Genomic DNA, 57671 nt, shown 5'->3' on the forward strand with positions numbered 1-57671 from the left:
AGCGCACCTTCGAGCACATAGGAGAAAATCTCCATGTCACGGTGCGGGTGCTGGCCGAAGCCCTTGCCGGCGGCAACGCGGTCATCGTTGATTACCAGCAGGTCGGAGAAACCCTGTTCACGCGGGTCACGGTAGCTGGCGAAAGAAAAGGTGTGGAACGACTTCAACCAGCCATGATTGGCCAGACCACGGTCGGAAGCTTTACGAAGGGTCAGCATGATGAAATCTCCTTTCAGGACGTTGATTCGTCCGAGTGAGGAGAAGGTTACTGGTTACCCCGCGATGCAATAAGTAGATGAAAATTGAAATACTGTCCCGTATGAGTTGACAGTTGTGAGTACTGGATCACGCATTCTTTTCCAACGTTTCCACCGTATCTGGCCATAATGCGCAGACTTATGATTCCACATGGATTTTGGTGATACCCCCATGAAGACCGTGGCAATGGTGCTGTTTCCGGATTTTCTGCTGCTCGACATGGCTGGGCCGCTGGAAGTCTTTTCGGTTGCCAACCGCTACCTGAAACCGCAAGACCACTATCACCTGACCACCCTGGGCACCGAGCGCGGGCCGTTGCGTGCGTCCAATGGCGTGCTCGTGCACACCGATCGGCACATCGACGAAGCCGATGAGCGCTACGACTTGCTGCTGGTGCCGGGCGGCCCTGGCGCCTACAACGAAAAACACCCGCCGTTGCTCGCCTGGCTGCAAGGCGCGGTGACGCGTGCGGGGCAATACGGCTCGATCTGTACCGGCGCCTTCGTGCTGGGTCACGCCGGATTGCTCGACGGCTATCGTGTGACCACCCACTGGAATTACACCGAACGCCTGATCAAGGGCTTTCCGAAGGCAAACGTCGCGACCGACCAGATTTTTATTGAGGATCGCAACCTGATCACCTCCGGGGGCGTCACGGCCGGGATCGATATGGCGTTGGCGGTGGTCGCCCGCGATCATGGCAAAAAGATTGCCCAGGACGTGGCCAAAGTGCTGCTAGTGGTGATGAAACGTCAGGGCGGGCAAGCGCAGTTCAGTCCGCTGATGGCCGCGGTGGCCCCCCAGGAAACGCCGATCACCCGGGTGCAGAACCATGTGCTGGAGCATCTTGAGGAAGCCTTCACCGTCGAGCGCATGGCAAGTCTTGCGAACATGAGTGCACGACACTTCGCTCGGGTATTCGCCCGCGAGGTCAACATGACACCCATGGAATTCCTGCAAAGTGCGCGCATCGATTGCGCGCGCAATCTGCTGGAAACCAGCGATCTGCCATTGAAAACCGTGGCCTACAAAAGCGGTTTCGGCAGCGTGCGGCACATGCGTTTTCTGTTCGGCGAAAAGCTCGGGCTGACCCCGACGCAATATCGCGAACAGTTCAGCTAGAGCGGTTCTGTCCGTTACGGGCATCCGGATGTCCGTGCTGGACCCCGCGTGGTGGTTGTACCGTCATCGAGGCCTGCGAAGATAACGGACATGAACAGCCTCAACGAATTGAACTCGGCGTCGGTCCTGCGTTTCGGGCCATACGCGTTCCATTTGCGCCAACGGCTGATCCTCGAAGGGGATCGGCAATTGCGCATGGGCGGTCGTGCGCTGGACATTCTGCAAGTGCTGGTCGAGCGCGCCGGACGGGTGGTCAGCAAAGAGCAACTGATTTCGCTGGTGTGGCCGACGTCGGTGGTCGAGGAGATCAACCTGCGAGTGCACATCGCTGCGTTGCGCCGGGCTCTCGGTGATGGTGAAAACGGTCAGCGCTACATCGTCAATGTGCCGCAATGCGGGTACAGCTTCGTGGCACCGGTGCAAGGCGACAGCGTCGCCCAAGTGGTGTTCGAAAGCCTGCAAGCACCCCAACACAACTTGCCCGCACGGCTGACGCCGGTCACCGGTCGTGATTCACTGGTCGGTGGTCTGGTCCGGCAACTGCCGTTGACCCGGCTCCTGACGGTGACGGGACCTGCCGGTGTCGGTAAGAGCACCGTGGCATTGCGTGCAGCGGAACTGCTGCTGCAGCATTTTCGTGACGGCGTGTGGCAGGTGGATCTGTCGCAGACCGACGAAGACACTTCGCTCCTCGATCACCTGCTGAAAACCCTCGATATCGACTTCCCCACCCTGGCCGCGCGCCACGCCTTGTTGGTGCTGGACAACTGCGAGCATCTGCACGAAGCCTGTCGGCACCTGCTGCAAAAACTGCTCGACGCCGCGCCTCGTCTGTCGATCCTGGCCACCAGTCGCGAACCGTTGCGTCTCGGTCTGGAAGTCCTCCAGCCGCTGCCGCCCCTGACCCTTCCCAAAGCCTCGGCCCTCAACAGTGTCGCCGAGGTCATGGGCTATTCGGCGGTGCAGCTGTTTGTCAGTCGTGCCCGTGCGCGTCAACACGGCTTCAGTCTGCGTGAGCAGGATCTGGAAACGGTGCGCGATATCTGTCGGCGGCTCGACGGTCTGCCATTGGCGATCGAACTCGCGGCGGCGCAGATCGATGCGCTGGCGCTGGTCGGCCTTCAGACCCAACTGGATCAAGGCCTGCAAGTTCTGAGTCACGGTCGCCGCACCGCCGTGCCACGCCACCAGTCGATGAAGGCTGCGCTGGACTGGAGCTATCAGCGCTTGAGCGAGCAGGAACAACGCGTGCTGCAACGCTTGTCGGTGTTCAAGATGGCATTCACCCTCGACGCCGCCATCGGTGTGATCAGTTGCGCGCAACTACCACCCTCGACACTGGTGGCAGTGGTTGAACAGTTGGCGGCCAGGTCCTTTCTGACAACGGACCGATCCAGCGGGACGCTGCGCTACCGAATGCTCAACACCACGCGCCGCTACGCCCGCGAACAGCTGGAGCAGGGCGGCGAACTGAGTGATGTCGAGCGTCGGCACGCGCGCTACCTGGGTCGCACCCGGCCAGCTTCAAGCGGCCGACTGACCGCGCAGTTCGTCGAGCAGTAAACGCACTTTGCGCAAATCCGGGGTGGCATAACCTTCGGTGAAGCGCTGGTAGATCGGTGTCAGCAATTCTAGCGCCTCACGATAACGCGACTGACGCTGCCACAACTGCGCCAGCGACGTGGCGCTGCGCAGTTCCCAGGCCAGGGCGCCTTGTGTCCGCGCAATCTCAAGCGATTGCTGCAAGGCGCTTTCGACCGTGTGATGGCAGGGCGATTCAGCCGCGAGCAATCGTTCGGCCCGGGCCCGCAAGATCTCCGCAGTACTCCATCCCGCCGCGCCACTTTGCGCGCGTTCGAGCAACGCATCATCAACGAAACCCGGATCCAGCGTGACCATGATTTCCCTGACCAGACCGCTGTCGGCGGGCGGGATGGCGGGGGCCTTGTCGGCGTCGATTACTTGCGCGTAGTGCCGCGCCCACGTGTAGAACAGCAGCACCGAATGCTTCTGCGCCTGTTCGAGCAACAGTTGCAGCAGTGCGCGGGCGTTCTGTACGTCGCCGTTGTAATGGGCGATCAGGCACGAGGCGAGTGCCAGGGTGTAGCAGATCGAAGTGCCGTGGTTGATCTGCACCGCGATGTCCAGCGCCTGCCGCGCCGTGCGCCAGGCCTGCTCGGGAAAACCTTGCAACCACAGCACTCGGGCGAGCACGGTCAGCGAGGCGACGCTCTGATCGTATTGCACGCCGAAACCGTGAGTGAAGCGGTTGAGGTGGCCGCTGTGGGCCATGCGCTGAATGACCTGTTCGGCGTGGATTCGCGCCTGATGCTGATCGCCGGCGTAATGCAGCGCGAGTACCCGCAAACGATGGGTACTCAGGGACAACTGCGCATCGCCGTGCACACCGAGGCTTTCGAATTGCTCGCTCTGATCGAGCGCCATCTGGTAATGCCCGCAACTGAGGTTGACCGCCATGTGTCCCGACACTGCGCGCAATTGTCCGGCCTTGTCGTCGTGCTGTTGCGCCAACAGGCGGGCGCTGGCAAAGGCTTCAATGGTTTCCGGTGTGCCACCCCAGGTGTGGTAGCAGGCGCTGCCGAGGGCCAGTTTCAAGGCGATTTCCAGTCGCGGGCAGGGCGCGTCGGATGACGCCAGCAATGCGAGTGCCCGACGCACATGCACGCCGTACTCCTTGAGCAGGGACAACTCCTGCCACAACGGCGCCGACGTCGCCGTCAGTCGAACGCCGAGCGCGCGCGAGCCTTCATCGTTCAGCGTCCACTCAAGCGCCGCCCGCAGGTCTTCGAGGCCACGGGCGTAGCGCTCGATCCAGACTTCGGTCGCCGTATTTTCCCAATCGGCCTGGGCCTGATGCATCAGCGCCAGGCTGCGTTCGGCATGGCGTTCGCGGGTTTCGCCGAGCTCGGCGGCCTGGTCGAGTTTTTCCAATGCATAGCGGCGGGTAGTGTCGAGCAGGCGATAGAACACCTCTTCATCGCCGACCTCGACGTTGAGCAGCGACTTGGCGACCAGTTGCGTGATCGACGCAAACACTTCGTTCGACTCGATGTGCTGACCGACGATAACCGCCGCCGCCGATTCCAGCGTGAATGCGCCACGAAACACACCCAGTCGACGCAGACCGGTCTGTTCGCAGGCGTTGAGCAGATTGAAACTCCAGTCCAGCGTAGCGCGCAGGGTTTCATGCCGGCCGAGGCGAGTCTGATTGCCCGTCGGCAAACGCCCCTGAAGCTGACTCAGCAAACCGTCCAGCCCGAGGCCCGCCACCTGCGCGGCGGCCAGTTCAAGCGCCAGTGGGATGCCATCGAGCCGTCGACAGATGTCGATGATCAAGGGCAGATCAGCATTGTCCGGCTCAAAGTGTTCGTGGGCCGCCATTGCCCGTTCGACGAACAGTTGCAGCGCAGAAAATCCCATCGCCTGATCGCGGTCGAGTACTGCAATCGGCGGCGGGCAATCGAGGGATTCCAGACGCTGAACGTACTCGCCCTCGGCGCGCAGGCTTTCGCGGCTGGTGGCCAGAATATGCACCTGCGGCGCGCCACGCAGAATGCTTTCACTCAGCAATGCCACGGCGTCGATCAAGTGCTCGCAGTTATCGATCAACAGCAGCATCTGCCGCTCGCGCAGGCTGTTGATCAGGCAAGCCATCGGTTCACTGGCATGCAGCGAAAGGTCCAGCAGGGCGGCGAGGTGCGAGCAGATCGAAGCGGGATCGTTGAGCGGTGTCAGATCCAGCAGACGAATTCCGTCACGATAGCGGCCAATCAGTTGTTCGGCGACGCGCAGGGCCACGGTGGTCTTGCCGATGCCGCCGGGGCCGACCAGGGTGATGCAGCGCTGGCGCGGCAGTTGCGTCATCAGGCTGTCGACCACCGACTGGCGACCGATCATCCGCGTGCGCCGCAATGGCAGGTTATGCCGGCCGAGGTTGGCGGCGGCGGGGTGTTGTTCGATGGATTGCAGCACGACCGGCGCGACGAAACTGTAACCGCGCTGCGCCACGGTAACGATGTAGCGTTGCCCGGCCTGACCGTCGCCGAGGGCCTTGCGCAGCGCGGCCATGTGTACCCGCAAATTGATGTCTTCCACCACGCTGTCCGGCCAGACCCCGGCGATCAGCTGCTGCTTGCTCACCACCTCGCCGGCGTGGGCCAACAGGATCAGCAGAATGTCCATGGCGCGGCGGCCCAGGCGCAAAGGCTGGTCGCCCTCAAGCACCAACCGCTGGCCGGGGTGGATCCGATAGGGGCCGAAACCGATGGCCTGATTCGGGGAAAGACTCAACCGCTCACTCCTTCGACGTTTTTTATGATCCTGGTCCGCCTCGGTGAAGAATCCGTGACGGGCAGGGCGGGGAGCGACTTGAGGGTCACGCAAGCCGTCTAATCCGCAGTATCCGGGCATATTCCTCAGGATTTGTCGCCAGTGCAACGTGCGCGCAATGCACGCGCCCTGGCATCACTCAGCATCCGGTGCCGTCACCACTGTATTTAAAGGCCGGAACCTGTGCCGGCTCACCCGACAGCCGGGAAAAATTAACAACGATTAACTCGTCCGCGCCCGCTTCAGAGCCAAAACTCCGGGGCAATGGAATGCATACGTCCGGAGGACGCTGCGATGAGCAAGGTAGTGGTGGTCTATCACAGTGGCTACGGGCACACCCGCGTCATTGCGCAGGCAGTGGCCCAAGGTGTGGAACGCCATTTGGGCAGCACCTGCCTGTTGCTGGCGGTCGAAGACGTCGAGGCCCACTGGGATGACCTGCACCGCGCCGACGCCATCATCTTCGGTGCACCGACCTACATGGGCAGCGCCTCGGCGGCGTTCAAGCAGTTCATGGAGGCCACGGCCCCGTTCTACCTCGCCCGGCCGTGGCGCGACAAACTCGCGGCGGGCTTCACCAATTCCGGCAGCCTGTGTGGCGACAAACTCAATACCTTGCTGCAAATGGCGGTGTTCGCCGCTCAGCATTCGATGATCTGGGTCGGGCTCGATCTGCTGCCGGCGCGTGCGTGCGGAGGTGTGTTCGATGGCCAGTTGAATCGCCTCGGCAGCTCCCTCGGCGCGATGTCTCAATCCTGCGTCGAGCAACCGCCCGAACAGGCACCTCCTCTGGAAGACCAACAAACCGCCGCGCATCTGGGCGAGCGGGTGGCGCGACTGGCTCAGCGGATGGCTGGGGAGTGAAACCGCCTCAGCGGTTTTTCATGACCTGACAACGCCACGCAAACGGATTGATGCCTTCGCTGCGGGTGAAGATGTGGCAGAAGTGCGCCTGATCGCAGAAGCCGCATTCCAGGCTGATTTGCGTGAGGCTGTGGTTCGTCTGCTGGATCAACAGCTTGGCCCGGGCAATGCGCTGGGTGCGGATCCAGTCTTGCGGCGAGTACCCGGTGCTGCACTTGAACGCCCGGGAAAAATGGCTGCGTGACAGTGAGCAGGCGTTGGCCAGCTCGGTGACTTCAAGGCTGTCGCCGAGGCGTTCGAGGATCAGTTGTTTCACCAGCCGCTCGCGCTGCGGGCTGAGGCCGCCGGTGCTGGTCTTGCGGGGTTCGCTGGCAGGGGCGCGGGCGACGGTTTGCTGTAAGTGAGCCATGGCCAAGGTCCGTGTCGGTGGGGAACGCACGGTCAGCGCTTTCCCTCAGGTCAATAAAACAACGCTGCGCAGAGGGATTCATTGTTTGACGAGGGGCGAAGGCTGACGAGTTAAACGTTGTTAATTCCACCGTCGGCTGCAACTCAGCACACCGCTGCAAGTCCCCATGACGGGAAGCGGGCAGGATGGCGACGATTGGGGGCGGGCCATAAGGGGCCGCAGAATCGGGCTCGGGCGAGAGGATGCATATGAAAGGTTTGTTCAACGGCGCAATCGGCGTGGCGTTGGTCGGTGTGATGTCTAGCGCCATGGCGCAGGCACCGCAGGTTGGCACGCAGGCGCCGGGTTATTTCCGGCTGGCGCTGGGCGATTACGAGGTGACGGCGCTGTTCGACGGCTACAACGATTTGTCGCCGAAGCTGCTGCAGGGCATGAGCCAGAGCCAGATTCGCGCGCTGCTGGCCCGTCGCTCGATTGAAACGCCGGGCGTGCAGACCGCGTTCAATGCGTTCCTGGTCAACACCGGCAAACAACTGATTCTGGTGGATACCGGCGCGGGCCAGTGCATCGGCGCCACTGCCGGCCAGCTCTCGGCGAACATGCAGGCAGCGGGTTACAAGCCTGAGCAGGTCGACGCGATTCTGCTGACGCACCTGCACCTGGATCACGTCTGTGGACTGGTCGACGGCCAGCAACGGCCGATCTTTGCCAATGCGACGGTTTACGCCGCCAAGGCAGAAGCCGATTACTGGCTCGACCCGCAGGCCCTCGCCAAGGCACCAGCCGGCGCGCGGGAGTTCTTCAAGATCGCTCAGGACTCTACCGCGCCATACGTCTCCGCCGGGCGCTTCAAGACATTCGCGGCGGGCCAGTCGCCGTTGCCGGGCTTGGTCGAAGCCACACTGGAAGCCGGGCACACGCCGGGCAGTACCACCTACCGTTTTACTTCACAGAATCAGAGCATCGTGTTCATGGGGGATCTGGTGCACAACCTCGCGGTGCAGTTCGATCATCCTGAGGTGGCGATCAGCTTCGACGTCAACAGCCAGCAAGCGATCAAGAGTCGTAACGCTGTGTTCAGTGCAGCGGCGGCCAGCAAGACCTGGGTAACGGCTGCGCACTTGCCGTTCCCGGGCATCGGCCATATCACCGCGGTCGACAAACACTTCCAGTGGGTGCCGGTCGAATACGGTCCCTACAAACGCGCGGCCAAAGTACCGCTCATCGAGTAAAGTGCCCATCTTTCACGTCAGGCTCAAACAAGGAAAACGTGCTCCATGAACCGAAACGATCTGCGCCGCGTCGACATGAACCTACTGGTGATTTTCGAGGCACTGATGTTCGAAAAGAACCTGACCCGCGTCGCCGAAAAACTGTTCATGGGCCAACCGGCGGTGAGCGCGGCGCTGGGCCGCTTGCGCGATCTGTTCGACGATCCGTTGTTGCTGCGCAATGGCCGGGGCATGGAACCGACGGCGCGGGCGCTGGCGATTCTTCGGGAACTGCAACCGGCGATGGACGTGATTTCCGGCGCGGTCAGCCGGGCCAAGGAATTCGATCCGGCGACCAGTTGCGACGTGTTCCGCATCGGTCTGTCGGATGACGCGGAGTTCGGCCTGTTCCCGCCGCTATTGCGCCAGTTGCAGGAAGAGGCGCCGGGGATCGTGGTCGTGGTGCGCCGCGCCAACTACCTGCTGATGCCGACGTTGCTGGCCTCCGGGGAAATCTCCGTCGGCGTGAGTTACACCACCGATCTGCCGGCCAACGCCAAGCGCAAGAAACTGCGCGACATTCCCTGCAAGGTCTTGCGCGGCGACAACCGGCCAGGCCCGCTGACCCTCGACGAATACTGCGAGCGACCCCATGCGATGGTGTCGTTCTCCGGCGATCTGAGCGGCAACATCGACGTGGACCTGGCCAAGGTCGGTCGCAGCCGCCGGGTGGTGCTTGGCGTTCCGCAATTCAGTGGCTTGCGCGCGCTGTTGGCGGGCACCGAGATGATCGCGACCGTGCCGGATTACGCGGCGTGTGCGTTGGTCGAAGGCTGTGCGTTGCGGGCTGAAGATCCGCCGTTTCCCATCGATGCGGCGCAACTGTCGATGGCGTGGAGCGGGGTGCATGACAACGACCCGGCGGAGAAATGGCTGCGGTCGCGGATCAGTCAGTTCATGTCGGTGACGCTGGATATTCCGGTGGTTTAAGCGTGCCGTTCGTCTGAATCAACCCGCAACCTGTTAGTTCTGACAGTGGTGCGTGCTCGTCTTCCCGTGTTTGATGGGCCAATGCCGAAGCGGCCAGCTATCAAGGGAAGTGAATATGGACACGCCGATTCCTGCGCTCACCCGTGACGATCTGCCACCACTGGCAATTGAAGAAAGTTCGAAGGGTTTCCTGGTGCCAGCGGCCGCCCGGTACAACCTGACGGTAACAATCGACTTCCCTTGGTTGCCAGGGGACTTTATTACGATCAAGGTGGCAGGAACTCCAGGTCCCGGTTCCTATACGTCGCCGCGAATCCCGATCGGCGGATTCAAACGCCCTTTTACGACCCACATTGACACCACATTGGTAGCATTTAATCTCGGGCTAACTGTCAGAGCCTTTTACACGCTTCACCGTGGCACTGAACCGTCTGTGGAATCACAAACTTTGCCGCTTTACATACCGCTCATCGACCAACTTGATCTGCCCCTGCCGGTGATCAAGGAGGCAAGCGACGAAGGTGAGGGCACTCACCTGGATGTGAGCGAACTGGCTGAGGTTACATTGCGTATCAGGTCATGGCTGCTGAGCAGGCGCGAGCAGTTCTTCTGGCTCCGGCTTACAGGTGTGAAGCCCGACGGCAGTGTCTGGGAGGCCTGGTATTGGAAAGCACCGGAGAATGTCGTCGGTAATGGATTCAGTCTGGGATATAAAGAGGAAAGAGTCCCTGCTGCACCGCTGCAAGGTCTGCAAAATGGCAGCGTGCTGACGATGAGATTCTGGGCCGGGCTGCAAAACAGTCCGGATCTTTCCGAGGCCCAGGCATTTGCCCATCGGAACTACACCGTCAATACAGTTGCAACCAATACGCCCGGCATATCGTCGGTCACCGATGCCGAGGGTGAAGTCCCCGATGGCGCAGACACCCGCTACACCAGCGTTACCCTGAGCGGTAGTGGTTTCGGCGCGATAGACGTCTTTGATGGTCAAACTTTTCTGGACACCGTCAACGCAGTGGGCGGTATCTGGACCTATTTGGCAAAGGCACTGACCGGAGGCCTGCATTCGTTCACGGTTCGTTTGGCAGATGGCAGCGGGGGAACGTCCAGTCCGAGGCGAATCAAGGTCGTCATTCAGAACCTCGAGGTGACGATTGCCGAGGCGCCCGATAATGGCAATGTTGATCCGTTGGCGGTAGAGATGAATCTGACGGCTGTCGTGAATTACGACATGCAGCCCAACGACCGGATCAGAGTCCGCTGGACTGCTGCGCCGGGGACTCCGGCGGCGGGCTCACACACCACCAATACCCTCACAGCCGGCCCCACGCGTCCCAGGAGAATCCCTTTGCCGCTTACGCTCGTGGCGTTCAGCCTGGGCAAGCGGGTCACGGTCAGCGCCGAATATGATCGCGGCACGGCTCAGCCCGTGCCTTTGGGGCCTATTCATCTGAATGTGGGGATGATCCCGGCGGACCGGTTCATTCCTCCCGTTTTTCTCGAGGCCAATGGTACGTCGGACCTGTTCTTGGCCAGCGTGCAGGGCGGCGCAACCTTGCGCTTTGGTGTATGGCCGCATATTGCGAGATTGCAGTCACTCTGGCTGGATCTGGAGGGCGAAGACATCAACGGTGCCCCCCATAATCTCGCGATGTGGACGGGCAACGTCACCGTCAACCAGAGCTGGGTCTTCAATAACGGTTACAGCGTCATTGTTTTGTTCAGTTACTTGAAGGATCTGCGCCCCGGCAGCACGTTGACCCTGCGTTTCAGGGTCAATCTGGACACCGTCGCGAATTCGTCAACGGCTCAGGCTTTTGTCCTGCGTCAGTACACGATTCGATAGAGCGGGCGATCAAGAGCAAAGAGAGCACACCCATCCAATTTCCCCCCCGATCAATCATTGCACTATTCCCTGCAATGATTGATCGGGGGTGGGCCCATGAACGCTGTACAACGCAATGACCAGGCGCAAAACCTCGGCCTGCTGTTCCTGCGGGTGACCGGCGGGTTGTTTCTGCTGTTCGTCCACGGCTTGCCCAAGCTGCTGGACTTCACCGCGCAGCTGCAACTGATCGAAGACCCGTTCCACCTCGGTGCCCACCTCACTTTGATTCTGGCGATCTTCGCCGAAGTCCTCTGCCCGCTGCTGATCGTCGCCGGGGTGCTGGCGCGTCTGGCGTGCTTGCCTATTCTCTTTGTGCTGCTGGTGGCGTTGCTGCTCGTGCATCCGCAATGGAGTGTGGCCGAAGGGCAATTCGGCTGGTTGCTGTTGATCCTCTTCACCACTGTTCTGATCGCCGGGCCGGGACGGCTGGCGCTCAATGTTCGTTTGCCCGGAGTGCTCCGTTATGCCTGATGCCCAGACCCTGAAAAAACCGGGACCCGAAGAAACCGTGACGCTGATCGTCAAGCACCGGGTCAAGGCCGGTTTTGAAGCGCCTTACGAAGCCTGGCTGCGCAATATCGTCAGCGTGGCGGGGCGCGAAGAAGGGCATCTGGGCGTGGACGTGATGCGCAGCCAGCAGGGCGGGCTCGCACTGTTCACCTGCGTGCTGCGTTATTGCTCGACCGAGGCGATGCAGCGCTGGCTCGATTCGCCGCAGCGTCAGAAGCTGATCGATGAAGCGGCGCCGATGCTAGCCGACGGCGACCAGACCGAAGTCAACGCAGCCAACGAATTCTGGTTCACGCCGACGGCCGAGGCCGGCTCACCGCCACCGCGCTGGAAGCAGGCCGTGGTCACGCTGCTGGTGATTCTGCCGCACACCTTGCTGGTGCCGCTGATCTGGGGGCCGTTGCTGCAACTCAATGCCTTTCTCTCCAACTACGTGGTCGCCACGTTCCTGATCACCCTGACCATCGTGGTGTCGGTGGTTTACGTGTTCATGCCGCCGGTGACCCGTCTGTTCGCGCCGTGGCTGGAAGCCGGTCAGTCACGCAAAAAAACCGAATCCAATGCCAATCCGCTGCGCTGAAGCGGCGGGTCCGGGCTCCGTTTCACTTATCTCGAAGGAACTGCGATGAACGCCGATCTGATTCTGTTCAATGGCCAATTTCATACGGTAGACCGCGAAAAACCCCTCGCCAGTGCCGTGGCGATCAAGGACGGCCGCTTTGTCGTCGTCGGTAACGATACGCAAGCCATGGCCCTGCGCGGCGCCGGTACGCAAGTGGTCGACCTCAAGGGCCGCTGCGTGATTCCCGGCCTCAACGACTCGCACTTGCACCTGATCCGTGGCGGCTTGAACTACAACCTCGAACTGCGCTGGGAAGGTGTGCCGTCGCTGGCCGATGCGCTGCGCATGCTCAAAGATCAGGCCGACCGCACGCCGACCCCGCAATGGGTGCGCGTGGTCGGTGGCTGGAACGAATTCCAGTTCGCCGAAAAACGCATGCCGACCCTCGAGGAAATCAACCAGGCAGCGCCGGACACCCCGGTGTTCATCCTGCACCTGTATGATCGTGCGTTGCTCAACCGCGCCGCGTTGCGCGTCGCCGGCTACACCCGCGACACGCCGAACCCGCCGGGCGGCGAGATCGTGCGCGATGCCAACGGCAACCCGACCGGCATGCTGGTGGCGCGGCCGAACGCGATGATCCTGTACTCGACGCTGGCCAAGGGGCCGAAGCTGCCGCTGGAATATCAGGTCAACTCGACCCGCCAATTCATGCGCGAACTCAATCGCCTCGGCCTGACCAGCGCCATCGATGCCGGCGGCGGTTTCCAGAACTACCCGGACGATTATCAGGTGATCGAACAACTGGCCAAAGACGACCAGTTGACCGTGCGCATCGCCTACAACCTGTTCACCCAGAAACCCAAAGAAGAGCTGACCGACTTCCAGAACTGGACCGGCAGCGTCAAGTTGCATCAGGGCGATGACTTCCTGCGCCACAACGGCGCCGGGGAAATGCTGGTGTTCTCGGCAGCCGACTTCGAAGACTTCCTCGAACCGCGCCCGGACCTGCCGCAAACCATGGAACAGGAACTGGAGCCGGTGGTGCGCCACCTGGTCGAACAGCGCTGGCCGTTCCGTCTGCACGCCACCTACAACGAATCCATCAGCCGCATGCTGGATGTGTTCGAGAAGGTCAACCGCGATATTCCGTTCAACGGCCTGCCGTGGTTCTTCGACCACGCCGAAACCATCACCCCGCAGAACATCGAGCGGGTGAGGGCACTGGGCGGCGGCATCGCGATTCAGGATCGCATGGCGTTCCAGGGCGAATACTTCGTTGACCGTTACGGCAAACAAGCCGCCGAAGCCACACCGCCAATCAAGCGCATGCTTGCCGAAGGCGTGCCGGTCGGCGCGGGCACCGATGCCACGCGGGTGTCCAGCTACAACCCGTGGACCTCGCTGTACTGGATGGTCAGCGGTCGCACCGTCGGCGGTCTGGCGCTGTACGAAGAAGGTTTGCCACGCACCACCGCGCTGGAACTGTTCACCCACGGCAGTGCCTGGTTCTCGTCCGAGCAGGGCAAGAAGGGCCAGATCAAGGTCGGGCAACTGGCGGACCTGGCAGCGCTGAGCGCGGACTTCTTCCATGTCGAAGAAGAAGCGATCAAGTGGATCGAGTCGGTGCTGACCGTGGTCGGCGGCAAAATCGTTTATTCCGCCGGAGACTTCGAAGACCTAGGCCCACGTGCATTGCCGGTGCTGCCGGACTGGTCGCCGGTGGTGAAAGTCCCGGGCCACTGGCGCCCGAATTCGCCCTTGCAGGCCCAGGTTCACCAGTGCAGCGGCCCGTGCGCGGTGCATACCCACAGCCATGAAAAAGCGCGGATGTCGAATGCGCCGGTCAGCGATTTCGCCGGTTTCTGGGGCGCGTTCGGCTGCTCCTGCTTCGCGTTCTGATCCTTTTGAAAAAGCGCCGCTCTGTGTGAGCGGCGCTCCCCGCAACAACCATCCATCGAGGAGTTTCACATGAGCAACGTTCCTTACAGCCGCCTGAACAAAGACGATGCCGTTGTACTGTTGGTCGACCACCAGACCGGTCTGATCTCGCTGGTACAGGATTTCTCGCCGAACGAATTCAAGAACAACGTGTTGGCACTGGGCGACATCGCCAAGTTCTTCAACCTGCCGACCATCCTCACCACCAGCTTCGATTCCGGCCCGAACGGCCCGATCGTGCCTGAGCTGAAAGAGCAATTCCCGGACGCGCCGTTCATTGCCCGCCCTGGCCAGATCAACGCCTGGGACAACGAAGATTTCGTCAAGGCCATCAAGGCCACCGGCCGCAAGCAACTGATCATCGCCGGTGTGGTGACTGACGTGTGCGTAGCGTTCCCGACCCTGTCGGCCATCGCTGAAGGTTTTGAAGTGTTCGTGGTGACTGACGCTTCCGGCACTTTCAACACCACCGTGCAACAAGCGGCGTGGGCGCGCATGTCGGCTGCCGGCGCGCACCTGTTGAACTGGTTTGCTGTGGCTTGTGAGCTGCAAGTTGACTGGCGCAACGACATGGAAGGCTTGGCGAACCTGCTGTCGCAGCGTCTGCCTAACTACCGCAACCTGATCAACAGCTATACCAAGTTCACGGCCCAGTAATTGGCTGAACAAAATGCCCGCTGAAGAGCGGGCATTTTTTTTCGGTGTTGGTGAGTGTGTATTTTCACTTCGAAAACGAGCCCTCACCCCAACCCTCTCCCAGAGGGAGAGGGGGCCGACCGAGGTGGATGTGCGAAGTACATCGACCTGAGAGTCCTGAGCCGAACTTGGATTTTAACAGCACGAAAATCTGCTCCCTTTCCCCCTCGCCCCCTTGGGGAGAGGGTTGGGGTGAGGGGGTTGGATTTTGAAGTTAAAGAAGATTGAAAGCCCGGTGAATTATCGCTTCTGCAACCATCCCAAAAATCCACCTTTGCGAACCGGCACAGGCTTGGCCATCAACGCCAGCCGACTGTTCTGCTGCCGCACTGCCTGCAACTTGTTCAACGCCCGACCCACTTCACTGCGCTGTTCCATGCACTGGCGGGTCAGGTTCTTGTCGAGGCGATAAATGATCGACGACGTCAGCGCCGTGAACGTCGCCTGCGAAGGCGTATCCGCGAGGATGCTCTGTTCGCCCATGACCTCACTCGGCCCCATGCGCCCGGCCTCGGTGAAGCCGTTGCCGTCCGGTACGCTGGCGCTGACCACGCCGGTGGCGATCACGAACAGGCTGTCCGGGACTTCCTCCAGATTGAGCACTACCTGCCCGGCGCTGTACTGCTGCGCGACCATCGATTCGGCGAGGCGATCGCGTTCCTCATGGCTCAGCGAGCGGAAGATTTTCACTTCATCGAGCAAGGCGCGGGCGCGGGTCGAAGGTTCGATCACGCCGTCCGGGTGCCGCGAAATGCCAGCCGCTTCGAGATGGCGGTGGGCGAGGTCGAACAGTTGATTGCGCACCTCGCTTTTCTTGCCCAGTTCGGCGATGAACCCGCTGGCCACGTATTCCGACATTTCGTCGCCGGCCTCTTTCAGCACCGCTTTCGGCGCGGGCGTCAGCAACAGACTGCTGCTGCCTTGCAGCGTGCGCTCGAGGGCGTCGAGCACCCGGCGCGGGCGAATGTGGTTCGGCACCTTGATGCTGATCGACACGCCGTGCAGGTTGTTCGGGCGGCTGAGGTTGACGATCTTGGCCTTGGCCGCCACCGAGTTCGGCACCACGGCCAGAGTGCCGGTGCTGGACAGCAGGTGCGTGGCACGCCAGTTGATGTCGAGCACCTTGCCTTCGACGCCGTCGATGACCACCAGATCATCCACCTGATACGGCTTGGTGGTGTTAAGCACTATGCCGGAAAACACGTCGGCCAAGGTGCTTTGCAGCGCGAGACCGATGACGATCGCCACCACGCCGGAAGTCGCGAGCAGGCCTTTGACCGGCAGATCCAGCACATAACCGGCCGCCGCGACGATGGCCGCCAGAAACACCAGCGCCCCGATCACGTCCTGCAACAACCGGCCGCTGTGACCGATGCGGCGCATCAGGATCAGGCCGATGACTTCGGTCAGCACCCGCGCGGCGTACAGCCACCAGAGAATCCCCAGTGCCGTCGCCCCGAGTTGCGCCACCGGGTCATCGGCGAACAACGGCGCCTGCAACGGGCTGACACCGGCGTTGATGGCCAGTGCGTTGAAGCCCAGAAACAGCACCAGTCGCACAGCGACCCGTTGCGCGCGATGCTTGAACGGCACGAGATGCCAGAGCAGGGTGTCGAGCACCAGCAGCAGGGCGCTCCAGGACAGCAGGTGGGCAGAAAAAAGGCTCATGAGGTGAACTCCGGCGGGCACAAAAGAAAACGCCACACCCGAAGGTGTGGCGAGGGGTTGCACTCAGTTCAGATGGGTCTTGAGTTCCGCTGCGGCCTGGCGCACGGCGGCCTTCACCTCAGGGATTCCATTCAGCGGGTTGAGCAGGCCGAAGTCGTGAATCATCCCGTTGTAGCGCACCGAGGTCACCGGCACACCGGCCGCGTCGAGGTGGCGGGCGTAGCCTTCGCCTTCGTCACGCAGCACGTCGAACTCGGCGGTCTGCACCAGCGCGGCGGGCAGGCCCTTGAGCTGTTCGGCGCTGGCGTTGAGCGGCGAGGCATGGATCTGCGCACGCTCGGCCGGGTTGGTGGTGTAGTTGTCCCAGAACCACTGCATCATGCCCTTGGTCAGGAAATGGCCCTCGGCGAATTGCTGGTACGAGCCGTTATCGAACCCGGCGTTGGTCACCGGCCACATCAGCAACTGGAAGCGCAGGGCCGGGGTTTTCTGTTCCTTGGCCATCAACGCCACAACCGCTGCCATGTTGCCACCGACGCTGTTACCGGCCACCGCCAGGCGCTTGCCGTCGACCCCGATGTCCTTGCCGTGCTCGGCCACCCATTTGGTCGCGGCGTAGGCCTGATTGATCGCGGTCGGGTACTGCGCTTCCGGCGACGGCGTGTAGTCGACGTACACCGCGACCGCGCCAGAACCCACCACCAGATCACGAATCAGGCGTTGGTGCGTCGGGAAGTCACCCAGCACCCAGCCGCCACCGTGGAAGAACATGAACACCGGCAGCTCGCCCTTGATCTTGGCCGGACGCACCACTTTCAGATTGATCGTCTGGCCGTCGACCTTGATCGCCTTGTCGCTGACTTCAACGCCGGACAGATCAACCTTCACCGAAGCCTGGGCGCCGGTCAGCACCGCACGGGCGTCTTTCGGGCTCAGTTGTTCAAGTGGTTTGCCACCGCCGGCGGCGAGGGCGTCGAGGAAGGCCTGAGTGTTGTGTTCGACGCCAGTGCTTTCGGCGGCGAAGGCGTTGCCGATGGACAGGGCGAGGAGGGAAGCGGCGAGGGTTTTCTTGATGTTCATGTGCAAATCCTTTTTAAGTCGTTTGAGTTTTTATGCCTTGGGATCGGGCTGCTGTGGCGCTGGGCTTCAGGCCTCAGCAACACCGTGAGCACAGATTAATGAGGTGCCGGAAAGTGAAAAAGCGGCTATAAAGCGTTTAACTGTCAACCAGAGAGTGACAATGAACCCGTTCGAAGACATGCGTATTTTTTGCCAGGTGATGGACTCCGGCAGCTTCACGGCGGCGGCCGATCAATTGGGTCTATCCAAGCAGTTCGTCAGCCGTCGGTTGATGCAACTGGAGGAGCGCCTGGGCGTGCGATTGCTCAACCGTTCGACCCGGCGCCTGGACGTGACGCCGCTGGGCCAGAGCTATTACGAGTCGGCGCTGCGTTTGCTCGGTGAAGTGGAGTCGGTGGAGCAGGGCATCGCCGGGCAGACTGCTGAGCCGCGCGGGGCGATTCGCGTGAGTGCGCCGCTGTCGTTTGCGTTGGCCCATCTGGGCTGTCTGCTGCCGCCGTTTCTGCAGCGTTATCGCGAGGTCACGGTGGAGGTGGACTTGAGCGACCGGCCGGTGGATCTGCTGGGCGAGGGTTACGACCTGGCGCTGCGCATTGGCGTACTGGAGGACTCGACCCTGATCGCCCGACGCATCGCGTCAATCGAGCGAGTGTATTGCGCCAGTCCGGCGTATCTGGCCGAACGCGGTACGCCGGTCAGACCGGAAGATCTGCTGGGCCACGACTGTCTGCCTTACGGCCACGGGCGTTCGGTGCAGTGGCGGTTCAACGCGGGGCAGGGCAAGCCGCTGCTGGTGAATGTCACCGGGCGGATGCGCGTCAACAACGGTGAGTTGCTGCGGGATGCGGCGGTGGCGGGGATGGGGATTACCTATCTGCCGACGTTCATTGTCGGCGCGGCGCTGAAGGATGGGCGGCTGGTGCCGGTGCTGGATGAGTTTCGGCCGGAACCGCTGACGTTGTCGGCGGTGTATCCGCAGCATCGCCAGGCGTCGCGGCCGGTGCAGGCGTTGATCGAGTTTTTGCGGGAGCGGCTGGATCAGAATCATGTCGCTCTCTAGGTTTTGCGGTGAGCTGGTGGGCGCCGATGAGCCCTGTGGGAGTCGGGCTTGCCGCGATAGCGGTGGGTCAGTTAGTAATGCTTTAACTGACCAGGCCTCATCGCTGGCAAGCCAGCTCCCACAGGGATTGCGGTGTTTTCAGTTCGGGTCAGTTGGCGCGCTTGTCATCGCCAGGCTCGCCGCCGACGTGAACACCGCGATCATCACCGGGTTCGCCCGCGGCATGCAGGCCTCGGTCATCACCGATTTCGCCGGCACGATGTACGCCATGGTCGTCACCGATTTCACCAGCGCGATGTACACCGTGGTCATCGCCGACCTCTCCGGACCGATGCACACCATGGTCGTCGCCGGGTTCAGAATGCGTGCCGCTGCGACCGGATGACGCCGTGTTGCCGGAGTGGCCCGAGCCGTGGTCACTGCCGCTGTGGCCACTGTTGCCACCGCCGCCACTGCCACTGTTGCCGCCACTGCCGCTGCCGCCGTGACCACCACCATTGCCACCGCTGCCGCCGCCACCTCCATTACCGCCGCCACCACCTCCGCTGCCGCCGCCTCCATTGCCGCCGCCCCCGCCGTTACCACCTCCACCTCCACCCCCACCGTTTCCACCGCCGCCTCCGCCACTACCTCCACCACCGCCGCCACCACCACTTCCCCCATCCTTGGCCTGAACACTCGACACCCCGGACAGGCTGTCCGGAATCAGTACGGTAGACGCCGACAGGACTGCGCCGATGGCCATTGCGAGCACGAGCTTTTGAATGTGCATATCGTTCTCCGTCTTTGTTGTCTTGATTGGGAACGTGGATGTGGCTTGTTGCGTGTGATCCGACCCGTTCCCGAGGTCAGTGGATACTCGAAGCCAGTTCGAAGATCGGGATGTACATCAGGATCACGATCACCCCGATCAACAGGCCGATGAAAGTCATGAGCAGCGGTTCGAACAACCGCACGAACCACTCGATCCAGCGGCTGATTTCCTCGTCGTAGAAATCGGCGCTGCGTTCCATCATTTGCCCGAGGTTGCCGGACTGCTCGCCAGCGCGCAGCAGGCGCAGGGACACGGGCGTCACCAGCCGGTTGAGCTCAAGGGCAGTGGACAACGATTGCCCCTCGCGCACCCGCTCGCAGGCCTGGTCCAGCCGCGCTCGCGAGGCCACGGTGAGCAGGCCGCGCACCATGCCCATGGCGGTCACCAGCGGAATCCCGCCTTGCAGCAGAATCCCCAGTGACCGGTAAAACCGCGCCAGTTCATACATGAAAATCCGCTGGTGTACGGCGGGCAGTTTCTCCACCAGCCGATCCAGCCCACGGCGAAACGCCGGTTGTTTCTGCAGCACGGCGAGGGCGATGACGATTGTCGCCAACAGGCCGAAAAACTCACCCTGATGCGCATGCAAAAACATGCCGCTGCTCATCAGGATCTGCGACAGCCACGGCAGGTTCGAGCCCAGCCCTTCGAACACCAGGCTGAAGCGCGGCACCACGTAGCCCATCAAAAACAGCACCACGCCACCGCCGACCACCAACAACAAAAGCGGGTAGATCGAGGCGCTGACGATCTTCTGCCGCACTTCGTCCATGCGCTGGCGATAGCTCACGTAACGGCCCAGCGCATCGCCGACCGCGCCGGTCTTCTCGCTGGACTGTACCAGCGCAACGTACAACGGCGGGAACACCGCCGACAACTGGCCGAGCGCCTGGGAGAAGGATTTGCCCTCGTACAGCAGCCGCACCAGCTCGCTCAAGGTTTTGCGGGCGGCGGGGGCGGTTTCTTTTTCGGCCAGGCTTTCCAGCGCATCGATCAGCGGCAGGCCGGCGTTGAGCAGGGTGGTCAGTTCCTGGCTGAACAGCACCAGGTTGAAAGTTTCACGCTTGCTCAGGCGCAACGAACGCCAGTGCCTCTCGGCGTGCAGGCTGACCACGCGCAAGCCCTGATCCTCGGCAATGCGCCGCGCCTCGCTCTGACCCGGCGCCTCGACGCTCAGCGACACCACCCCGGCCTTGCCCACTGCTTTGAGTTGAAATCGCATGCCGTGTGCTCCGCTTATTGCCAGTTGGTGACTTCGGCGTTTTCGCCATCGCCGCCGGGCTGGCCGTCCTTGCCCATTGAGAGCAGGTCGTACTCGCTGTTTTCGCCGGGATAGCGGTAGGTGTAGTTACGCCCCCACGGATCCTGCGGCAGTTTTTTCTGCAAGTACGGGCCCGTCCATTTGGCTTCGTCGCTCGGTGCGGTCACCAACGCCTGCAAGCCCTGTTCGGTGGACGGGTAATGGCCGACCTCCAGCCGGTACAGGTCCAGCGCCTTGCTCAGGCCTTCGATCTGCGCCTTGGCAACCTTCACCTCGGAGCGCCCCAGCTGGGCGAAATATTTGGGCGCGACGATCCCGGCCAACAGGCCAAGCACCACCAGCACCACGAGCAGTTCGAGCAGGGTGAAACCGCGTTGGGCACGCGGACGAAAATGCAGCTTCATGATGACCTCCCGTGAGTGGCAGCCGTGTCGCCGAAAGGGCTTATGCAATTGCCATGCTCAGCCCCCGAAAATTCCGGCGGTCAGGCTGAAGCCCTTGTATTACGGGCTTTTCCAGAGTCGGCACAGTGCTTGCGTACGGCTGATCAACGACGGGTCAGTGGGGCATTTCCCCCAATTTTTCGGGGCCTGTCAGGGGAGGCCCAATGATCCATTCATTCACTGCAGGACTGCTCGGCTGCGTGCTGTCGGTCGGTGCCGCGCAAGCCGATGTCTTCGTTTCCATGGACGCCAAGGGCAGCTACGTGCTGTCGAACGTCCACCGTCCCGGACGCACTTACGAGCGGGTGATTCGCGAGGCCGATGCGCCACTGGTCAGCCTTGACCGGCAACCGCAATTGATCGCCAACCAGCCCTACGCCGAGCTGGTGTCAGCGGCGGCCAGCGCCAATCACCTGCCCGAGGCTTTACTGCACGCGGTGATCAAGTCCGAATCCAATTACAACCCCGGCGCCACCTCGCCCAAAGGTGCTGGCGGACTGATGCAATTGATGCCCGACACCGCCCGCGAGCTGGGGGTGAAAGACGTCTACGACCCCAAGGCCAACATCCAGGGCGGGGCCAAATATCTCAAACGCCTGATGACCCTGTTCGACAACGACATTGCTCTGGCCGTAGCGGCCTACAACGCCGGGCCTGACGCGGTGCTCAGCCGCGGCCGGGTGATTCCGCCCTTCGCCGAAACCCAGCGCTATGTCCCGAGCGTGCTGCGTCAGTACCGGCGCCTGCAGGGGCTGGCGGTGGATGCGCCGTTGTAAAGCTTTTTTTGAAAATCCAGCCCCGGCTTTCCCCACTATCGGGGCAAACCGATGGCCCCGGAAAAGTGGGGAATCGGGTGGGGAATATCCCCCGGGTTCTCAAGTGGTTTGTGTAACTGATTGAGATGAAAAGCAATTTTTTGTGGCACGCGGATTGCTCCAAGGGCTTTATCGAGAATCGTTCCCTGTGAGCATCCACTACGAGGTTTCCGATCATGGTTGGCATTCACCACGCACCGCCCCTGTTGAACTGGCTGCTGTTGCTGGTCTCGATGCTCAGCGTCGAACTGGCCAGCGCCGCCGTGCGCTGCGAGCGCAATCTGGTGGCCAATGTAGTCGCCTTCGATCAACCGCTGATGTTCAACCGCCTCGGTGCGCAGAATGCCAACGGCATGATGTACGCCTTGCGCCGCGATGTGGTCGATGAGCATGACGTCTCGCTGGCCTATGGCGGCAGCGCGGTGCCGGGCAAGGTCTCGCTGCGTGCGGACAAGCGTCCACGGCCGCTGGTGCTGCGGGTGGCCGCCGGTGATTGCCTGACGATCAACCTGCAGAACCTGCTCGATTACCAGGCCAACCCGAACAAGCATTTCGAAGGGCCTGAAGGCGAGGAGGGCACCGTGAACCCCGGTGGCGCCGATGCCTTCAAGGTCGACGAGCAGGTCGCCGACCGCCATGTCGGTTTCCAGGTCAACGGCCTGCAAGCGGTGAACAGCATCGACGACATTTCCTCCTACACCGGGCGCAACGCCAACACCCTGGTGCCGCCGGGCGCGAGCCGTTCGTACGTGCTGTACGCCGAGCGCGAAGGGGCGTTTGCCGTCAGCAGCCGTGGCGCGACATTCGGCGGGGAAGGCGCGGCCGGCAACACCGCCAATGGCCTGTTCGGCCAGGTCGTGGTGGTGCCGAAGTCGGGACGCACCTATCGCAACACCCTCACTGAAGAAGAAATGCGTCTGGCGACCACCGGCCGTACACCGGCCGGTCACCCGATCGTCGATTACCACGCCCGCTACCCGCAGCGCGAACCGTGGCTGCGTGAAGGCAAGGCCGGCACGCCGATCATCAGCATGGTCGACGGCAACGAAATCATCTCCAGCGAAAGCGACGCCATCGTCATGGGCAGCAACGCCGATGGCAGTTTTGCGCCCAGCACCTATCCGCTGGAATCTGTAGGCAAACGCAACCCGGCGATCCCCAACCGCCTCGAGCCGTTTCGCGATTTCGCCTCGCAGTTCCAGGACGAAACCGCCGCCACCCAGGCATTCCCCGCCTACTGGGCCGACCCGGTCATGGCCCATGTGCTGGAGCCGACCCGCGACTCGTTCATGATCAACTACGGTTCCGGGGGCATGGGCGCTGAAGTGGTCGCCAACCGCCTCGGCGTAGGGCCGATGCACGATTGCCTGTCGTGCGCCTACGAAGAATTCTTCCTCAGCTCGCACACCGTCGGCGACGTGGCGATGCTGGTGGACGTGCCGGCCAACACCGGGCTTGAGAACATCGCCCCTGGCCAGACACCCAGCGCCGATCAGGTCGGCGTCAAGGCCACCATGGCCCTGTATCCCTCGGAGCCTTCGAACGTCAACCACAGCTACATCGGTGACTTCGTCAAATTCCGCAACACCCATAACGGCCACGAACAGCACATCTTCCACCTGCACGGCCATCAGTGGCTGTTCAACCCCAACGACGACAACTCCGATTACGTCGACGCTCAAGGCATCGGTCCGGGCGCCGGCTATACCTACGAAATCGCCAACGGCGGCTCCGGCAACCGCAACCGGGTGGCCGGCGATGCGATCTATCACTGCCACTTCTACCCGCATTTCGCTCAGGGTATGTGGTCGATGTGGCGGGTGCACGATGTGTTCGAAGAAGGCACCCGGCTGGAAGTCTCGCAACAGGGCGCCGATGGTTATCACAGTGAACCTTACGCCCTGCGCAGCGGTAAACCGGCCGCCGGTGCCCGCGCCTTGCCGGATGGCGAGATCATTGCCGGCACGCCGATTCCTGCCGTCGTGCCGCTGCCCGGCAAAGCCATGGCCCCGATGCCGGGCAAAGTGGTGGTGGTGCCGAAAATCGGTGAAACCCTGGTCGCCGGCCACGATGACGACGATGAGGAAGAAGAGGGCGATGACGACGGCGAACACCACGGCGGTAACGGTGGTTCGCAAGCCATCGGTTCCCTGGCACTGGTTGATCGCAGCGAAGCCAACCGCAACGCCGACGGCAGCCTGAAAAACCCTGGCTATCCGTTCTGGATCGGCGGCATGGAAAGTTCGGTGGGTCAGCGTCCGCCAACCCCACCGCTGGACATGCTCGACGCCGCCACCGCGCAATCCTTGAAAGCCAGCGGCAAAGCGCTGTGGGCCAACCTCGACCCGAATCAGTCCGGCGGCTGGGACGGCGGCTTGCAGCGTCACACCCTCGACGGGGTATCGGCCGGAGGCGAGGCGCACACCGTGACCACCTCGCTGGACTTCTCCAAGGAAGTCACCCGCGCCAAACCGATTTACCTGCCCGAAGAGGGCACTGAAGTGGAACAGGCCGCGATGGCGTTCCACGCGAAAAAGGATCACCCAAGCTTTGCCTTGCTGCCCGGCAACCAGATCGTGGCCAAGGCCTTCCGCACCAACGGTGCCTTGCCGATTGCCGGCGCGCCGTACTACGAACCGTGCATGGACGACCGGCAAAAACGCCTGACCAGCAGCGCCGGCAGCGGTGAATTCGCCAGCGGCGATCGGCTGGACGGCATGTCCTTCGTCGGCGCCTCGACCTTCACCGCCGACCGGCCACGGATCTACAAGGCCGCCAACATCCAGTTCGACGCGGTCTACAACAAGGTCGGTTATCACTTCCCGCAAGCCCGGATTCTGGCGCTGTGGGAAGACGCCTGGCCGGTGATCACCAAGCAGCGTCCGCCAGAGCCGCTGGTGATGCGCATGAACACCTTCGACTGCGTGCAATACCAGCAAACCAACCTGGTGCCTGCCACCTACGAGATGGATGACTATCAGGTGCGCACGCCGACCGACGTGATCGGCCAGCACATTCACCTGCCGAAGTGGGACCTGACGGCTGCCGACGGTTCCTCCAACGGCTGGAACTACGAGGACGGCGTGCTCTCGCCCGGTGCCGTTCAGGAACGCATTCACGCGATTCGTGAATTCAACCAGTGCGAAGGCACCGACCCGCGCGACGGCACCCAGGCCTGCCCGAAAGCCAAGGCGCATCCGTTCTTCGGTCAGTTCGGGCGCAGTGACTGGATGGGCGCGCGCACGGCCATGCAACGCTGGTTCGTCGACCCGGTGGTCAACGCCAAGGGCGTGGATCGGGGGCTGGGCACCATCTTCACCCACGACCACCTCGGCCCATCGACTCACCAGCAGATCGGCCTGTATGCCACGGTGCTGGCGGAACCGGCCGGTTCCACCTGGTTCCACGCCGAAACCGGCGAGCCTCTGTACAGCGGCGCGCGGCAGGACGGCGGGCCGACCTCGTGGCAGGCGGTGATCAACACCGGCGACCTCGACGGCGACGGCAAGAACGACAGCTTCCGTGAGTTCTTCCTCGAATACAGCGACTTCCAACACGCCTATGAAGCCGGTGTGTACGTGGGCGCCGGCCCCAACGGCGTGCCGAATCCGCAAGCCTTCCCGGCCACCGCCGACAGCTTCCGCTACGCGATCAACCCGCCGGTGCGCAACAACGCCAGCACCCTGCTCGAAGGCGTGCTGGAAGTGCAGGGCGGTCAGGTGCCGGGCTGTCCGAGCCGGCCTTGCCCGCAAGCGATCTCCGTGGATGACCCCGGCATGTTCGTCGTCAACTATCGCAACGAGCCGCTGGCCCTGCGGGTTTACGACCCGAACAAGGTCGGCCCGGACGGCAAGCGCGGCATGCAGGCCGACGGCCTCGGCGGCGATCTGGCCTATGCCATGCAAAGCCGTACCGACCGGGCGATCCCGGCGATGAACCTGGCGCCGAACCTGGTGACGGCCGCCACCGGTCCGACTGGCGGCACCACGCTGTTCCCGCCGCACATCAACAAGGGCGGCAGCGAGCCGGGCGATCCGTTCACCCCGATGCTGCGTACCTACACCGGCGACAACGTGCGTCTGCGGGTGCATGCCGGCGGCCACGAGGAAGAGCACAACGTCACCCTGCACGGTGTGAAATGGCTGCAGAGCGGTTCCGGTTTCGGCAACAGCTCCAACTCCGGCTGGCGCGCCTCGCAGATGATCGGCATCTCCGAACAGATGGGCTTCATCGCACCTGTGTCGATGCTGTCCAGCTCTGCGGCGACCACCGGTGACTATCTGTACTCGATGGACGCTTCGATCGAAGGCTACTGGAGCGGGATCTGGGGCGTGATGCGCAACTACACGGCCAAACGCAATGACCTGTTCGCCATCCCCAACAACCCGAGTCCGGCGGGCATGCGCAACACCGTGGCGTTCGAAGGCAGTTGCCCACGGATCAGCGCCAACCCCAACGGCATCGGCACCCGGCCGACGGTGCAGCGCAACTATGAAGTGGTCGCGGCGCTGGCCAACGACATCCTCGGCAATTCGCTGGGCCTGAGCATCGGCGATTCGGCCGGGCTCGGTCAGCATGTCGGCGGGCCGCTGAATCCGGCGGGCGGCACCCTGGTGCTGAACTCGCGCACGGTGAGCATCCCGCAAGTGACCGTGACCGATCCGGAGGACGGCGAGACCATCACCATTGGTGGTCAGAGCGGGCCGCTGCATGATCCGACGGCGATCCTGTACGTGCGCAAATCCGACCTCGATCCGGTCAGCGGCAAGCTCAAACCCGGCATTCCGGTCGAACCGCTGGTGCTGCGCGCAGCGGCCGGGGACTGCATCAACATCACCCTGGAAAACCGTCTGCCGAGCGTGATGCCCGACCTGACTCAGACTGCCGTGATGCAGGGCATCGTCAAACGTGATCGCAACAGCGGCCTGGGCTCGACCACTTTCAGCAACAACCTGATGCGGCCGTCCAGCCACGTGGGTCTGCACGCGCAACTGCTGGCCTATGACATCACCAAGTCCGACGGTGCCAACGTCGGCGCCAACCCGATCCAGACCGTGCCGCCACGGTTGGGCAGCAGCGGCGCCTACCCGACCCGTACCTATCAGTACTACGCCGGGCACCTGGAGCGTGAAGGCAAACCAGTCACGCAACTGGGGCGCAGTGTCGACAACATCAACGCCACGGCCGTGGAGTTCGGTGGCCTGAACTTCACCCCGGCAGATGTGATCAAGCAACCGCAAAAAGGCTTGGGTGGGGCGATGAGCATCCTGCCGATCGGCGCGACCTGGGTCGACGATGCGCGCAAGGTCAACGCCACGGTCACCGCACCGGGGCAGACGACTTACCGCGACTTCGCGATGGTCTGGCACAAGGCGCTGAACACCCGCTGGGCCAATGGCCGGCCGGTCGAAGGCATCGCTGCCGAGGGCTTCGGTGTACCGACCGATCCGCAGGACAACTCGAGCATGGCCATCAACTACAAGACCGAACCGCTGTGGTATCGCTTCGGCCTCGCTCCGGATGCGCCGTTCGGCCATGCCGATGGCGCGGGTTACGGCGACATGACCAACGCACACATGGCCTACAGCAATGCGCTGGTGGGGGGCGATCCGCAGACACCGGTGCTGTATGCCAAACCGGGTCAGCCGTTCCGTACGCACATCCTGATGCCGAGCGGCGGCAGTCGCGGCACGACGTTCCAGCTCGACGGACACGTCTGGTCGCTCAACCCGTTCCAGGCCGAGAAGAGCGACACCGGCGGCTACCCGATGGGCACGCCGGGCGTGGGTTCGGTGCGCTTCGGCTACAACCCGATGTCGATGTACATCGGCGCTCACGAAAGCATCCTGCCGGCGGCGCACTTCAGCTTCATGATCCCGAGCGCCGGGGGCAGCAACGCGATACCGGGGGACTACCTGTTCCGCGATTACGGCGCCTATGGCAACACCTCGGGGCTGTGGGGATTGCTGCGGGTGACCAATGAGCCGGAGCCGGCGCCGCCTGCTCAGTAGCTGGAATGAAATGAGCCTGTAAATGCAAAAACCTGTGGGAGCTGCGGTTCGACGTTTCGACTTGCCAGCGATTGGCAGCAACTCGGTTCTGGATGGTGTGGCTGAAGCCGCCATCGCTGGCAAGCCAGCTCCCACAGGGGACGGCGGTGTTTCGGAAAATGTGTCAGGGGAGAGCGACATGAACAGGATCATCAACATCATCGGCGTCTGCCTGTTGGCAATGGTCGGCGCGCTGCTCACGCTGAGCGAGATTGCCCTGGCGCAAACCGGCGCCGGGCAGGTGCTGACCCGCGACGGCGTGTCGATCGCCTTCGATCTGAAGCCGCTGGCCAGCGACGGTCAGTTGCGTGAGGGCGAGTTCGCCGACGTGCAGTTTCGCGTCACCGACGGTGCGTCCGGCCAGCCGTTGTCCGGTGTGGCGCCGGGGGCGTGGATCGATCCGCAAGCCGTCGCCGCCGATCAGGCCCAGGGCCGTGACCAGAGCTGCAAGTCGCGGGTCGGCACGTTCCTCAAATCCAACATCGGCGCGCGGCCGCTGCTCGACCTCAACAGCTATTTCCTGCTGGTGATGAACCGCGATGCCAGCGTTTCGGTGGTCGATCCGTCAGTCTCGGTCGGCGGTATCACCAGCACCCTGGCGCGGATCGAACTCAAGCAGTCGCCGATGGACTGGGTCACGCCCAGGGACAACAAAAAGGTCTTCGTGTCGATGCCGACGGCGGGGGAAGTGGCGGTGATCGACAGCGAGCAATTCAAGGTGCTCGACTCGGTGGCCGCCGGCAGCCAACCGGTGCGGGTCGCGCTGCAACCGGACGAGCGTCTGCTGTGGGTCGGCAACAACGCGAGCAAGGCTGAAGAGTCCGGCGTTACGGTGATCGACACCCAGAGCCTCAAACCGCTGAAACACCTGGCGACCGGGCGTGGCCACCACGAGATCACGTTCAGCAAGGACAGCCGTTTCGCCTTCGTCAGCAACCGCGACGACGGCACCCTCAGCGTCATCGACGTCGCCAGCCTGAGCCTGGTGCAACAGGTCAAGACCGGCTCCAGCCCGTTGTCGGTGGCGTACTCGCCGCTGTCCGGCGCGGTGTACGTGGCCGACGGCAAGGACGGCACCGTCACCGTGATCGACAGCAACAGCCGCGCCGTACGCCGGGTGATCAAGCTGCAGCAGGGCCTCGGCCCGATGGACTTCAGCGCCGACGGCCGTTTTGGCGTGGTGCTGAACACGCTGGAAAACCGCGCCACGGTGATCGACGCGGCCAACGATTCGGCGATCCATGATCTGGAGGTTTCAGCCGAACCCTATCAAGTGGTGTTCACCCAGGCCTATGCCTACGTGCGCGGACTGGCCTCGCCAAAAGTCACCATGATCAACCTGTCTTCGCTGGGCGAAGGGCGTCAGCCGATTACTCAGGGTTTCGAAGCCGGGCCGCAGCCGCCACGGCTGGCCGGGGATCTGCCGCTGGCGTCGAGCCTCGCGGTATCGCGCGATGACAACGCGGTGTTCGTGGTCAACCCGGTGGACAACACCACCTATTTCTACGCCGAAGGCATGAACGCGCCGATGTCCGGTTACCCCAACCGGGGGCAAATCGCCCGCGCCGCGCTGGTGATCGACCGCAGCCTGCGCGAAGTGTCGCCGGGGCTGTACAGCGCCCGAGTGAAATTGCCGGCGGCGGGGCGCTTCGACGTGGCGTTCCTGCTCAACCAGCCGAACATCATTCATTGCTTCACCGCGCAGGTGGCGTCCGACGGCGCGCCGGAAAAACACCTGGGCGCGGCAAAAGTCGAGTTCTTGTTGGACAAGACCGCCGTGGCCCTCAACGACCCCTACGTGGTGCGCTTTCGCATCGTCCAGGGCAAACAGAAGATCCAGCGCAGCGGCGTGACCGACGTGCAGTTGCGTTACTTCCTCGCGCCGACTTCCCGGCCCCGTGAAGTGGCCGCACGGGAAGTCGCCGACGGCGTGTACGAAGCGCCGGTGACCCTCGACCGCAGCGGCGCCTGGTACCTGCACGTGCGCGCGGCCTCGCTGGGCGCGGGTTTCGACGACAAGACATTTGCCAGTGTCCGGGTGCTGCCCGGCCAGACTCAGTGATGAGGAAAAGACCATGAACCGATTTGCATCCCGTGGCCTGCTGACCCTGTGCCTGTTGGCCGTCGGTATCCAGCAGGCCAGCGCCCACTCGGCGGACGAGCATGCCGGCCACACCGCACCGGCCGCCAACAGCCAGGAGCACGCCCAGGTCAAGTTCGCCGACGTGCCGCTGCTCGACCAGAACGGCAAGACCGTGCACCTGGAACAGGATCTGGTGCACAACAAGATCGTCGTCATGAGTTTCATCTACACCAGCTGCACCACGGTTTGCCCGGTGGTCTCGTCGATCATGGGCAAGGTGCAGAAACAGCTCGGTGCCCGGGTCGGCGCGGAAGTGCAGCTGGTGTCGATCAGCATCGACCCGCAGCGCGACGACCCGAAACGCTTGCAGGATTACGCCCGCACCTTCCAGAAAGGCCCGGGCTGGAGCTGGCTCACCGGTTCGCCGCAATCGATCACCGCCACCCTCAAGGGCCTCGGCAGTTTCAGCGGCGACTTCAAGAATCACCAGCCGCTGATCCTCGTCGGTGACGGCAACAGCCGCCACTGGACGCGCTATTACGGCTTCACCGACCCGGCACTGCTGGCCAAGGAAGTCGAGAAACTCAGCGGCCTGCGCACCCACGCCAAACACACCGCGATTGCCATGGAGCAACAACCATGAGAACCCTGGACTGGATCACCCTGACGGTGTGTTTCTGGATTTTCAGCGCCATGGCCCTGGCCCACGAAGGCCACGAACAACCGGCACCGGCAACGACAACGACCAGCGCTGCGCCCGCACCGGTCAAAGGCACCCACGACGCGAAAACCTGGTTCACCGACACGCCGCTGCTGGATCAGAACGGCGACGTCCAGCGTTTCTACAGCGATGCACTGCACAACCGCGTGGTGCTGCTCAACGTGATTTTCACCAGTTGCAATGACGCCTGCCCGCTGATCACCCGCAAGCTCAAGGAAGTCCGCGAGTTGCTGGGCGACAAGGCCGACGGCATCACCTTCATTTCCCTTACCAGTGATCCGCTGCGCGATACGCCGGCGGTGCTCAAGGCTTACACCTTGAAGCAGGGCGCCGATGACCCTCACTGGCTTTTCCTCACCGGCGACAAGGCGCAGATGGACCTGGTGCTGGGCCGCATCGGTCAGATCGTGCCGACGCCCGAGCAGCACTCGACCCAGTTGATCGTCGGCGATGTGGCCAACAAACGCTGGAGCAAAATCCGTCCCGACGCCCCGGCCGCCGCCATTGCCCAGCGCTTGCAGCTGCTGACAATGCCCGTGGCCGGCCGCTGAGTCCGCGCCATGAACCTCGGCCGCGTCCTCGCCCTGATCCTGCTCGCTGGCTTCAGCCTCGGCGCAGCCGCGTTGCCGCTGACCGATGAAGAAAGCGCCGGCAAGCGCCTGTACCGCGAAGGCCTGTCCGCCAGCGGCGAGCCGATCATGGCGCGGGTCGGCGCGGCGGATGTGTTGCTGCCGGCCACCAGCCTGCCGTGCGCCAACTGCCACGGCGCCGATGGTCTCGGCCGACCCGAAGGCGGGGTGCGTCCGCCGCAGCTCAACTGGTCGCGGCTGACCAGCATCCACGGTCAGCAACAGATCAATGGCCGCAACTACCCGGCCTACACCGACAGCAGTCTGGCGCGGGTGATCCAGCAGGGCCGCGACCCCGGCAACAATCGCCTCGACCCGAGCATGCCGCGCTTCCTGTTGTCGATGAAGGATCAGCGCAATCTCACGGCTTACCTCAAACGCCTGGCCGATGACCGCGATCCGGGGCTCGATGACCAGACCTTGCATTTGGGCACCTTGCTGCCCAGCCAGGGGCCACTGGCCGAGGAGGGCGCTACCATCGCGGCGGTGCTCAACGGCAGCGTTGCGCGGATCAATCAGGCCGGCGGCATTCACGGTCGGCAGTTGCGCCTGACCGTGGCCGATCCCGGCCCGGATCGCGCCAGCGCCGAACAGGCCCTGCAACGGCTGATCGAGGAAGAGCAAGTCTTTGCCCTGATTGCACCGCTGGCCCCGGCGCTGGACAGCGAACTGGCGCCTCGTCTGGAGCAGTCCGGCGTGCCGCTGATCGGGGCCCTGTCGTTGCTCGGCCCGGTGCAGGCCAGCCCACAGATTTTCGAGCCGCTGCCGGGCCTGCGCGAGCAACTGATCGCGCTGGCCGATTACGCCACCGCCAGTTTGCGAGTGCTGCAAGGGCCGACGCTGATTGCCTATCCCGATGACCCGGCCCAGGTGCTGGCGGCACAGGTCCTCGGCCAATATCTACAGGATCACGGCTGGGAAAAAGTCCATCTGCAGGCCTACGACCCGGCGGCGGACAGCTTGCCGCTGGGCTCGCGCTCAGTGTTCTACCTCGGTAGCGGCGGAGGTTTCAGTCGGCTGGCGGCCGGATTGCAGAATGCCGGGCAGGTGCCGTACCTGTTTGCTGCGTCGAGCCAGGTGGCGGGGGATTTGTTGCAGGTGCCGGAGGGTTTTTCCCGGCGGGTGTTTCTGGCGTATCCGTTCGTGCCCAGCGACTGGACCCAGGCCGGGCGCATGGCGCTGACGCTGTTGCGCGAGCATCAAGGCCTCGGCGCCCAGCACGCGGTGCTGCAAGTCGGCGCCTACGCCTCGATGCTGTTGTTCAGCGAAGGCATGAAGCAGGCCGGCCGCGACGCCAGCCGCGAAAAACTGGTGGCGGCGCTCGAAGGCCTGCACGACTTCGACACCGGCCTGACCCCGCGCCTGAGCTTCGGCCCCGGCCGACGATTGGGCCTGAGCGGGGCGCACGTGGTCACCGTTGACTTGCCCGACCAGCGTTTTTATCTGGTCGCTCCCTACAAACCGATTATTGCCACGCCCTGACCGGAGGCCCTGATCATGAAGCTCAAAACCCTGTGTTGGCTGCTGACAGGCTGGTTGTCGGTGGGAATGGCGAACAATGAACCGGTGGCCGCCCGGGTCAACGGCGAGGCGATTTCCGAGTTTCGCCTGGAACGTTTTTTCGCCGAGTACCTGGAAGATCAGGGCCGCGCCGTGGCGAGCATCCGCAACCCCAAGGCCTATAAACAACTGCGTCAGGCCGCGCTGGACACGCTGATCGACAAGGAACTGCTCTGGCAGGAATCGCGCAAGCGCGGGGTGAAGATCGATGAGCAAACGGTGCGCGACCAGATCGAACGGACTCGTACCGCCATCGGTGGCACCGACAAATTCCTCCAGCGTTTGCAGGACGCCGGTTTCGATGAGGCCTCGTTCACCGAGTACACCCACCGCGAACTGGCGGCGCAGCGGATGTTCGCCGAGCTGACCCAAGTCCAGGCCCCGGACGAGCAAACGGTGCGGGCGTTTTTTGAGGAACACCGCGCTGAAATGGGCGCACCGGAGCAGGTCCAGGCCCGGCACATTCTGATCAAGGTTGCCGGCGATGCCGATGCCGCCACGGTTGAAGCGGCGCGGCTACGCTTAGAAGAGTTGCGCGCAGCTATCGTAGGGGGGCAAACCTTTGCTAGCGTCGCGCAATCGGGATCGGAAGATGTCACCGCCAGCCAGGGCGGGGACCTGGGGTATTTCGCCCGTGGGCAAATGGTGCCGGCGTTTGAAACGGCGGCGTTTGCCCTCAAGCCTGGTGAAGTCAGCGAAGCGGTGCGCACACCGTTCGGCTGGCATTTGATCTTTGTCGAGAACCACAAGGAGGCGGCCGATGTCCCAGAGGAGCAAGGGCTGGAAACAGTCAGGGCGTACCTCGCCCGACAGCAACAGACCCAGGCTCGTCGTCAGGTGCTCGCGCAATTACGGGCAGAGAACAGGATCGAACGAATTGACGACGACTGAAGGTTCCCCCCCAATAGTGGGGAATGGCTTCGATGCCCATTCAGGTGCTTCCCCGTTTCTGGGGAACGGGGTACCGGGACGAGCGGGCATTTCCATTCAATTCAAGGACATGAAGACAAAAAATTACCGGCATTCAGCCTGGCATGAAGTGTGCGTTACCTCTTGTGAGGCGCACTCCAGCAGGTTCGGGTCATTGAATTTCAATTGCCGGCACTTGAGGTTTCAGGGAGTCCACCTTGGTTAACAAAGTACTGGTTGTCGAAGACGAACAGCTGCTTGCACAGAACCTTCAGGATTATCTGTCGGCGCAAGGGCTGGAAGTCCGGATTGCACATGACGGCGCAGAGGGAATCGGCCAGGCCGAGACTTTCGCCCCCGACGTGCTGGTGTTCGATTACCGCTTGCCCGATATGGAAGGGTTCGAGGTGCTCGACGCGGTCCGCCAGAACAGGACGTGTCATTTCGTGCTGATAACGGGTCACCCGACCGCTGAAGTCTGTGAGCGGGCGCGGCAACTGGGGGTCAGTCACATCCTGTTCAAACCGTTTCCTTTGGCGGAACTTGCCCGAGCTGTCTGCGACCTTCTGGGGATCCAGCGCGAAGCGAAACCCGGTGCGAGCCCATCCGAAGGCTTTGTCGAACGACGCCAGAGCAGGACCGAGAGCTTCCCGTTGCAGTTGTACGATGGCAGTTGGGTGCTGGCGGACCGCCGACGAAACCGGTCGGAGGTCATGGCACCGGACGACGATCAAATGCTCACCGGGGAGTAATGGCGCGATAGACGTTCCGGCACTCGCCGAATTCGCCTCCCGCGCCGTCAGGGCCTCAAGCCCCGGGTGTTGGAGAGCAAGCCATGGATCGTCTGTCCGTTGTCGTCGAACCGCTGTCGGTCAATCCTCCACAGGAGGCACAGACCCCGCCACGCTTTTCCAGTGAGCAACTGGCCCAGGCTCGGGCACGGGCCAGCACTTCCGGAGAACGGGTGCTCGATGCACTGGCCGTGCTCTGTGAACTGGCGCCGATGCCGTTCATTGCCAGCCTCGGCGCCACCCTGCATTACCCGGTGCTCGACACCGACACGCTGTTTCTGGCGAGCCCGGTGTTCGACCGGGTCACCCTCGCGCAATGCCTCAAACGTGAATTCATCCTGCTGCGCCACAACGACGAAGTCATCGGCGTGTTCGCCGACCCCTTCGACACGTCGCGCCTGGCCTGGATCGACGAATGCCTGCACGGCGCGCCGCTGTACCTGGTGCACGCCGACGACCTCAAGGCCTATCTGGCCCGCCACGAAGAAAGCTTCCACGCCGTCGAATCGCTCAACGCCCAGGCCGACGCCGGCAGCGAGACCGACACCCTGCAAAGCCTGTCGCTGACCAGCATCAGCGAAGACTCGAGCGTGGTGGTGAAACTGGTCAACTCGACCCTGTACGACGCGCTGAAAATGCACGCCAGCGATATCCACCTCGGCACCACCGGCCAGGGCCTGGTGATCAAGTACCGGATCGACGGCGTGCTGAACAACATCGGCAAGATCCAGGGCAGCGAGTTCGCCGAGCAGGTGATCTCGCGGGTCAAGGTCATGGCCGAGCTGGACATCGGCGAAAAACGCGTACCGCAGGACGGTCGCTTCAAGATCGGCATCAGCGGCCGGCAGATCGACTTCCGGGTGTCGATCATGCCGAGCATCTTCGGCGAAGACGCGGTGCTGCGGGTGCTGGACAAACAGGATCTGGCCGACAAGGTCTGCGGCGTGCAACTGCAAGCGCTGGGCTTTGAAGACGAAACCCTGCGCCAACTGCGCCGCCTGGCTGCCGAACCCTACGGCATGGTGCTGGTGACCGGCCCCACCGGCAGCGGCAAGACCACCACGCTGTACGCGATGATCACCGAGATCAACCACGGCGTGGACAAGATCATCACCATCGAAGACCCGGTGGAATATCAGCTGCCGGGCGTGCTGCAAATCCCGGTCAACGAGAAAAAGGGCCTGACCTTCGCCCGTGGCCTGCGCTCGATCCTGCGCCACGACCCGGACAAAATCATGGTCGGCGAGATCCGCGACCCGGACACCGCACAGATCGCCGTGCAATCGGCGCTCACCGGTCACCTGGTGTTCACCACCATCCACGCCAACAACGTGTTCGACGTGATCGGTCGTTTTACCCAAATGGAAATCGACCCCTACAGCCTGGTCTCGGCGCTCAACGCGATTCTTGCCCAGCGTCTGATCCGGCTGGTGTGCAGCAGTTGCAGCACGCCGGTCAACCCGAGCGATGAAGAGCTGCGCGCTTCGGGCCTCGACCCACAGAAAGTCGATCACTACCACTTCGTCCACGGCAAGGGCTGCGGCCACTGCCGGGGCAGCGGCTATCGCGGCCGCACGGCGATTGCCGAGCTGCTGCACCTGGACGACGAGCTGCGGCAAATGATCGTCGAGCGCCAACCCATCACCCAGATCAAAGCCCTGGCCTGCGCCCGTGGTTTGCGCCTGTTGCGCGAATCGGCGTTGGAGCTGGTGGAGCACGGTCGGACCACGCTGGAGGAGATCAATCGTGTCACTTTTATCGCGTGATCAATTCATCGCCGTGCTCGGCGCCAGCGGTGTCGGCCTCGGCCAGCGCCGGGGCAGCGACACCCTGTGGCTGGGCAGCGTCGGCTACATCGACGAAGGCTTTCAGAGCTACGCGGTGGCGCTGGACACCCTCGACCGTCTGCTCGGCGAACACACCCGTGCCGGTGCCGAGCTGAGCGTGGTGATCTCCGGCCACTTCAGCCGTTTCTGCCTGGTGCCGTGGAGCGAGCAGATCAGCAGCCCTGACGAACTGCGCGGCTTCGCCCAACTGTGCTTCGAAGACCTGTTCGGCGCACCGACCCAACCGTGGAGCCTGGTGCTGTCGGCCGAGCCGGCCGGGCATGACCGGATCGCCAGTGCCTTGCCGCAGGATTTGCTGGAACGCCTGCGCACGCTGGTTACGGGGCGCGGTCTGCGCCTGCGTTCGGTGCAGCCGTACCTGATGACTGCGTTCAACCGCTTCGACAAAAGCCTCGATGCCGGTGACTTCCTGTTCATCGTCGCCGAACCGCAACGCAGCGTGTTGCTGCTGGCAAGGGAAGGGCGCTGGTCGTCGGTGCGTTCGGTGGGCGGCAGCGACAGCGATGCGGCACTCAGCGCGTTGATCGGTCGCGAACGGCAACTGCAAGCCTCCACCAGCGAACGCGCCTTCAACGTTTATCTGCACGCCCCGGCGCGCCTCGATGCGCAACCGGATGTGGCGGGGGTGCACCTGCGCACCCTCGAAGACAACTCGATGACCGTGCGTGACGCCTTGTACGTCATGTCCCGGGCGGTGGCCTGACATGCGCGCCTTGAACCTCGACTTCCAGCCACGTCCGCGTTCCGGCCCGTTGGGCTGGAGCCTGCTCGGCGGCGGTGTATTACTCGCGCTGGTGTGCTTCGGCCTCCAGCAGCACCTCGGCGACCAGGCCGAACAGCAGCAAGGTCACTTGCAGCACACCCAGCGCCAGCTCACCGGCGACAGTGGTAGCAAGACAACGCTGAGCCCGGCGGAAACCCGCGAGCAGGCGCAGAACCTCGCCGAAATGCGCAAGGTCTCGCAGCAACTGCGCCGGCCCTGGGAACGCCTGTTCGCCATGCTCGAAGCCATGCCGCGCGACGACATCGCCTTGCTGACCCTGACCCCGGATGCCCGCAAGGGCCAGGTGCGGATCAGCGCCGAAGCCCGCGATCTGCAAGCGATGCTGGATTTCCACAAACGGCTGGAGGCCAGTGACGAGCTGTCCGACGTGTCGCTGCTGAGCCATGAAATCGTCGTCAAATCGCCGGAGCAACCGGTGCAATTCAACCTGTCGGCGACCTGGGAGATAGGCGATGCGAATCCCTAGACTGATCGTTCACGAATACCTGCAAGGCCTCGGCGTTCCGGGCCTGGCCGGTCTGGCACTGCTGCTGGTCACGCTGGCCTGGGCACTCGGCGGTTTGCTGCCTGGCTGGCAATCGCTGCAACAGCTCAGCCAGCAAACCCAGGAAGCCACCGAGTACCTGGCCAAGGTCGAGGACGGCAGCATCGCGCCGCCCGTGGTGCCGCAACGTCAGCTGGATGATTTTCGCAACAAGCTGCCGGCCCAGCCGCAAGCCACTGTCGCCATCGACCGCATCTACGCCCTGGCCGCGCAGGAACACATCACCCTGGCGCGCGGCGAATACGCCCTCGGCGTCGATCCCAAGACTCATCTGGCGCGCTACCAGATCCTGTTGCCGGTGCGCGGCAGCTATCCGCAGCTGCGCCGTTTCCTGCACGCCTTGCTCGGCCAGTTGCCGGCGGTGGTGGTGGAAGACGTCGAGTTTCAACGCAAGAAGATTGCCGACACCGACCTCAGCGGCCGGATCCGTATGACCCTCTACCTGTCGAGGTCGTGATGGACACCAAACGCATAACCGGCTGGGTGGCGTTCTTCGGCGTGGCGGCGGCGCTGGCCTGGTTGCCGGAATATTTCTCGCCGAGCGACGAGGCGGATTCGACCGAAGTCGCCGTGGCCAGCCCGGTCAAAGCCAGCGCCCGTGGCGCCTTGCCCGCCAGCAGCGCCAAGGCGAATGCGGCGCCGATCAAGGACCTGAGCCCGGCCGGCGACCTGTTTGCGAGCAAATCCTGGAAGGCCGCGCCGACCCTGGCGACGGTCACCGAACAAGCGATCAACCCGACCCCGGTGGTGCAAGCCCCGAGCCTGCCACCGGTGCCGTTTCAGTTCGTCGGCAGGCTGCATGACCGCAGCGACCTGCAGGTGTTCTTGCAGGACGGCGAGAAAATCTACGTCGTGCGCAGCGGGGATGTGATCGACGACACCTGGAAGATTGCGGCGATTTCCGATGTGGAACTGAGCCTGGTCTACCTGCCTTTGCATTTGTCGCAGACCTTGTCTGTGGGGAGTACGCAATGAACAGATCCCGTTTGCTGATGAGCCTCGGCCTGTGTGCCGGGCTGGCCGCGTGCAGTTCCGCGCAGGTCGCCAACAAGGAAGCCGCCGACCTGATCGATCAGGGGCAGTACGAGGCGGGCCTGGCCCGGATCGAGGAAGGCTTGCGGGAAAATCCGCGCGACACCGAGCTGCACCTGCTGCTCAACAGCGGCCGGGCCAAGGCGATCACCGCGCTGCTGACCTCCGGCGACACCGACCGCGCCCGTCGCGATTTCGCTTCGGCCCGCACCGCCTACAGCCGGGTGCTGACCATCGAGCCGAACAACCGCCGCGCCCAGGATGCCCTGCGCCAGCTCGACTACCTGCGCAGCATGGACGAGAAGCTGGAACTGGCCCGTGGCGACCTGCGCCGGGGCGACATCTACGGCGCCGACCGTCAGGTCAAACAGATCCTCGAACTCGACCCGAAAAACGATGGCGCGCTGGAGCTGCAAGGCAACATCCGTCTGGTGCAGAGCCGCAACGTGATCCAGTACCCGCAACTGCGCACCCGGCTCGATCGCCCGGTGACCCTGGAATTTCGCGACGCCAACCTCAAGACCATTTTCGAAGTGCTGTCGCAGGTTGCCGGCCTGAATTTCATCTTCGACAAGGACCTGCGTCCGGACATGAAAGCCACGATCTTCGTGCGTGACGTGCGCATCGAAGACGCCGTGCAACTGCTGTTGCAACAGAACCAACTGCACCAGAAAGTGGTGAACGAAAACACCTTGCTGATCTTTCCGGACTCGCCGCAGAAGCTGAAGGATTACCAAGAACTGGTGATGCGCACCTTCTACCTGACCAGCATCGACGCCAACACCGCGCTGAACATGATCAAGACCATGCTCAAGACCCGCGACGTGTTCGTCGACGAACGCCTGAACACCCTGACCATGCGCGACACCGAAGACGCCGTGCGCATGGCCGAGAAACTCCTGCAATCGCAAGACCAGTCCAACCCCGAAGTGGTGCTGGAAGTGGAAGTGATGGAAGTTGCCACCCAGCGGATTCTCGACTTGGGTCTGCAATGGCCGAACACCTTCGGCGTGGTCAACAGCGACGGTTCGGCGGTGACCATTCTCGATCAACTGAAGGGCATCAACTCCAGCCGGATTTCGATCTCGCCGTCGCCGCAAGCCAAGATCAATGCGCAGGACAACGACATCAACACCCTGGCCAGCCCGGTGATCCGCGTCAGCAACCGCGAACAGGCGCGCATCCACATCGGTCAGCGCGTGCCGATCATCAGCGCCACCTCGGTGCCTTCGACTCAAGGCCCGGTGATCACCGAAAGCGTCACCTACCTCGACGTCGGTCTGAAGCTCGAAGTGCAACCGACCGTGCACCTGAACAACGAAGTGGCAATCAAGATTGCTCTGGAAGTGAGTAACGCCACGCCGCTGGAGCCGACTCGCCAAGGGACGATTCCGGTGCAGGTCGACACCCGCAACGCCCAGACTTCGCTGCGTCTGCATGACGGCGAAACCCAGATCCTCGCCGGCCTGATGCGCAACGACCACGGCGCCACCGGCAACAAGATTCCGGGCCTCGGCGACATTCCGGGTCTGGGTCGGTTGTTCGGCAGCAACAAGGACACCATCGGCAAATCGGAACTGGTGCTCTCGATCACCCCACGGATCGTGCGCAACCTGCCGTACCAGAGCCCGTCGGACATGGAATTCCCGACCGGCACCGAAACCAGCATGCACATCCAGGCGCCGGATCGCTCGCAAAGCTACTCGATGCCAGCGCCTGCCGCGCAGCCTCGTGCAGTCGGTGAAGCGGCCGTGGCCACCACCCGTGTAACCGTCGAGAAGCCTTGATCATGAACGCCTCCCAACGCGGTTTTACCTTGATCGAAGTCGTGGTGACGCTGGCCCTGATCGGCCTGCTGGCCGGCATGGCCGCGCCGCTGACCGAGACCCTGGTACGGCGTGGCAAGGAGCAGGAACTGCGCACCGCGCTGTATCAGATTCGCGATGGCATCGACGCCTACAAGCGTGCCTTCGATGCCGGCTACATCGAGAAATCCCTGAACAGCAGCGGCTATCCGCCGAACCTGAAAGTGCTGGTCGAAGGCGTGCGCGACGTGCGCAGTGCCAAGGGTGCGAAGTTCTACTTTCTGCGCCGGATACCGCGGGATCCGCTGGTGCCGGCCAAACGTGACGACAACGGCGGTTGGGGCCTGCGGGCCTACAACAGTTCGGCCCAGAACCCGCGCGATGGCGAGGACGTGTTCGACGTCTACTCCCTCGCCCGGGGCCATGGCCTCAACGGCATCGCTTACCGCGAGTGGTGATTCTCATGCGCCGGGAAAAGGGGTTTACCTTGCTCGAGCTGATGGTGGTGATGGCGATTATCGCGACCCTGATGACCATCGCCTTGCCACGCTACTTCAACAGCCTCGAGGCCTCGAAAGAGACCACGTTGCACCAGAGCCTGTCGGCCATGCGCGAGGCGCTGGATCACTATTACGGCGACACCGGGCGCTATCCCGATTCCATCGAACAACTGGTGGAAACCCGTTACCTGCGCAACGCGCCACTGGACCCGATCACCGAACGCAATGACCAATGGGTGCTGATCGCTCCGCCGGACGGTGTGGCGGGCGGCGTCGCCGATATCAAGAGCGGAGCTACCGGGAGGGCGCGTGATGGCAGCCAGTATTCCGAGTGGTAAGCACGTGGAGCAGGGTGGGTTCACCTACCTGGGCGTGCTGTTCCTGATCGTGATCATGGGCATGGGCCTGGCCAGTGCCGGCGAGTTGTGGTCGACCGTGTCGCGCCGCGATCGCGAGAAGCAACTGCTGTGGGTCGGCACCCAGTACGCCCAGGCGCTGCGCAGCTACTACCGCAGTTCGCCGGGCCTGGCGCAGTACCCGAAAGAACTGGTCGACCTGCTGCAGGACGAGCGTTTTCCGGAAGCCCGCCACCATTTGCGTCAGCTCTATCCGGACCCGATCGGCGGCGGCGAATGGGCACTGCAACGGGGTTTCGACGGACGCATCACCGGCATCAACAGTGCCTCCACCGAGGTGCCGTTGAAGCAGGCGGACTTCCCGTCGCAGTGGTCGGATTTCGAAGGCATGCAGCGTTATTCGGACTGGCAGTTCGTGGCCGAGAAAGCCTTCCTTGATGGCACAAACGGCCCTGCCAAAGGCCAGTCATCGCTGCCGCAGGCGTCGCAGCCATGAGCCGCCACGTGTGGTGCGCGTTGATCCTCGCGGCCGTGGCGTCTTTCGCCAGCGCCAGCGAAGAAGACGAAATGATGGGCTTCATCGTCGACGACACGATCTCGCACATCGGCCACGACTTTTACTACTCGTTCAGCGAGCGCCTGCGCGACACCAGCCGCATGGATTTCAACCTGGTGGTGCGCGAGCGCCCCGACGCGCGCTGGGGGAGCCTTGTGACCGTCGAGTATCAACAACGCCTGGTGTATCGGCGCTTCCTGCCGCCGAACACCGTGGAACTGAAGGACGAGGCCTACGAGGCCGCCGACTCGGTTCGACTGGAGGTCGTCCGGCGCAAGCTGGAAGCCTTGTTGCAGGACACCACCGACCTTGAGAAGGACGAACTATGAACACGACAACGTTCTCACGGCGCAGCGGATTCTGGATCTCGGGGTTGTTGATCGGGCTTGCCAGCGCTGCTGCCGTCCAGGCCACCGAACTGGTCTACACGCCGGTCAACCCGTCGTTCGGCGGCAACCCGCTCAACGGCACCTGGCTGCTCAACAACGCCCAGGCACAAAACGACCACGACGATCCGGATCTCAAGAAACGCTCGACGGTGGCCGGCACTTCGGCACTTGAACGCTTCACCAGTCAATTGCAGTCACGGTTGCTGGGGCAACTGCTGGACAACATCTCCACCGGCAACACGGGGAGCCTGTCCACCGACGCTTTTATCGTCAACGTCGTTGATGACTCGGGGGCTCTCACGATCGAGGTGACCGACCGAGCGAGCGGCGAAGTTTCCGAAATTCAGGTGAACGGCCTCAACCCATGACGGGATGACGGTTCCGGGGAGTGATGGACATGAAAAAAATAATTGCGCTAGGGCTGATGTTGGCAGCATTACAAGGGTGCAGTCTGCGCGAGCCGATGCCGGCCGAGCAGGACACCGATACCCCGACCCTGACCCCCAGGGCCTCCACTTATTACGACTTGCTGAAAATGCCACGACCCAAGGGCCGGCTGATGGCGGTGGTGTACGGCTTCCGTGACCAGACCGGGCAGTACAAACCGACCCCGGCCAGTTCCTTTTCCACCAGCGTCACCCAGGGCGCAGCGTCGATGTTGATGGACGCGATGCAGGCCAGCGGCTGGTTTGTGGTGCTTGAGCGGGAAGGGCTGCAGAACCTGCTGACTGAACGCAAGATCATTCGCGCTTCGCAGAAGAAGCCGAATACGCCGGTGAACATTCAGGGCGAGCTGCCGCCGTTGCAGGCGGCGAACATGATGCTCGAGGGCGGGATCATCGCTTATGACACCAACGTGCGCAGCGGTGGGGAAGGGGCGCGGTATCTGGGGATCGATCTTTCCCGCGAGTATCGGGTGGATCAGGTGACGGTGAATTTGCGTGCGGTGGATGTGCGTAGCGGGCAGGTGCTGGCGAACGTAATGACCAGCAAGACGATTTATTCGGTGGCGCGCAGTGCGGGGATTTTCAAGTTTATCGAGTTCAAGAAGTTGCTTGAGGCTGAGGTGGGGTATACGACCAATGAGCCGGCGCAGTTGTGTGTGTTGTCGGCGATTGAGGCGGCGGTGGGGCATATGGTGGCGCAGGGGATTGAGCGGCGGTTGTGGCAGGTGGCGGGGGATGCTTCTACGCCTTCGCAGGATGATGTTTTGAATCGGTACCTGACTCAGAACAAGATTGATCCGGATGCGGAGTGAACGTGGCGGCCTTCGGGCCGACCAGGTTCTTTGGTTGTTTTGGGTACATATCCGTTGCTGCGGTAACGGCTTCTTATGGTTTCGCCCTTACGGCGAGTCCCTTTTGGCAAACGCCCCAAAAGGAACCAAAAGGTCTGGGCCCCGGCGTTCGGCCCCTCGCTGGGGCTCGGGGTTCCTTCGCTCCGGGATTCATCCGGGGGCATCGCCTCCGGTTTGCTTCGCTGCACCTCCTCTCGATGCATGCGGCTTCGCCGCACGGTCGCTGCGCTCCCACCCCCGGATGAATCCCTCCACTCAGCCTTCCGAAGGGGCCGGCAGGTCAAGAGCGGTACTCGAGCTAACGCTCATTGTGTTGAGTGGTGAGAAGCGGAAAGCGGAAAGCGGAAAGCGGAAAGCGGAAAGCGGAAAGCAGAAAGCAGAAAGCAGAAAGCAGAAAGCAGAAAGCAGAAAGCGGATTGCTTTTGCTTTGATCGTTCCCACGCTCCGCGTGGGAATGCAGCCCGGGACGCTCCGCGTTCCATTCTCGAATGTTTAAAAGTTGTGTCTGTTTCAGCGATCCTTCCCACAAGGTTTTCAGGTTGTCCGTCGGAAGCGCGGGCTCTAGCCTGTTTCGGTCGCTGCCAATTCAGCGATCGGGATTGGAAACCCCGACTAGAACCGAGCGCACAAGCGCTTTTCATAACGTATGCTTGCGCACCTTGAAAAGTGTGCACTCCGTTATGGCGGCTGTGCGCGGGAGACCTTCGGGTCAACCGGGTTCTCCGTTCCCCGGGTTTCCAGCCTGCGTACAGCTGCCACCCCTTCGTTCGGAAACCGAATGGGCCAGCTTCATTTCAGGATCGGAGATTCACCATGTTCAAACCAACACCCAACCCACCCGAAACCCAAGCCAACCCCGAAACCGACCCAACCTCCCCATACACCTCCGTCAACTCGAAAAAACTCCACGAAGCCGCCGAACGCGCCCTCGATCATTACCTCTGCCCCGGCGCCCACATCATGGGCAGCGTCAACGAACCCGCCCCGATGTACCTCGCCAACCCGGCCTACAACACCGAATCCCTGCTCGCCAACGCCAGTGAATCCCTGGGCTCTGCCAGCGAAATGCTCAACAACTTCGCCGCCACCCTCGACCCCGCCCACCGCAAGACCGCCCTAGGTATCGCCCAGATCCTCATGCTGGGTGAACTGGCCGTAAATCAGGCCTTGGATCACGTCGAGCTGAAGGGCTGATCCAGCACATGCCCAATAAAAAAACGCGGCCCAGCAACGGGTCGCGTTTTTCACATTCAAACTGGAGTCACCATGGATCCCCTGATCTCCACCATCGTTTCAGACTTCGAAAGCGAAGAGCAGGCCGCCAGCTACGACCGGTGGTTCCGTGCCGAAGTCCAAGCGTCAATCGACGACCCGCGTCCAAGTATTCCGCATGAGCAAGTGATGGCTGAAATACAGGTATTGATGGAAGAGGTTCAATGCAGGTACCAGACACTTGAGGCGTCGAACAAGGACTGCACCGCAGCACCAAATTGATCGTTCCCACGCTCTGCGCGGGAATGCAGCCCCTGACGCTCCGCGTCAAATTCGCGAGTTGGAACGCGGAGCGTCCCTTGAGGCATTCCCACGCAGAGCGTGGGAACGATCAATACCCAATCATCAGCGCAAAAAAAACCGCGACCTCAAGATCGCGGTTTTCCAACACCCAACACTTACTGCTGCAAAACCGTCGCCTGGTTAGCCGACCCGAACTGCTGAATCGTCGCGGTCTGCGTCATCCCGCTCTGATCCACATTGGCAATGTTCCCGGTGCCGCCCTGGGTTACATACGCCACGTTCATGGTGTCAGCCTGTTTCACGGTGATCATGTTGTCGCTGCCATACAGCTGCGCGGTGTAGGCCTGGTTGCCGGTGCCGGATTGATCGAATTCGGCGCTGTTGCCCGAGCCGTTCGACGAGCCTTGAACCAGGTTGGTGGTGCCGCGTTGGTCGGCGATGAGGATGTTGTCGCTGCCGTTCTGGTCGAAGTACAGCTCGTTGTAGGAATCCGCCTGGCTGACCGTCGTCTTGTTGCCAGTGCCGGTCTGATTGGTGGTCATGATCTGGCCGATGCCGTCCTGGGTGAAGCTGGCGATGTTGCCGTTGCCGGTCTGATTGACCGTGGCGCGCTGGTTGCTGCCGAACTGGCCGCCATGTTGCGGGCCTTTCCAGTTACTGGCGTAGACCTTGTTGTCGTTGCCCACCGAGGTAGCGTTGAGGGTGTGGCTGTCGCCGTTCTGGTAGGTGAAATGCACGTTGCCGTTGCCGACTTGATACAGGGCCAGGGTCGAGTTGACCGATTCGAACTGGTCGGCATAGATGGCGTTGGTGTTGCCGACCTGGGTGACGGCGGCGGTGTTGTTTTCGCCGAAGCTTTGGTCGACCACGGTTTCGTTGCTGTCGCCGTACTGGTTGACGGTGGCCTGGCTGGCCAGTTGCGAGTCCTGCCAGATTTCGGTGCCGTTGAGGTTGCCGAACTGGTTGATGGTGATGTTGCCGCCGGTGCCGTTGCGCTGGTCGCCGTAGGCGTAGTTGCCTTCGCCGGCCTGGTTGATGCCGATCTGGCCGCCGTTGTGCAGGACCTGTTCGGCGGTGCCGTAGTTGGCGGTGCCGTACTGGGTGATCACCGAGCTGTTGCCGGTGCCTTCGTACAGTTGCTCGATGTTGGCTTCGTTGCTGTCGCCGAACTGGAAGGTCTTGCCTTCGCTGCCGTTCTGCGAGTCCTGGTAGACGAACGAGAAGTTGCCGGTGCCTTGCTGTTGTTGCAGGGCCTGGTTGCCGGCGCCGAAGCCGAGAGACTGGCTGGCGTGGGCGGTGTTGAAGGCACCGGTCTGTTGTTGGGTGATGGTGCTGTTGTCTTCGAAAAGCTGCTCGGCGTAACCGGCGTTGTAATCGCCGACCGCGTCCTGGGTGATGACGCTGGTGGCGGTGTCCTGCACGGCGGCGGCGTTGTTGCCCTGGCCCAGTTGGGTCTGGGTCGCGGTGCTGAACGGCGCCTGGGTCTGCTTCACATCAGCGATGTTGGCCGTACCGAACTGGCTCTGGGTGGAAAGGCTGTCGTCGGCCATGGCCTGGGCACTGATCATGACCAGGATGGCGGCGGTGAGGGGCGTCAGTTTGAACATGATGAACTCTCCGATGATTGCAGTGCTTAGCGATATTGCTTGACCGAAACGCTCATGCCGTTGCCCGACTGGGTCACGGCGCTTTGCAGCCCCGTGCCGGCCTGCTCGATGCTGGCGTCGTTGTTGTTGCCGTTTTGCGAAATCTGCGCACGGTTGTGGCTGCCGGTTTGCGTGATGGACGCGGCGTTGCCGGAGCCGTTTTGCGTGATCAGGGCCATCAGGTCGCTGCCTTGTTGCAGGATGTACGCCTCCTGATTGCTGCCCGACTGCACGATCTTGCCCAGCAGCGACTGACCGTTTTGCGACAGCAGCGCGAGGTTGACCTGGCCGTTCTGGTCGATCAGGGCTTGCTGGCCCACGGGAGGTGGCAGTTCGCCGAGATCGGCGCTGTTGGGCGCCAGGTCGTCGTTTTCCATCAGGTCGTCGGCGCGCACGCCCGCACTGACGCACAGGGCGAGCAGGCAAAGCAGGGCGGCGGTCGGCGTGTTCATGGCAAATATCCTGTGGGGCGTTAACCGTTGAGCGTTGCCCCGCCTGCCCGAAAGCAGGCGGGGCACTGGCTCAGAGCGTGGTCACCGACACCGTCCGCACGGTGCCCTGGGACGAGCGGATCGTGGCGGTCGGGTTGGCTGATGGCACGACCAGCGTGTTGTTCAGCGTCAGCCGCCAGCGTCCGGTCACCGGTACCGTGGTGGTGCCCAGCGTTACCAGCCCGGTCGGGGTGGTGACCTGCACGGTGATGGTGTTGCCGGTGGTCACCGACGAGGTGCCGGCGAAGTCCCAGTTGAAGCGGCCGCCGGAACGGGCCTGCACGGTCGAGGTGGTGATCGTGAAGGTTTCCGCCGCTGGCCGTGGCGACACTTGCACCGTGACGGTCGCCGGCGTCGACTGGGCGTTGAAGCTGTCCCGGGCGATGTAGGTGAAGGTCGTGGTGAAGGCCGTGGTCACGGTGGCCGGTGGGGTGTAGGTGATCACCGTGCCGTCGGTGCTGACCGTGCCGCGTCCTGCCGGCGGTTGGGTCAGGCTGGCGACGCCCAGCGGCGTGTTGCCTTCCGGATCGGTGTCGTTGGCCAGGACGTTGATCGGGATTGCGACACCCAATGTGGCGACGCTGTCGGCGACGGCGGTCGGTGGCCGGTTAGGCGCGACGGTCACCGTCACGGTCGCCGGGTTGGCCGAGGCCAGGCCTTTGTTGTCCTGGGCCTTGTAGGTGAAGGTAGTGGTCAGCGGAGTATTGACCACGGCTGGCGGGGTGTAGACCACCGACGTGGTGCCGTTCAGGGCCACGGTGCCTTGGCCGGCTGCCGGTTGAGTGAGGGCAGTGATGCTCAGCGGCACATTGCCGTCGGGGTCACTGTCGTTGGTCAACAGGCTGAGCGTGATCGGCACGCCGAAGCTGGTGCTGCCGGTGTCGGCGTTGGCCAGTGGCGCCTGGTTCTCACCGGTGTCCGGTGCTGCACCGACCACTACGACTGGCTCGGTATCGCTGCCGCCGGCGGCGGATTTGACCGTGACGGTCGCCGGAGGCTGGGTCAGGTCGGCCACGGTGATTTTTTGCAGCGTGCCGGTTTTCGACAGACGTCCGTAGCCTTGGGCAACCATATCCGGCACCGCGACTTCATCGGTCGAGGTGGCTTCGATCAGCAGGCTGTGGTTGGCCCAGCTGTAGCGGGCGGTCTGGATTTTCACCACGTCGGTCAGCTTGGCCGAGACAGCGGTCGGACGGGTAGTGCCGGCCGGGTTGGTCGCGGTCACGACCACCACCGACGGCAGGGTGCCGGTGCCCAGGCGCTGGCCGAAGAACAACCCGTTGTTGTCGCCCAGCAGACTGGTCTGGCACGGCGTCGGTGGTGGGCCGGGCAGCAACGCCACGGTTTCGCGGAAGCACAGGGTCGAGCTGCTGTCAGCCTTGGCGAACACCTCGGCGCGCACACCGGCCGAGGTCCGGCGATAGGTGGCGCGGTCGATGGCGACTTGGGTTTGCTGACGATTGTCGAGGACCTTGCCGGCGACGGTGAACAGGTTGGTCTGAATCGAGCCGGCGCCCGACGGACCATCGATCCGCAGGAAGTTGGTGTTGAACGGGCTGCCGGTCACCGCTTCGGTGAGATTCGGGTCGCCGACGAAGGTTTCGATGCCGCCGGTGTCCGGGTTCACTTCGGTATAAGGGCCGTTGATGCTGCGCAGGAATGGGCCGATGGCGCCGTCGAGCGCACCGCTGAAGTTGCCCGGCGCGCCGATGCCGACGTCCTTGGTGATGTTGATTGCTCGTCGACCCGGTGTGGTGACGTTGACCGTTTCAACACCATACGGGTGGGTGATGGTGTAGGTGCCGGCCACCGGGACGTTCACCCGGATGCGGATCCGCGCGAAGCTTTGCTGATCGCCGTCCACCGGGTTTTCTGCAGCGAATGCCGCTTCGATCCCGGCCACGTAGGCATCCACGCCGAAACCGGCACCGTTGTTGGGGATCGCGGTTTCCGCCAGGAACCAGAACGCTTCCGGCGGCCAGTTGTCGGGGAACACCATCGGCAGGCTGTCATCGAACACGCCCGGTTCCGGCAGCAAAGTGCACATGTACGCCGGCGGGGTGCTGACCGGCACCCGCGAACTGGCGGCGCGCGACTGGCAGAGCTCCATCGACAGTTGATTGTTGTCCTGATACCACATCGGGAATTTCCCGGTGGCGAAGGTGTAGGGGCCGGGATCGACGGCGGCCAGTTGCGCGAACGCACTGCCGGTCAGCGAGATTGTCAGCCCGAGCGCGTTGAGCGCGAAGCGTGGCCACTTGTTCATGATGCCTCCTGATGCGGATCTGGGCATGTGAGCGTTCATTGCACGATGACCACTTCTTCGGTATCGCTGCCGCCGTTGGACGACGTCACCCGAACCTTGGCCGGTGGAATCGGCGTGATCCCGGTGGCCAGGGTTTTCACCGCGCCATCACCGCCCAGCGCACCGATGGTGGCGCCGGTGCCGGAGGTGGCGGTGAGCACCGGTGGCGAGGTTTCGTCACTGGTCGAGGCCACCACGGTCAATTGCCCGGAAGTGAGGCTGTACTCGGCGCGCTGGATCACCACCAGGTCGGTCAGGTTCATGGGCAGGGTGGTCGGCGAGCTGGTCGCGATCGCCAGGTGGTTGTCGGCGGTCACCTGCAGCACGGAGGGCAAAGTCGGGTTGACCGCTGATTGCGCGTACCAGCTGCCGGTGCTGTCGGCTTCTTTCATGTTCACCACGGGCGTGCTGCTGGTGATGGCGGCGGTGCCCGGCGCGGGCGGGGCTTTGACGAACACGTCTTGTTGGGCCACTGGTGCGCTTTCGCCGGGCTTGCGCGAGTAGGTGCTGCGCTCGGTGATCAGAGGCGTTGGCCGCACTACTGTCGACAACTTGCCGGACACGGCGAAAGTCGTGCTGCGCAGGTCGATGCCGCCCGGGCCTTCGATGCGTACGTAGTTGGTGTTGAACGGGCTGCCGGTGACCGCTTCGTTGAGGTTCGGATCGCCAACAAACTGTTCGGCCGCGCCGGTCAACGGATTGGTCTCGGTGTACGGCCCGTTGACGCTGCGCAGGAACGGACCGATGTCACCCTTGAGCGCGCCGTCGTAGGTTTGCGGGGTGCCGATGCCGATGTCGCGGGTCATGTTGATCGCGCGCCGGCCGGGGGTGTCGACGGTGAATACATCGACGCCGTAGGGGTGGGTGATGACGTAGGTGCCGGCAGTGGGCACATCGACCCGGATGCGGATTCGGGCGAAGCTGATCTGGTCGCCCTCTGCGGGGTCGCCGCCGCCGAACGCGGCTTCGATGGCGCTGACGTAAGTCAGGTCGATGCCGCGTGCTGCATCGACGACGGTGGTTTCTCCGGTGAACCAGAAGGCTTCATCGGGGAAGTTGGTGGGGAATACGAGCGGTTGCGCGTCATCGAACACGCCGGGGGTCGGCAGCAGCGAGCACATGTACGACGGGGCGCCGGGTGTGCTCGGCACGCGTGAGCTGAGTGCTTTGGACAGGCACAGATCCAGGGTGCGGCCGTGGGTGTCCTGATACCAGCTGGCGAAACCGCCATTGGCCGGCGTGTAGGGACCCGGGTCGACGGCGAACAGAGCGGCCTGGGCAATGCCCTGGGCCAAAGCGCTCACGACCAGGACGGTCGCGGTTTTGGACAGTAAAGGGTGCATGAGTTAATCCCTCTATCAAGGTACCTGCCCCTTGGGGATGGGTCAGTTGCAGAGGGCTTTACAACTTCCATACCAACGACGGGCCAAACGGCGGCAAAGGCCCGTGGCGCAAGGATTCGCGGCTTGTCGTGGGGGGGAAGGACGCACGTCCGGATAGGGCGACTGTCCCCAGCATTGGGGATTGTGGGGGCATGAACGCCTGGCGGTTTTCGCCTGACCGGGAAATCGGCCGAACGTGGGGCCGTTCACCCCCCGCATCCGGGCAAACACCCAACCGTGGGCTATAACCCTATAGGGACGTATCGGGAAGTCGCCGCCATGAACATGCAGTCAAAAACGCTACCGGTCGAGGAGGGCAGCCAGCGGCTGAACTCGCGCAAGCAGCCGTTCAACCTGTTGCGCTGGTTTTCATTGATCAGCATGGCGGTGATCGGCACCGTGGCGGTGGCGCTCGGGGCGGTGTCGACACGGTTCGTGATCGAAGAAAGCGTGCAGCGCGATGCCTTGCTCACTGCGCAGTTCATTCAGGCCATCGCGTCGGCGGAAGTGCGCCACGTTTCGATCCCCAATATCCGCACCATGGGGGAGTTGCTCGACCCTCGTCAGGACAACGATTTTCCCGATGTCGACCCGCAAGCCCGGGCCAGCGCCAGAGGTGAGTTTCTTGATCACATCGAGCATTTGCCGGATGTGATCCTCGCCAACATTTATGCGCCGGACCGTACCGTGATCTGGTCGACCAACCCGGCGCTGGTCAACACCCGCATTCATGCCGACGAAGACCTCGACCGGGCCTTCGATGAAAAGATCCCGGTGTCGGCGAGTTACCACAACGTAGACAAGGGCCGTGAAGAACAGAAGTTCGTGGTGCCGCCGGAATACATCTTCATTGAAAACTACATTCCACTGTTCGACGCCGAGGGCAAGAACGTCACGGCGATGGTCGAGATCTATAAGGAGCCCAAGGACCTGATCGCCCGCATGGAGCGCGGTCTGGCGCTGATCTGGCTGGCCACCGCGCTGGGCGGCGGGCTGATTTACCTGGGGTTGTACTGGATCGTGCGGCGGGCGGCGATCCTGCTGGCGGCCCAGCAAAAACAACTGATCGCCAACGAAACCTTTGTCGCCTTGGGCGAGATGTCCTCGGCGGTGGCCCACAGTCTGCGCAACCCGCTGGCGACCATTCGTTCCAGCGCCGAACTGGCGCTGGAGTTCGATGCGGGGCCGGCGCAGAAGAACATCAAGGACATCATCGGCCAGGTCGACCGCATGTCGAAGTGGGTGCGCGAACTGCTGCAATCGTTGCGACCGCTCAATGACGACCCGGAACCGGTGAACCTGGTGGCGGCGCTGCACGACAGCCTGATGGCGTTCGAGCAGCAGATCGCCAGGGCCGGCGTGCAGGTGGTGTTTCAACCTCAGCAGACGCCGATGGTGCTGAGCCAGCCGGTACAACTCACGCAAATCCTCAACAGCCTGCTGGCCAACGCGCTGGAAGCCATGGATAAGGGCGGCACGCTGACCATCACCCTCGAACCGAGCGACAGCCGTGGCGTGAGCGTCATGCTCAGCGACACCGGCAAAGGCATGAACGAGGAACAGCGCAGCATGGCGTTCCGGCCGTTCTTCACCACCAAGCAGGGCGGCCTCGGCGTGGGGCTGGTACTGGTCAAACGGATCATGGAACGCTTCGGCGGGGGCGTGAGCCTGGACAGCCGCGAAGGTGAGGGCACCACCGTTCGTCTGGCGTTTCAGCTCATTCAGTAAATTGGGGTGAACTTTCCCCCAGCAGTGGGTGTCAGGCCCCGGTCACCGGGGAGTGGGGAATGCAACAGCGCGTCCAAGTCCCTGTTACAACTGGAAATGATTTTTTGGCGAGGTAATTGCAAAACACCATCACCCCTTCCTTAGATGAGGCGGCTGGTGATGGACAGAGCAATGCGTGACCCCAAAAAGCTGTTCCTGTTGACGCCACTGAGCGTCTTTCTGATGTTGACCCTCGGCCAGATGACCGCGGTTCGAGCGAGCCCGATCGACGACGAAAATCAGCCGGAGGCCTCTGACCCGTCGGCCTATTACGACGAGCCCGCAGACCGCGCCGGTGCGCTCAACGCGATCCTGACCATGCCCGAGGCCAACGAAGACTCCTTCGATCTGCCCGACGGGGTCAAAGGCACGCGCAACACGACGCGCACGGAAAACATCCTGCCGCCCACCGTCCAGACCAGTTTCAATTACCCCACCAACGGCAAGCCGAGCCCGCTGTACGGTGCCCAGCCGTTCACTCAGCAACTGGTGCTGTTCGAAGAGTTCGGCCCGGAAAAACTCGACCCGACCACACCGGCCGCGCCGTTGAGCTTCCCGCCTGCGGCCATCGGCCCGGCACCGGCGCAAGACCCGAACAACATCGCCCGCAGCGCGCCACCCGGCACCGCGCTGGATGCATTCCTGCGTCAACCGGGGCTCACGCCATTTCCGAGCCAGTACGCCAACGTGGTTGACCGCAACCCTTGGCAGGCGCAGATCGAACTGTTTCTCAACCGTCACATCGGTTCGTCTGCCGAAGGCCGGCCACCGGGAAAAGGCTGGGCTCATCAGCGCTGGAACGAGTTCTACCCGCAAGTGGCCTACAAGACCGTACAGACCGGTGCGCGGCTGAACGGCGGTCTGCGTGACAGTCGGCAGATGCACGGTTATGCGGTGGGCGAATTCGGCCCCGGTGGTCTGTACCACAACGTCGCGGGCGTGCCGGCGACCGATGGCACGGCCAAGGGTGTCGACCCACGGTTCCACCCGGCGATGCCGGTGCAGGATCACAACTCGGTGTGGACCTTCGACGGCACGCTGCCGCCGAAACTGTTGATGGTGCGCTACGGCCAACCGGTGCTGATGCGGCACTACAACGGCTTGCCGATCGATCCGTCGGCCAACCGCGGTTTCGGTCTGCACACCATCACCACCCACGAGCACAACGGTCATGCGCCAGCGGAAAGCGACGGTTATGCCAACGCGTTCTTCTTCCCCGGCCAGTTTTACGACTATCGCTGGCCGATCCAGCTCGCCGGTTACGACAGCATCAACACCAAGGCCGAAGATCCACGCGCCGCATTCCCCTGCGCACCGGGGGAAACCCTGTGGGTCAACGACCTGCAGCCTGCGAAAAAGACCTGCGACCACGGCACCATCAAGATTCGTGGCGACTGGCGCGAAACCATGAGCACCCACTGGTTCCACGACCACATGCTCGATTTCACCGCGCAGAACGTCTACAAGGGCAACGCGGCGATGATGAACTACTACAGCGCCCTGGACCGTGGCAACGAATCGGTGAACGACGGCGTCAACCTGCGTTTCCCCAGCGGCAGCGCCTTGCCGTGGGGCAACCGCGACTATGACGTCAACCTGGTGTTCGCCGACAAAGCCTGGGATCAGCAGGGTCAGCTGTGGTTCAACCCGTTCAACACCGATGGCTTCATCGGCGATCAGGTGCTGGTCAACTGGCAATGGAAACCGACCCTCGACGTGCGGGCGCGCAGTTATCGCTTCCGCCTCCTCAATGGTTCGGTGTCGCGCTACTTCAAGCTCGCGCTGGTGCGTGAAGTCAAAGGCACCGGCGGCGAATTCCAGGGGCCGAGAAACTCCGGTGTGTCGTACAGCCGCGTGCCGTTCCACATGATCGCCAACGACGGCAACATCATGGAACACAGCGTGCCGTTCGACGGCTCGATGGACCTGGATGCCGACGGCGACAAGCAGAACCACAACGCGATCCTGCCGACTCAGGGCATCGCCGAGCGGTTCGACATCATCGTCAACTTTGCGAAAAACGGCATCAAACCGGGCGACAAGCTGTTCTTCGTCAACCTGCAGGCCCAAGACGACGGCAAGGGCCCGAAAGAAGTGATCCCGCTGGCCGACGTGCTGTCGGAGAAATACCTGGCAGTCATCAAACAGACCAGCAAGGGCCCGCAATGGGATCGGGGTGACCCGGTGGTAGGCAAGGTCCTGCAACTCAACGTCAAGGCTTATACCGGCCAGGATCTGTCGATGAACCCGGCGGCCTACGAACCGGCCAAACCGGGCAAGGCGGAAGGCCTGGTGATGATTCCGCTGAAGATCCACCGTGACAACGCTGCCGACAAGGCGCTGCTGGCCAAGGCGCTGCACCGGACCTTCACCTTCGGTCGCGCCGACGGCACCGATGAAGCGCCGTGGACGATCAAGACCGATAGCGGTTTCGGCTTCCACATGGACCCACGCCGGTTGAATGCCTCGACCAAACTGGCCAGCGGCCCGACCGACGCCGGAGTCAGCGGCATCGGCACCCTGGAAGTGTGGAACATCAAGGCCGGCGGCACGGGCTGGAGTCATCCGGTGCACGTGCACTTCGAGGAGGGGATCATCCTCAGCCGTGGCGGCAAGGCCCCGCCTGAATGGGAAAAATGGGCGCGCAAGGACGTCTATCGCATCGGTTCGGAGGCCGACGGGCTGGACAGCGTCGAGATGGCGATCAACTTCCGCGAGTTCGCCGGGACTTACATGGAGCACTGTCACAACACCCAGCATGAGGACAACTCGATGCTGCTGCGTTGGGACCTCGAGAAACCCGGGCAACTGCAGTTGATGCCGACACCGCTGCCGAGCTGGGATGGCGTGCGCTACGTCAACTCCGCCGCGCTGCCAACCTTCCGCACCGGCGACGGCTTCGGCCCGCAAGTGACCGTGAAACCATGAAAAGGGAGGGAGCCGACACGACCCAGCCAACGCCGCGCTCCCGCGCCCTGGGCATGCACCTGATTCTGGTGCTGGTCACCTGCCTGCTCGGCAGCCAGGTGCTCATCGCCCATCAGGCGCAGCCCGAAGGCGCCAGTGAGTCCGCCACCCCGTGGGGTGGCGACTATTTCCCCAACACCCTGCTGACCGACCAGGACGGTCGGCAGGTGCGCTTCTTCGATGACCTGATCAAAGACAAGGTGGTGGTGATCAACTTCATCTTCACTTCGTGCAGCGACTCCTGCCCACTGGAAACCGCACGCTTGCGCCAGGTGCAGAAACTGCTGGGGGACCGGGTCGGGAAAGACATCTTCTTCTACTCGATCACTATCGATCCGCTGAGCGACACCCCCGCAGTGCTCAAGGCCTATGCGCAACGCTTCAAGGTCGGCCCCGGCTGGAAATTCCTCACCGGCGAGTTCGAAGACGTCACCGAGCTGCGCAAGAAGCTCGGGCTGTTTATCGAAGGCGTCGACAACGGGCGCACCAAGGACCACAACCTGAGCCTGATCGTCGGCAACCAGAGCACCGGGCGCTGGATGAAAGCCTCGCCGTTCGAGAACCCGTGGATCCTCGCCGACCAGCTCGCCAACACGCTGCAGAACTGGAAACAGGCCAGCACCGAAGAAAGCTACGCCGACGCTCCGCAGATTCGTCCGCCGAGCAATGGCGAAGAACTGTTCCGCACCCGCTGCGCTTCGTGTCACAGCCTCGGCCCGCAGGATGGCGAAGGCATCGGCATGCGCAACATCGGCCCGGACCTGATCGGCGTGACCCGTCAGCGCGACACGGCCTGGCTCAATCGCTGGATCCGCGAACCGGATCGTGTGCTGGCGGAGAAAGATCCGGTCGCACTGCAACTGTTCGAGCAATACGAGCGTATCCCGATGCCCAATCTGCGCCTGGACGAGGCCTCGGCGCAGTCGATCATCGACTTTCTGAGTGCCGAAACCGAGCGTCAGCATCCGTCAGTGCAGCCCTTGGCCGACGGGGCATTGACGCCAGTAAAACCGGCTTCTGCCAGCGAAACGGTGAGTCGAATGCAGTAGCGGCTAAATAGCATCATTGAACCGTGTGTCACGGTCATTGCCACCTACACTCATTCGAGAGAGGGCGGCTGTAACCGGCTCGATACCAGAACGCCAGGGCATCCCCATGCAACGACTGGAAGAACAGAAAACATCGGCACCGAACCTCGCGCTGGCGGCCATCAAGAGCTGGGGCGGGCAGTTCAATCTGCTGCGCTGGTTTTCGCTGGCCAGTTTTTTCATCATCGCGGCCGTGGCGCTGGGGCTGGGGTATATCTCCACGCGCTTCGTGGTCACCGAAAGCGTGGAGCGCGATGCGCTGCTCACCGCGCAATTCGTGCAGGCCATCGGCGATGCAGAAATGCGCCATGCCAACATCACGCCGCAACGGACCATGGGCGAGATGCTCGACTCGCGCCAGGACGGGAACTACCCCGACGTCGATCCGCTGTCCCATGCAATGGCCCGTGCCGAGTTTCTCGATCATGTCGAACATTTGCCGGATGTTCTGCTGGCCACGGTGTACGCCCTGGACCGCACGGTCATCTGGTCGACCAACCCCGAACTGATCAACGTCAAGTTTGAAGACGACGACGAGCTGGATGAGTCGTTCGAGATGAAAGTCCCGGTGTCTTCCAGTTATCACAAGATCGACGACGAAAAGCCGGAGCAGCGGCTGTCCCGCGAACCGAAATACCTGTTCATCGAAAACTACATTCCGATGTTCAACGCCGACAAAAGCAAAGTCGTCGCCATGGTCGAGATCTACAAGGAG

At 62.8% G+C, this 57671-nt stretch carries 49 protein-coding genes (2 of these 49 running past the window's edge); 37 read left to right on the forward strand and 12 right to left on the reverse strand.

Annotated elements, in window-relative coordinates; translation table 11 throughout:
- Positions 1-218 carry the beginning of a pirin family protein gene (locus tag GQX66_RS08400; RefSeq protein ID WP_085689135.1) on the reverse strand. It extends 505 nt beyond the left edge of the window, so the window shows 218 of its 723 coding nt (coding positions 1-218); its start codon is at positions 216-218; its stop codon lies off the left edge, out of view.
- Between the two features lie 211 nt (positions 219-429).
- Between GQX66_RS08400 and GQX66_RS08405 the strand changes: the two genes are divergently transcribed.
- Together GQX66_RS08405 and GQX66_RS08410 are read left to right on the forward strand one after the other, a co-directional pair.
- The gene (locus GQX66_RS08405) at positions 430-1380 is read left to right on the forward strand and encodes a GlxA family transcriptional regulator (protein WP_085747778.1); all 951 of its coding nucleotides are present in this window, start codon (positions 430-432) and stop codon (positions 1378-1380) included.
- Between the two features lie 90 nt (positions 1381-1470).
- Positions 1471-2943, forward strand: coding sequence for a winged helix-turn-helix domain-containing protein (locus GQX66_RS08410; RefSeq protein WP_129973539.1), 1473 nt, complete (start codon positions 1471-1473; stop codon positions 2941-2943).
- On the opposite strand, the gene GQX66_RS08415 is transcribed toward GQX66_RS08410, so the two are convergent.
- Positions 2905-5691 carry a winged helix-turn-helix domain-containing protein gene (locus tag GQX66_RS08415; protein WP_129973538.1) on the reverse strand — a complete coding sequence of 929 codons (2787 nt, stop codon included), beginning with the start codon at positions 5689-5691 and terminating at the stop codon, positions 2905-2907. The genes GQX66_RS08410 and GQX66_RS08415 overlap by 39 nt on opposite strands.
- A 333-nt stretch (positions 5692-6024) precedes the next feature.
- Between GQX66_RS08415 and GQX66_RS08420 the strand changes: the two genes are divergently transcribed.
- On the forward strand, positions 6025-6594 hold the full coding sequence (locus tag GQX66_RS08420) for a flavodoxin family protein (RefSeq protein ID WP_129973537.1): 570 nt from the start codon (positions 6025-6027) through the stop codon (positions 6592-6594).
- Positions 6595-6601: 7 nt separating this feature from the next.
- On the opposite strand, the gene GQX66_RS08425 is transcribed toward GQX66_RS08420, so the two are convergent.
- Entirely contained in the window at positions 6602-7003 is a 402-nt protein-coding gene (locus GQX66_RS08425; RefSeq protein ID WP_085747774.1) for a helix-turn-helix transcriptional regulator, read from the reverse strand.
- Positions 7004-7251: 248 nt separating this feature from the next.
- Between GQX66_RS08425 and GQX66_RS08430 the strand changes: the two genes are divergently transcribed.
- The 7 genes from GQX66_RS08430 (at position 7252) to ycaC (ending at position 14762) form a co-directional block, all read left to right on the forward strand.
- A complete protein-coding gene (locus tag GQX66_RS08430; RefSeq protein WP_129973536.1) occupies positions 7252-8235 on the forward strand; it encodes an MBL fold metallo-hydrolase in 984 nt (327 codons plus the stop codon).
- Between the two features lie 45 nt (positions 8236-8280).
- A complete protein-coding gene (locus GQX66_RS08435) occupies positions 8281-9204 on the forward strand; it encodes a LysR family transcriptional regulator (protein ID WP_007956084.1) in 924 nt (307 codons plus the stop codon).
- Positions 9205-9319: 115 nt separating this feature from the next.
- Positions 9320-11050 (forward strand): hypothetical protein, encoded by a 1731-nt coding sequence (locus tag GQX66_RS08440; protein ID WP_240868053.1) that lies wholly within the window; start codon positions 9320-9322, stop codon positions 11048-11050.
- A gap of 96 nt (positions 11051-11146) precedes the next feature.
- On the forward strand, positions 11147-11563 hold the full coding sequence (locus tag GQX66_RS08445; protein ID WP_085698570.1) for a DoxX family protein: 417 nt from the start codon (positions 11147-11149) through the stop codon (positions 11561-11563).
- A complete protein-coding gene (locus tag GQX66_RS08450) occupies positions 11556-12182 on the forward strand; it encodes an antibiotic biosynthesis monooxygenase (RefSeq protein ID WP_102688414.1) in 627 nt (208 codons plus the stop codon). Before GQX66_RS08445 ends, GQX66_RS08450 begins: the two co-directional genes overlap by 8 nt.
- 45 nt (positions 12183-12227) lie before the next feature.
- Positions 12228-14066, forward strand: a complete 1839-nt coding sequence (locus GQX66_RS08455; protein ID WP_085712054.1) for an amidohydrolase — start codon at positions 12228-12230, stop codon at positions 14064-14066.
- Positions 14067-14135: 69 nt separating this feature from the next.
- On the forward strand, positions 14136-14762 hold the full coding sequence (ycaC, locus tag GQX66_RS08460) for an isochorismate family cysteine hydrolase YcaC (RefSeq protein WP_039771508.1): 627 nt from the start codon (positions 14136-14138) through the stop codon (positions 14760-14762).
- A gap of 279 nt (positions 14763-15041) precedes the next feature.
- Here the strand turns inward: ycaC and GQX66_RS08465 are convergent, their stop codons facing one another.
- Together GQX66_RS08465 and GQX66_RS08470 are read right to left on the reverse strand one after the other, a co-directional pair.
- Complete coding sequence (locus GQX66_RS08465; RefSeq protein WP_129973534.1) at positions 15042-16469, reverse strand: mechanosensitive ion channel family protein; 1428 nt, start codon at positions 16467-16469, stop codon at positions 15042-15044.
- 63 nt (positions 16470-16532) lie between these two features.
- Positions 16533-17549 (reverse strand): alpha/beta hydrolase, encoded by a 1017-nt coding sequence (locus tag GQX66_RS08470; protein ID WP_085747768.1) that lies wholly within the window; start codon positions 17547-17549, stop codon positions 16533-16535.
- Between the two features lie 160 nt (positions 17550-17709).
- On the opposite strand from GQX66_RS08470, the gene GQX66_RS08475 reads away from it, so the two are divergent.
- Positions 17710-18609 carry a LysR family transcriptional regulator gene (locus GQX66_RS08475; RefSeq protein ID WP_102688417.1) on the forward strand — a complete coding sequence of 300 codons (900 nt, stop codon included), beginning with the start codon at positions 17710-17712 and terminating at the stop codon, positions 18607-18609.
- A gap of 148 nt (positions 18610-18757) precedes the next feature.
- On the opposite strand, the gene GQX66_RS08480 is transcribed toward GQX66_RS08475, so the two are convergent.
- The 3 genes from GQX66_RS08480 to gspG all read right to left on the reverse strand — a co-directional run bounded on the left by GQX66_RS08480 (position 18758) and on the right by gspG (position 21088).
- Positions 18758-19381, reverse strand: coding sequence for a hypothetical protein (locus GQX66_RS08480; protein ID WP_240868058.1), 624 nt, complete (start codon positions 19379-19381; stop codon positions 18758-18760).
- Between the two features lie 76 nt (positions 19382-19457).
- Positions 19458-20645 (reverse strand): type II secretion system F family protein, encoded by a 1188-nt coding sequence (locus GQX66_RS08485; protein ID WP_007956102.1) that lies wholly within the window; start codon positions 20643-20645, stop codon positions 19458-19460.
- Positions 20646-20659: 14 nt separating this feature from the next.
- The gene (gene gspG, locus GQX66_RS08490) at positions 20660-21088 is read right to left on the reverse strand and encodes a type II secretion system major pseudopilin GspG (protein WP_102688630.1); all 429 of its coding nucleotides are present in this window, start codon (positions 21086-21088) and stop codon (positions 20660-20662) included.
- Between the two features lie 203 nt (positions 21089-21291).
- On the opposite strand from gspG, the gene GQX66_RS08495 reads away from it, so the two are divergent.
- The 22 genes from GQX66_RS08495 to GQX66_RS08600 all read left to right on the forward strand — a co-directional run bounded on the left by GQX66_RS08495 (position 21292) and on the right by GQX66_RS08600 (position 45289).
- Complete coding sequence (locus GQX66_RS08495) at positions 21292-21903, forward strand: lytic transglycosylase domain-containing protein (RefSeq protein WP_085613420.1); 612 nt, start codon at positions 21292-21294, stop codon at positions 21901-21903.
- A 215-nt stretch (positions 21904-22118) separates the two neighbouring features.
- Positions 22119-27953 carry a manganese-oxidizing multicopper oxidase MnxG gene (gene mnxG / locus GQX66_RS08500; protein WP_240868061.1) on the forward strand — a complete coding sequence of 1945 codons (5835 nt, stop codon included), beginning with the start codon at positions 22119-22121 and terminating at the stop codon, positions 27951-27953.
- A 178-nt stretch (positions 27954-28131) separates the two neighbouring features.
- Positions 28132-30054, forward strand: coding sequence for a YncE family protein (locus tag GQX66_RS08505; RefSeq protein ID WP_240868064.1), 1923 nt, complete (start codon positions 28132-28134; stop codon positions 30052-30054).
- A gap of 13 nt (positions 30055-30067) precedes the next feature.
- Positions 30068-30718 (forward strand): SCO family protein, encoded by a 651-nt coding sequence (locus tag GQX66_RS08510; RefSeq protein ID WP_007956112.1) that lies wholly within the window; start codon positions 30068-30070, stop codon positions 30716-30718.
- Positions 30715-31347, forward strand: a complete 633-nt coding sequence (locus GQX66_RS08515) for an SCO family protein (protein WP_085748470.1) — start codon at positions 30715-30717, stop codon at positions 31345-31347. The genes GQX66_RS08510 and GQX66_RS08515 overlap by 4 nt, the downstream gene beginning before the upstream one ends.
- A gap of 9 nt (positions 31348-31356) precedes the next feature.
- On the forward strand, positions 31357-32907 hold the full coding sequence (locus tag GQX66_RS08520) for an ABC transporter substrate-binding protein (RefSeq protein WP_240868067.1): 1551 nt from the start codon (positions 31357-31359) through the stop codon (positions 32905-32907).
- Positions 32908-32922: 15 nt separating this feature from the next.
- The gene (locus tag GQX66_RS08525) at positions 32923-33876 is read left to right on the forward strand and encodes a peptidylprolyl isomerase (protein WP_240868078.1); all 954 of its coding nucleotides are present in this window, start codon (positions 32923-32925) and stop codon (positions 33874-33876) included.
- 236 nt (positions 33877-34112) lie between these two features.
- On the forward strand, positions 34113-34646 hold the full coding sequence (locus GQX66_RS08530) for a response regulator (RefSeq protein WP_085748467.1): 534 nt from the start codon (positions 34113-34115) through the stop codon (positions 34644-34646).
- An 83-nt stretch (positions 34647-34729) separates the two neighbouring features.
- Positions 34730-36451: a GspE/PulE family protein gene (locus tag GQX66_RS08535; protein ID WP_240868081.1), complete on the forward strand. Its 1722-nt coding sequence runs from the start codon at positions 34730-34732 to the stop codon at positions 36449-36451.
- Entirely contained in the window at positions 36432-37235 is an 804-nt protein-coding gene (locus GQX66_RS08540) for a hypothetical protein (RefSeq protein ID WP_085607712.1), read from the forward strand. The genes GQX66_RS08535 and GQX66_RS08540 overlap by 20 nt, the downstream gene beginning before the upstream one ends.
- A gap of 1 nt (position 37236) precedes the next feature.
- Positions 37237-37782, forward strand: a complete 546-nt coding sequence (locus GQX66_RS08545) for a PilN domain-containing protein (RefSeq protein ID WP_085613429.1) — start codon at positions 37237-37239, stop codon at positions 37780-37782.
- Complete coding sequence (locus GQX66_RS08550) at positions 37769-38317, forward strand: GspMb/PilO family protein (protein ID WP_011333432.1); 549 nt, start codon at positions 37769-37771, stop codon at positions 38315-38317. Before GQX66_RS08545 ends, GQX66_RS08550 begins: the two co-directional genes overlap by 14 nt.
- Positions 38317-38835 carry a hypothetical protein gene (locus GQX66_RS08555; RefSeq protein ID WP_102718817.1) on the forward strand — a complete coding sequence of 173 codons (519 nt, stop codon included), beginning with the start codon at positions 38317-38319 and terminating at the stop codon, positions 38833-38835. The genes GQX66_RS08550 and GQX66_RS08555 overlap by 1 nt, the downstream gene beginning before the upstream one ends.
- Positions 38832-40679 carry a secretin N-terminal domain-containing protein gene (locus GQX66_RS08560; protein WP_011333433.1) on the forward strand — a complete coding sequence of 616 codons (1848 nt, stop codon included), beginning with the start codon at positions 38832-38834 and terminating at the stop codon, positions 40677-40679. Before GQX66_RS08555 ends, GQX66_RS08560 begins: the two co-directional genes overlap by 4 nt.
- A 2-nt stretch (positions 40680-40681) precedes the next feature.
- A complete protein-coding gene (locus GQX66_RS08565; RefSeq protein WP_039769040.1) occupies positions 40682-41155 on the forward strand; it encodes a type II secretion system protein in 474 nt (157 codons plus the stop codon).
- 5 nt (positions 41156-41160) lie between these two features.
- The gene (locus tag GQX66_RS08570; RefSeq protein ID WP_007956137.1) at positions 41161-41535 is read left to right on the forward strand and encodes a type II secretion system protein; all 375 of its coding nucleotides are present in this window, start codon (positions 41161-41163) and stop codon (positions 41533-41535) included.
- On the forward strand, positions 41510-42049 hold the full coding sequence (locus GQX66_RS08575; RefSeq protein WP_134020803.1) for a type II secretion system protein: 540 nt from the start codon (positions 41510-41512) through the stop codon (positions 42047-42049). The genes GQX66_RS08570 and GQX66_RS08575 overlap by 26 nt, the downstream gene beginning before the upstream one ends.
- Positions 42046-42438, forward strand: coding sequence for a curli production assembly/transport protein CsgE (gene csgE, locus GQX66_RS08580; protein WP_039769043.1), 393 nt, complete (start codon positions 42046-42048; stop codon positions 42436-42438). The genes GQX66_RS08575 and csgE overlap by 4 nt, the downstream gene beginning before the upstream one ends.
- Positions 42435-42866, forward strand: coding sequence for a curli assembly protein CsgF (locus GQX66_RS08585; RefSeq protein WP_007956141.1), 432 nt, complete (start codon positions 42435-42437; stop codon positions 42864-42866). The genes csgE and GQX66_RS08585 overlap by 4 nt, the downstream gene beginning before the upstream one ends.
- A 29-nt stretch (positions 42867-42895) precedes the next feature.
- Positions 42896-43756 (forward strand): CsgG/HfaB family protein, encoded by an 861-nt coding sequence (locus tag GQX66_RS08590; RefSeq protein WP_064378912.1) that lies wholly within the window; start codon positions 42896-42898, stop codon positions 43754-43756.
- 852 nt (positions 43757-44608) lie between these two features.
- Positions 44609-44989, forward strand: coding sequence for a DUF6124 family protein (locus GQX66_RS08595; RefSeq protein ID WP_085748462.1), 381 nt, complete (start codon positions 44609-44611; stop codon positions 44987-44989).
- A gap of 72 nt (positions 44990-45061) precedes the next feature.
- Complete coding sequence (locus tag GQX66_RS08600) at positions 45062-45289, forward strand: antitoxin (protein ID WP_102688527.1); 228 nt, start codon at positions 45062-45064, stop codon at positions 45287-45289.
- Between the two features lie 176 nt (positions 45290-45465).
- On the opposite strand, the gene GQX66_RS08605 is transcribed toward GQX66_RS08600, so the two are convergent.
- The 4 genes from GQX66_RS08605 to GQX66_RS08620 form a co-directional block, all read right to left on the reverse strand.
- Positions 45466-46917: a curlin gene (locus GQX66_RS08605; protein ID WP_103387229.1), complete on the reverse strand. Its 1452-nt coding sequence runs from the start codon at positions 46915-46917 to the stop codon at positions 45466-45468.
- Between the two features lie 26 nt (positions 46918-46943).
- A complete protein-coding gene (locus GQX66_RS08610; RefSeq protein ID WP_007956150.1) occupies positions 46944-47408 on the reverse strand; it encodes a curlin in 465 nt (154 codons plus the stop codon).
- 70 nt (positions 47409-47478) lie between these two features.
- On the reverse strand, positions 47479-49713 hold the full coding sequence (locus tag GQX66_RS08615; RefSeq protein ID WP_240868102.1) for an Ig-like domain-containing protein: 2235 nt from the start codon (positions 49711-49713) through the stop codon (positions 47479-47481).
- Between the two features lie 35 nt (positions 49714-49748).
- Entirely contained in the window at positions 49749-51095 is a 1347-nt protein-coding gene (locus GQX66_RS08620) for a hypothetical protein (RefSeq protein ID WP_240868105.1), read from the reverse strand.
- A gap of 318 nt (positions 51096-51413) precedes the next feature.
- On the opposite strand from GQX66_RS08620, the gene GQX66_RS08625 reads away from it, so the two are divergent.
- The 4 genes from GQX66_RS08625 to GQX66_RS08640 all read left to right on the forward strand — a co-directional run.
- Positions 51414-52862, forward strand: a complete 1449-nt coding sequence (locus GQX66_RS08625; RefSeq protein WP_240868108.1) for an ATP-binding protein — start codon at positions 51414-51416, stop codon at positions 52860-52862.
- A gap of 159 nt (positions 52863-53021) precedes the next feature.
- Positions 53022-55829 carry a multicopper oxidase domain-containing protein gene (locus GQX66_RS08630; protein ID WP_102718573.1) on the forward strand — a complete coding sequence of 936 codons (2808 nt, stop codon included), beginning with the start codon at positions 53022-53024 and terminating at the stop codon, positions 55827-55829.
- Positions 55826-56917 (forward strand): SCO family protein, encoded by a 1092-nt coding sequence (locus GQX66_RS08635; RefSeq protein ID WP_102718574.1) that lies wholly within the window; start codon positions 55826-55828, stop codon positions 56915-56917. Before GQX66_RS08630 ends, GQX66_RS08635 begins: the two co-directional genes overlap by 4 nt.
- A 106-nt stretch (positions 56918-57023) precedes the next feature.
- Positions 57024-57671, forward strand: the beginning of a protein-coding gene (locus GQX66_RS08640) for an ATP-binding protein (protein WP_129973928.1). The gene runs 846 nt beyond the window's last position; the window shows 648 of its 1494 coding nt (coding positions 1-648); the start codon lies at positions 57024-57026; its stop codon lies beyond the right edge, outside the window.

Source organism: Pseudomonas sp. B707, from assembly GCF_022496685.1.
Taxonomy (GTDB): domain Bacteria; phylum Pseudomonadota; class Gammaproteobacteria; order Pseudomonadales; family Pseudomonadaceae; genus Aquipseudomonas; species Aquipseudomonas paraglycinae.

What these genes read in the sequence shown, in the direction of transcription:
- GQX66_RS08405 (WP_085747778.1), top strand. Translation starts at nt 430, where the DNA reads ATGAAGACCGTGGCAATGGTGCTGTTTCCGGATTTTCTGCTGCTCGAC.
- GQX66_RS08410 (WP_129973539.1), top strand. Translation starts at nt 1,471, where the DNA reads ATGAACAGCCTCAACGAATTGAACTCGGCGTCGGTCCTGCGTTTCGGG.
- GQX66_RS08420 (WP_129973537.1), top strand. Translation starts at nt 6,025, where the DNA reads ATGAGCAAGGTAGTGGTGGTCTATCACAGTGGCTACGGGCACACCCGC.
- GQX66_RS08425 (WP_085747774.1), bottom strand. Translation starts at nt 7,003, where the DNA reads ATGGCTCACTTACAGCAAACCGTCGCCCGCGCCCCTGCCAGCGAACCC.
- GQX66_RS08430 (WP_129973536.1), top strand. Translation starts at nt 7,252, where the DNA reads ATGAAAGGTTTGTTCAACGGCGCAATCGGCGTGGCGTTGGTCGGTGTG.
- GQX66_RS08435 (WP_007956084.1), top strand. Translation starts at nt 8,281, where the DNA reads ATGAACCGAAACGATCTGCGCCGCGTCGACATGAACCTACTGGTGATT.
- GQX66_RS08440 (WP_240868053.1), top strand. Translation starts at nt 9,320, where the DNA reads ATGGACACGCCGATTCCTGCGCTCACCCGTGACGATCTGCCACCACTG.
- GQX66_RS08445 (WP_085698570.1), top strand. Translation starts at nt 11,147, where the DNA reads ATGAACGCTGTACAACGCAATGACCAGGCGCAAAACCTCGGCCTGCTG.
- GQX66_RS08450 (WP_102688414.1), top strand. Translation starts at nt 11,556, where the DNA reads ATGCCTGATGCCCAGACCCTGAAAAAACCGGGACCCGAAGAAACCGTG.
- GQX66_RS08455 (WP_085712054.1), top strand. Translation starts at nt 12,228, where the DNA reads ATGAACGCCGATCTGATTCTGTTCAATGGCCAATTTCATACGGTAGAC.
- ycaC (WP_039771508.1), top strand. Translation starts at nt 14,136, where the DNA reads ATGAGCAACGTTCCTTACAGCCGCCTGAACAAAGACGATGCCGTTGTA.
- GQX66_RS08465 (WP_129973534.1), bottom strand. Translation starts at nt 16,469, where the DNA reads ATGAGCCTTTTTTCTGCCCACCTGCTGTCCTGGAGCGCCCTGCTGCTG.
- GQX66_RS08470 (WP_085747768.1), bottom strand. Translation starts at nt 17,549, where the DNA reads ATGAACATCAAGAAAACCCTCGCCGCTTCCCTCCTCGCCCTGTCCATC.
- GQX66_RS08475 (WP_102688417.1), top strand. Translation starts at nt 17,710, where the DNA reads ATGAACCCGTTCGAAGACATGCGTATTTTTTGCCAGGTGATGGACTCC.
- GQX66_RS08480 (WP_240868058.1), bottom strand. Translation starts at nt 19,381, where the DNA reads ATGCACATTCAAAAGCTCGTGCTCGCAATGGCCATCGGCGCAGTCCTG.
- GQX66_RS08485 (WP_007956102.1), bottom strand. Translation starts at nt 20,645, where the DNA reads ATGCGATTTCAACTCAAAGCAGTGGGCAAGGCCGGGGTGGTGTCGCTG.
- gspG (WP_102688630.1), bottom strand. Translation starts at nt 21,088, where the DNA reads ATGAAGCTGCATTTTCGTCCGCGTGCCCAACGCGGTTTCACCCTGCTC.
- GQX66_RS08495 (WP_085613420.1), top strand. Translation starts at nt 21,292, where the DNA reads ATGATCCATTCATTCACTGCAGGACTGCTCGGCTGCGTGCTGTCGGTC.
- mnxG (WP_240868061.1), top strand. Translation starts at nt 22,119, where the DNA reads ATGGTTGGCATTCACCACGCACCGCCCCTGTTGAACTGGCTGCTGTTG.
- GQX66_RS08505 (WP_240868064.1), top strand. Translation starts at nt 28,132, where the DNA reads ATGAACAGGATCATCAACATCATCGGCGTCTGCCTGTTGGCAATGGTC.
- GQX66_RS08510 (WP_007956112.1), top strand. Translation starts at nt 30,068, where the DNA reads ATGAACCGATTTGCATCCCGTGGCCTGCTGACCCTGTGCCTGTTGGCC.
- GQX66_RS08515 (WP_085748470.1), top strand. Translation starts at nt 30,715, where the DNA reads ATGAGAACCCTGGACTGGATCACCCTGACGGTGTGTTTCTGGATTTTC.
- GQX66_RS08520 (WP_240868067.1), top strand. Translation starts at nt 31,357, where the DNA reads ATGAACCTCGGCCGCGTCCTCGCCCTGATCCTGCTCGCTGGCTTCAGC.
- GQX66_RS08525 (WP_240868078.1), top strand. Translation starts at nt 32,923, where the DNA reads ATGAAGCTCAAAACCCTGTGTTGGCTGCTGACAGGCTGGTTGTCGGTG.
- GQX66_RS08535 (WP_240868081.1), top strand. Translation starts at nt 34,730, where the DNA reads ATGGATCGTCTGTCCGTTGTCGTCGAACCGCTGTCGGTCAATCCTCCA.
- GQX66_RS08545 (WP_085613429.1), top strand. Translation starts at nt 37,237, where the DNA reads ATGCGCGCCTTGAACCTCGACTTCCAGCCACGTCCGCGTTCCGGCCCG.
- GQX66_RS08550 (WP_011333432.1), top strand. Translation starts at nt 37,769, where the DNA reads ATGCGAATCCCTAGACTGATCGTTCACGAATACCTGCAAGGCCTCGGC.
- GQX66_RS08555 (WP_102718817.1), top strand. Translation starts at nt 38,317, where the DNA reads ATGGACACCAAACGCATAACCGGCTGGGTGGCGTTCTTCGGCGTGGCG.
- GQX66_RS08560 (WP_011333433.1), top strand. Translation starts at nt 38,832, where the DNA reads ATGAACAGATCCCGTTTGCTGATGAGCCTCGGCCTGTGTGCCGGGCTG.
- GQX66_RS08565 (WP_039769040.1), top strand. Translation starts at nt 40,682, where the DNA reads ATGAACGCCTCCCAACGCGGTTTTACCTTGATCGAAGTCGTGGTGACG.
- GQX66_RS08570 (WP_007956137.1), top strand. Translation starts at nt 41,161, where the DNA reads ATGCGCCGGGAAAAGGGGTTTACCTTGCTCGAGCTGATGGTGGTGATG.
- GQX66_RS08575 (WP_134020803.1), top strand. Translation starts at nt 41,510, where the DNA reads ATGGCAGCCAGTATTCCGAGTGGTAAGCACGTGGAGCAGGGTGGGTTC.
- csgE (WP_039769043.1), top strand. Translation starts at nt 42,046, where the DNA reads ATGAGCCGCCACGTGTGGTGCGCGTTGATCCTCGCGGCCGTGGCGTCT.
- GQX66_RS08585 (WP_007956141.1), top strand. Translation starts at nt 42,435, where the DNA reads ATGAACACGACAACGTTCTCACGGCGCAGCGGATTCTGGATCTCGGGG.
- GQX66_RS08590 (WP_064378912.1), top strand. Translation starts at nt 42,896, where the DNA reads ATGAAAAAAATAATTGCGCTAGGGCTGATGTTGGCAGCATTACAAGGG.
- GQX66_RS08595 (WP_085748462.1), top strand. Translation starts at nt 44,609, where the DNA reads ATGTTCAAACCAACACCCAACCCACCCGAAACCCAAGCCAACCCCGAA.
- GQX66_RS08600 (WP_102688527.1), top strand. Translation starts at nt 45,062, where the DNA reads ATGGATCCCCTGATCTCCACCATCGTTTCAGACTTCGAAAGCGAAGAG.
- GQX66_RS08605 (WP_103387229.1), bottom strand. Translation starts at nt 46,917, where the DNA reads ATGTTCAAACTGACGCCCCTCACCGCCGCCATCCTGGTCATGATCAGT.
- GQX66_RS08610 (WP_007956150.1), bottom strand. Translation starts at nt 47,408, where the DNA reads ATGAACACGCCGACCGCCGCCCTGCTTTGCCTGCTCGCCCTGTGCGTC.
- GQX66_RS08615 (WP_240868102.1), bottom strand. Translation starts at nt 49,713, where the DNA reads ATGAACAAGTGGCCACGCTTCGCGCTCAACGCGCTCGGGCTGACAATC.
- GQX66_RS08620 (WP_240868105.1), bottom strand. Translation starts at nt 51,095, where the DNA reads ATGCACCCTTTACTGTCCAAAACCGCGACCGTCCTGGTCGTGAGCGCT.
- GQX66_RS08625 (WP_240868108.1), top strand. Translation starts at nt 51,414, where the DNA reads ATGAACATGCAGTCAAAAACGCTACCGGTCGAGGAGGGCAGCCAGCGG.
- GQX66_RS08630 (WP_102718573.1), top strand. Translation starts at nt 53,022, where the DNA reads ATGGACAGAGCAATGCGTGACCCCAAAAAGCTGTTCCTGTTGACGCCA.
- GQX66_RS08635 (WP_102718574.1), top strand. Translation starts at nt 55,826, where the DNA reads ATGAAAAGGGAGGGAGCCGACACGACCCAGCCAACGCCGCGCTCCCGC.